At 71.1% G+C, this 55,818-nt stretch carries 55 protein-coding genes, 1 pseudogene and 1 riboswitch (2 of these 57 running past the window's edge); of the genes and pseudogenes, 15 read left to right on the forward strand and 41 right to left on the reverse strand.

Annotation, left to right across the window (positions count from 1 at the left end; genetic code table 11):
- Positions 1–1,529 carry the 5' portion of a PucR family transcriptional regulator gene (locus M8H82_RS16150; protein ID WP_250074497.1) on the reverse strand. It extends 157 nt beyond the left edge of the window, so 1,529 of the gene's 1,686 nt are visible here — the first part of the coding sequence; the start codon lies at positions 1,527–1,529; its stop codon lies off the left edge, out of view.
- A gap of 110 nt (positions 1,530–1,639) precedes the next feature.
- Complete coding sequence (locus M8H82_RS16155) at positions 1,640–3,754, reverse strand: ATP-binding protein (RefSeq protein ID WP_250074498.1); 2,115 nt, start codon at positions 3,752–3,754, stop codon at positions 1,640–1,642.
- A gap of 242 nt (positions 3,755–3,996) precedes the next feature.
- Between M8H82_RS16155 and gabT the strand changes: the two genes are divergently transcribed.
- The gene (gabT, locus tag M8H82_RS16160; RefSeq protein ID WP_250074500.1) at positions 3,997–5,331 is read left to right on the forward strand and encodes a 4-aminobutyrate--2-oxoglutarate transaminase; all 1,335 of its coding nucleotides are present in this window, start codon (positions 3,997–3,999) and stop codon (positions 5,329–5,331) included.
- A gap of 337 nt (positions 5,332–5,668) precedes the next feature.
- Positions 5,669–6,307, forward strand: a complete 639-nt coding sequence (locus M8H82_RS16165) for a phosphatase PAP2 family protein (protein WP_374211668.1) — start codon at positions 5,669–5,671, stop codon at positions 6,305–6,307.
- Here M8H82_RS16165 and M8H82_RS16170 read toward each other — a convergent pair.
- The 8 genes from M8H82_RS16170 to M8H82_RS16205 form a co-directional block, all read right to left on the reverse strand.
- Entirely contained in the window at positions 6,246–8,039 is a 1,794-nt protein-coding gene (locus tag M8H82_RS16170) for a glycoside hydrolase family 18 protein (protein ID WP_250074504.1), read from the reverse strand. The genes M8H82_RS16165 and M8H82_RS16170 overlap by 62 nt on opposite strands.
- Before the next feature lie 112 nt (positions 8,040–8,151).
- A complete protein-coding gene (locus tag M8H82_RS16175) occupies positions 8,152–8,598 on the reverse strand; it encodes a hypothetical protein (RefSeq protein ID WP_250074506.1) in 447 nt (148 codons plus the stop codon).
- Between the two features lie 114 nt (positions 8,599–8,712).
- Positions 8,713–10,131: an FAD-binding oxidoreductase gene (locus tag M8H82_RS16180; protein WP_250074508.1), complete on the reverse strand. Its 1,419-nt coding sequence runs from the start codon at positions 10,129–10,131 to the stop codon at positions 8,713–8,715.
- A gap of 24 nt (positions 10,132–10,155) precedes the next feature.
- Entirely contained in the window at positions 10,156–10,956 is an 801-nt protein-coding gene (locus M8H82_RS16185) for an ABC transporter permease (protein ID WP_250074511.1), read from the reverse strand.
- Entirely contained in the window at positions 10,957–11,886 is a 930-nt protein-coding gene (locus M8H82_RS16190) for an ABC transporter permease (protein WP_250074514.1), read from the reverse strand.
- Positions 11,886–13,043: an ABC transporter ATP-binding protein gene (locus M8H82_RS16195; RefSeq protein ID WP_250074516.1), complete on the reverse strand. Its 1,158-nt coding sequence runs from the start codon at positions 13,041–13,043 to the stop codon at positions 11,886–11,888. Before M8H82_RS16195 ends, M8H82_RS16190 begins: the two co-directional genes overlap by 1 nt.
- Positions 13,040–14,287, reverse strand: a complete 1,248-nt coding sequence (locus M8H82_RS16200) for a spermidine/putrescine ABC transporter substrate-binding protein (RefSeq protein ID WP_250074518.1) — start codon at positions 14,285–14,287, stop codon at positions 13,040–13,042. The genes M8H82_RS16195 and M8H82_RS16200 overlap by 4 nt, the downstream gene beginning before the upstream one ends.
- Positions 14,288–14,338: 51 nt before the next feature.
- The gene (locus M8H82_RS16205; RefSeq protein ID WP_250074520.1) at positions 14,339–15,874 is read right to left on the reverse strand and encodes a gamma-aminobutyraldehyde dehydrogenase; all 1,536 of its coding nucleotides are present in this window, start codon (positions 15,872–15,874) and stop codon (positions 14,339–14,341) included.
- A gap of 211 nt (positions 15,875–16,085) precedes the next feature.
- Here M8H82_RS16205 and M8H82_RS16210 point away from each other — a divergent pair, with 211 nt between their 5' ends.
- Positions 16,086–16,640: an NADAR family protein gene (locus tag M8H82_RS16210; protein WP_250074522.1), complete on the forward strand. Its 555-nt coding sequence runs from the start codon at positions 16,086–16,088 to the stop codon at positions 16,638–16,640.
- A 355-nt stretch (positions 16,641–16,995) separates the two neighbouring features.
- Here M8H82_RS16210 and M8H82_RS16215 read toward each other — a convergent pair whose 3' ends face one another.
- Positions 16,996–17,709: a DUF4190 domain-containing protein gene (locus M8H82_RS16215; protein ID WP_250074524.1), complete on the reverse strand. Its 714-nt coding sequence runs from the start codon at positions 17,707–17,709 to the stop codon at positions 16,996–16,998.
- Positions 17,710–17,770: 61 nt separating this feature from the next.
- Between M8H82_RS16215 and M8H82_RS16220 the strand changes: the two are divergent.
- Both M8H82_RS16220 and M8H82_RS16225 read left to right on the forward strand, forming a co-directional pair.
- Positions 17,771–18,927, forward strand: a pseudogene (locus M8H82_RS16220) (adenosine deaminase); the annotation flags it as partial.
- 8 nt (positions 18,928–18,935) lie between these two features.
- Positions 18,936–19,667, forward strand: coding sequence for a glycerophosphodiester phosphodiesterase (locus tag M8H82_RS16225; protein ID WP_250074528.1), 732 nt, complete (start codon positions 18,936–18,938; stop codon positions 19,665–19,667).
- Here M8H82_RS16225 and M8H82_RS16230 read toward each other — a convergent pair.
- Together M8H82_RS16230 and M8H82_RS16235 are read right to left on the reverse strand one after the other, a co-directional pair.
- Positions 19,657–20,205 carry a hypothetical protein gene (locus M8H82_RS16230; protein WP_250074530.1) on the reverse strand — a complete coding sequence of 183 codons (549 nt, stop codon included), beginning with the start codon at positions 20,203–20,205 and terminating at the stop codon, positions 19,657–19,659. The genes M8H82_RS16225 and M8H82_RS16230 overlap by 11 nt on opposite strands.
- Positions 20,206–20,325: 120 nt before the next feature.
- Entirely contained in the window at positions 20,326–21,765 is a 1,440-nt protein-coding gene (locus M8H82_RS16235; RefSeq protein WP_250074532.1) for a gamma-aminobutyraldehyde dehydrogenase, read from the reverse strand.
- 170 nt (positions 21,766–21,935) lie between these two features.
- Here M8H82_RS16235 and M8H82_RS16240 point away from each other — a divergent pair, with 170 nt between their 5' ends.
- The 7 genes from M8H82_RS16240 (at position 21,936) to M8H82_RS16270 (ending at position 28,686) form a co-directional block, all read left to right on the forward strand.
- A complete protein-coding gene (locus M8H82_RS16240) occupies positions 21,936–22,466 on the forward strand; it encodes an Lrp/AsnC family transcriptional regulator (protein ID WP_250074534.1) in 531 nt (176 codons plus the stop codon).
- A gap of 19 nt (positions 22,467–22,485) precedes the next feature.
- Entirely contained in the window at positions 22,486–23,850 is a 1,365-nt protein-coding gene (locus tag M8H82_RS16245) for an aspartate aminotransferase family protein (RefSeq protein WP_250074536.1), read from the forward strand.
- A 193-nt stretch (positions 23,851–24,043) separates the two neighbouring features.
- Positions 24,044–24,784 (forward strand): ABC transporter ATP-binding protein, encoded by a 741-nt coding sequence (locus M8H82_RS16250; RefSeq protein WP_250074538.1) that lies wholly within the window; start codon positions 24,044–24,046, stop codon positions 24,782–24,784.
- On the forward strand, positions 24,766–26,166 hold the full coding sequence (locus M8H82_RS16255) for a hypothetical protein (protein WP_250074540.1): 1,401 nt from the start codon (positions 24,766–24,768) through the stop codon (positions 26,164–26,166). The genes M8H82_RS16250 and M8H82_RS16255 overlap by 19 nt, the downstream gene beginning before the upstream one ends.
- A 118-nt stretch (positions 26,167–26,284) precedes the next feature.
- Positions 26,285–26,692 carry a VOC family protein gene (locus tag M8H82_RS16260; protein WP_250074541.1) on the forward strand — a complete coding sequence of 136 codons (408 nt, stop codon included), beginning with the start codon at positions 26,285–26,287 and terminating at the stop codon, positions 26,690–26,692.
- Positions 26,693–26,718: 26 nt separating this feature from the next.
- Positions 26,719–27,840, forward strand: coding sequence for a Rossmann fold nucleotide-binding protein (locus tag M8H82_RS16265; RefSeq protein WP_250074544.1), 1,122 nt, complete (start codon positions 26,719–26,721; stop codon positions 27,838–27,840).
- Between the two features lie 159 nt (positions 27,841–27,999).
- Positions 28,000–28,686 (forward strand): LAETG motif-containing sortase-dependent surface protein, encoded by a 687-nt coding sequence (locus tag M8H82_RS16270; RefSeq protein WP_250074823.1) that lies wholly within the window; start codon positions 28,000–28,002, stop codon positions 28,684–28,686.
- 95 nt (positions 28,687–28,781) lie between these two features.
- On the opposite strand, the gene M8H82_RS16275 is transcribed toward M8H82_RS16270, so the two are convergent.
- From M8H82_RS16275 to rlmN, 4 genes are all read right to left on the reverse strand, one after another.
- Entirely contained in the window at positions 28,782–29,801 is a 1,020-nt protein-coding gene (locus tag M8H82_RS16275; RefSeq protein WP_250074546.1) for an ABC transporter ATP-binding protein, read from the reverse strand.
- A complete protein-coding gene (locus M8H82_RS16280; protein WP_250074547.1) occupies positions 29,801–31,462 on the reverse strand; it encodes an iron ABC transporter permease in 1,662 nt (553 codons plus the stop codon). The genes M8H82_RS16275 and M8H82_RS16280 overlap by 1 nt, the downstream gene beginning before the upstream one ends.
- Complete coding sequence (locus M8H82_RS16285; protein WP_250074549.1) at positions 31,438–32,520, reverse strand: thiamine ABC transporter substrate-binding protein; 1,083 nt, start codon at positions 32,518–32,520, stop codon at positions 31,438–31,440. The genes M8H82_RS16280 and M8H82_RS16285 overlap by 25 nt, the downstream gene beginning before the upstream one ends.
- Before the next feature lie 77 nt (positions 32,521–32,597).
- Positions 32,598–32,703: riboswitch (TPP riboswitch) on the reverse strand.
- 38 nt (positions 32,704–32,741) lie between these two features.
- Positions 32,742–33,848 (reverse strand): 23S rRNA (adenine(2503)-C(2))-methyltransferase RlmN, encoded by a 1,107-nt coding sequence (rlmN, locus tag M8H82_RS16290; RefSeq protein ID WP_250074550.1) that lies wholly within the window; start codon positions 33,846–33,848, stop codon positions 32,742–32,744.
- A 92-nt stretch (positions 33,849–33,940) separates the two neighbouring features.
- Here rlmN and M8H82_RS16295 point away from each other — a divergent pair, with 92 nt between their 5' ends.
- The gene (locus M8H82_RS16295; RefSeq protein WP_250074552.1) at positions 33,941–34,081 is read left to right on the forward strand and encodes a hypothetical protein; all 141 of its coding nucleotides are present in this window, start codon (positions 33,941–33,943) and stop codon (positions 34,079–34,081) included.
- Between the two features lie 102 nt (positions 34,082–34,183).
- Here the strand turns inward: M8H82_RS16295 and M8H82_RS16300 are convergent, their stop codons facing one another.
- From M8H82_RS16300 to rpsB, 6 genes are all read right to left on the reverse strand, one after another.
- Positions 34,184–34,633 carry an SRPBCC family protein gene (locus M8H82_RS16300; RefSeq protein WP_250074554.1) on the reverse strand — a complete coding sequence of 150 codons (450 nt, stop codon included), beginning with the start codon at positions 34,631–34,633 and terminating at the stop codon, positions 34,184–34,186.
- Positions 34,634–34,739: 106 nt separating this feature from the next.
- Positions 34,740–35,873, reverse strand: coding sequence for a phosphatidate cytidylyltransferase (locus tag M8H82_RS16305; RefSeq protein WP_250074556.1), 1,134 nt, complete (start codon positions 35,871–35,873; stop codon positions 34,740–34,742).
- Entirely contained in the window at positions 35,873–36,430 is a 558-nt protein-coding gene (gene frr, locus M8H82_RS16310; RefSeq protein ID WP_250074558.1) for a ribosome recycling factor, read from the reverse strand. Before frr ends, M8H82_RS16305 begins: the two co-directional genes overlap by 1 nt.
- A 142-nt stretch (positions 36,431–36,572) precedes the next feature.
- On the reverse strand, positions 36,573–37,343 hold the full coding sequence (gene pyrH / locus M8H82_RS16315) for a UMP kinase (RefSeq protein WP_250074560.1): 771 nt from the start codon (positions 37,341–37,343) through the stop codon (positions 36,573–36,575).
- Positions 37,344–37,529: 186 nt separating this feature from the next.
- Positions 37,530–38,366 (reverse strand): translation elongation factor Ts, encoded by an 837-nt coding sequence (gene tsf, locus M8H82_RS16320; protein WP_250074562.1) that lies wholly within the window; start codon positions 38,364–38,366, stop codon positions 37,530–37,532.
- 159 nt (positions 38,367–38,525) lie between these two features.
- Positions 38,526–39,440: a 30S ribosomal protein S2 gene (rpsB, locus tag M8H82_RS16325; RefSeq protein ID WP_250074564.1), complete on the reverse strand. Its 915-nt coding sequence runs from the start codon at positions 39,438–39,440 to the stop codon at positions 38,526–38,528.
- A 273-nt stretch (positions 39,441–39,713) separates the two neighbouring features.
- On the opposite strand from rpsB, the gene M8H82_RS16330 reads away from it, so the two are divergent.
- Positions 39,714–40,262 (forward strand): M23 family metallopeptidase, encoded by a 549-nt coding sequence (locus M8H82_RS16330; protein WP_250074565.1) that lies wholly within the window; start codon positions 39,714–39,716, stop codon positions 40,260–40,262.
- Between the two features lie 215 nt (positions 40,263–40,477).
- Here the strand turns inward: M8H82_RS16330 and M8H82_RS16335 are convergent, their stop codons facing one another.
- The 18 genes from M8H82_RS16335 to proS all read right to left on the reverse strand — a co-directional run bounded on the left by M8H82_RS16335 (position 40,478) and on the right by proS (position 54,996).
- The gene (locus M8H82_RS16335) at positions 40,478–41,035 is read right to left on the reverse strand and encodes a TetR/AcrR family transcriptional regulator (RefSeq protein WP_250074825.1); all 558 of its coding nucleotides are present in this window, start codon (positions 41,033–41,035) and stop codon (positions 40,478–40,480) included.
- Between the two features lie 84 nt (positions 41,036–41,119).
- Positions 41,120–41,962 (reverse strand): RNA polymerase sigma factor WhiG, encoded by an 843-nt coding sequence (gene whiG / locus M8H82_RS16340; protein ID WP_250074567.1) that lies wholly within the window; start codon positions 41,960–41,962, stop codon positions 41,120–41,122.
- 282 nt (positions 41,963–42,244) lie between these two features.
- Positions 42,245–43,405 (reverse strand): DNA-processing protein DprA, encoded by a 1,161-nt coding sequence (gene dprA / locus M8H82_RS16345; RefSeq protein ID WP_250074569.1) that lies wholly within the window; start codon positions 43,403–43,405, stop codon positions 42,245–42,247.
- Complete coding sequence (locus M8H82_RS16350) at positions 43,402–45,027, reverse strand: YifB family Mg chelatase-like AAA ATPase (RefSeq protein ID WP_250074571.1); 1,626 nt, start codon at positions 45,025–45,027, stop codon at positions 43,402–43,404. The genes dprA and M8H82_RS16350 overlap by 4 nt, the downstream gene beginning before the upstream one ends.
- Positions 45,027–45,389: a YraN family protein gene (locus tag M8H82_RS16355; RefSeq protein WP_250074574.1), complete on the reverse strand. Its 363-nt coding sequence runs from the start codon at positions 45,387–45,389 to the stop codon at positions 45,027–45,029. The genes M8H82_RS16350 and M8H82_RS16355 overlap by 1 nt, the downstream gene beginning before the upstream one ends.
- Before the next feature lie 88 nt (positions 45,390–45,477).
- Entirely contained in the window at positions 45,478–45,786 is a 309-nt protein-coding gene (locus M8H82_RS16360; protein ID WP_003965949.1) for a DUF2469 domain-containing protein, read from the reverse strand.
- Positions 45,787–45,842: 56 nt separating this feature from the next.
- Positions 45,843–46,328: an NUDIX hydrolase gene (locus tag M8H82_RS16365; RefSeq protein WP_250074826.1), complete on the reverse strand. Its 486-nt coding sequence runs from the start codon at positions 46,326–46,328 to the stop codon at positions 45,843–45,845.
- 19 nt (positions 46,329–46,347) lie between these two features.
- A complete protein-coding gene (gene lepB, locus M8H82_RS16370; protein ID WP_250074576.1) occupies positions 46,348–47,115 on the reverse strand; it encodes a signal peptidase I in 768 nt (255 codons plus the stop codon).
- 51 nt (positions 47,116–47,166) lie between these two features.
- The gene (gene lepB / locus M8H82_RS16375) at positions 47,167–48,126 is read right to left on the reverse strand and encodes a signal peptidase I (RefSeq protein WP_250074578.1); all 960 of its coding nucleotides are present in this window, start codon (positions 48,124–48,126) and stop codon (positions 47,167–47,169) included.
- Positions 48,017–49,102, reverse strand: a complete 1,086-nt coding sequence (lepB, locus tag M8H82_RS16380; RefSeq protein WP_250074580.1) for a signal peptidase I — start codon at positions 49,100–49,102, stop codon at positions 48,017–48,019. Before lepB (M8H82_RS16380) ends, lepB (M8H82_RS16375) begins: the two co-directional genes overlap by 110 nt.
- Positions 49,095–49,790: a signal peptidase I gene (gene lepB / locus M8H82_RS16385; RefSeq protein WP_250074583.1), complete on the reverse strand. Its 696-nt coding sequence runs from the start codon at positions 49,788–49,790 to the stop codon at positions 49,095–49,097. Before lepB (M8H82_RS16385) ends, lepB (M8H82_RS16380) begins: the two co-directional genes overlap by 8 nt.
- A gap of 44 nt (positions 49,791–49,834) precedes the next feature.
- Positions 49,835–50,185 carry a 50S ribosomal protein L19 gene (gene rplS / locus M8H82_RS16390; RefSeq protein WP_030041016.1) on the reverse strand — a complete coding sequence of 117 codons (351 nt, stop codon included), beginning with the start codon at positions 50,183–50,185 and terminating at the stop codon, positions 49,835–49,837.
- A gap of 131 nt (positions 50,186–50,316) precedes the next feature.
- The gene (trmD, locus tag M8H82_RS16395) at positions 50,317–51,150 is read right to left on the reverse strand and encodes a tRNA (guanosine(37)-N1)-methyltransferase TrmD (protein WP_250074584.1); all 834 of its coding nucleotides are present in this window, start codon (positions 51,148–51,150) and stop codon (positions 50,317–50,319) included.
- A complete protein-coding gene (gene rimM / locus M8H82_RS16400; protein WP_250074586.1) occupies positions 51,150–51,692 on the reverse strand; it encodes a ribosome maturation factor RimM in 543 nt (180 codons plus the stop codon). Before rimM ends, trmD begins: the two co-directional genes overlap by 1 nt.
- 88 nt (positions 51,693–51,780) lie before the next feature.
- Positions 51,781–52,020 (reverse strand): RNA-binding protein, encoded by a 240-nt coding sequence (locus tag M8H82_RS16405; protein WP_003973401.1) that lies wholly within the window; start codon positions 52,018–52,020, stop codon positions 51,781–51,783.
- A gap of 2 nt (positions 52,021–52,022) precedes the next feature.
- Entirely contained in the window at positions 52,023–52,442 is a 420-nt protein-coding gene (rpsP, locus tag M8H82_RS16410) for a 30S ribosomal protein S16 (protein ID WP_250074588.1), read from the reverse strand.
- Positions 52,443–52,726: 284 nt separating this feature from the next.
- Positions 52,727–53,323, reverse strand: coding sequence for a hypothetical protein (locus tag M8H82_RS16415; RefSeq protein ID WP_186282930.1), 597 nt, complete (start codon positions 53,321–53,323; stop codon positions 52,727–52,729).
- Positions 53,324–53,583: 260 nt separating this feature from the next.
- Positions 53,584–54,996, reverse strand: coding sequence for a proline--tRNA ligase (gene proS / locus M8H82_RS16420; protein WP_250074591.1), 1,413 nt, complete (start codon positions 54,994–54,996; stop codon positions 53,584–53,586).
- A gap of 198 nt (positions 54,997–55,194) precedes the next feature.
- On the opposite strand from proS, the gene M8H82_RS16425 reads away from it, so the two are divergent.
- On the forward strand, positions 55,195–55,818 hold the 5' portion of the coding sequence (locus M8H82_RS16425; protein WP_250074593.1) for a class I SAM-dependent methyltransferase. 234 nt of this gene lie beyond the right edge of the window; only the first 624 of its 858 coding nucleotides appear in the window; it begins with the start codon at positions 55,195–55,197; the stop codon falls past the right edge of the window.

Raw genomic sequence — 55,818 nt, forward strand, 5'->3', positions numbered from 1 at the left:
TGCCGGGACAGCCAGGCCCGCAGGGAGGCGACCAGATCGCCGCGGCCGGTCGCGTCGTGCTCGCGCAGCGCCCTGAGCAGGCCGTCCGCGAAGGCCCGTACCGCGTCGTCGGCGAGCAGCGGCAGCACCGATCCCGCCGCCAGCTGCTCGTGCTCCACGCACACCCGCCCGCGCCGCCGGGCCACCGACAGCGCCTGCTCGGCCTGCTTGTAGGCGGCGGCCGCGGCGATCGGGCCGGCCGGCGCGGACAGCCCGACGACCAGCTCGTCCTCCTCACCGGCCGCCGTCTCCCGTACGGCGCTGCCCGCCCGCGCCGCCTCCAGCGCCGTCGCGTACTCCGCGCACGCGGCCACCGCGGCGCCGCCGTCCGCGGCCAGCACCACCAGCCGCTCCCCCTCCGGCACCACCAGCACCGACTCCCCGGCGCGCGCGGCGGCCGACTCGACGATCTCGGCGAGCGCGCCGAGCGGGTCGCCGCCGGTGCCGGAGGCGGCGGCGAGGGCGGCGGCCGAGGGCTTGGCGCCGGCCTGGACGCGCGGCGGGTTCTCCACGGCGGCCAGGGCGGCCGACGCCGAGCCCGACACCGCCACCGACTCCGCGACGATCATCCGGAAGGGCGCGTCCAGCAGCGCGCCGTACAGGTCCCCGGCGACCGCGCGGGCGTGGTCCGGCTCGCCCGCGAGCAGCATGCGCAGCACCGCGGTGCCGATCCGCTGCTCGGCGGCGTGCAGGGAGCGGGAGCGTTCCGTGGTCAGGGTGAGCAGGGCGATGGCCGAGTGGACGGCGTACCGCTCGGCGGTGCCGAGGGCCGCGGCGGTGCCGACCGCGAGCGCCGCGCGGGGCCTGCGGCCGGTGCCCAGGGAGTGCAGTTCGACCCGGTCCTCGTCCTCCGGGCCGGCGACGACCGAGGAGGCGGGCGCCGGCCGTTCCCGCAGGCGTTCCACGTCCGCGGTGATCCGCGCCGCCCGGCGGCCAGCCCACTCGGGGGCGGTGGCGACGACGGCGCCGGAGGCGTCGTAGAGCGCGGCCCAGCCGTCGACCTGCGAGGCGAGCGCGGTGAGCAGCCCCTCGGGTCCGTCGGTCAGCGCCTGCCTGGTCAGTTCGCGCTGGGCGGCGAACCCCGCCGTCACGGCCCGGTACTGGTCGGCCGCGATGGCCGCCGACACGGCCTTGCTGATGGCGAGGAACGGGGTGCGGCGCGGCACCTCCAGCAGCGGCAGCCCCTCCTGCCGGGCCGCCTCGACCAGGGCGGCCGGGATGTCCTCGTAGTTCACCCCGACGGCGAACCCGAGACCGACGACCCCGGCGCCCGCCAGCCGCTTCACATAGCGGCGCATCGCCTCGGGGTCCTCCGCGTCCAGCTTCAGGGCGGTGATCAGCAGCAGCTCCCCGCCCTCCATGTAGGGGACGGGGTCGGCGAGCTCGCTGACGTGGGCCCAGCGGACGGGCACGTCCAGGCGGTCCTCACCCGCACGCACGGTCAGCTTGAGCGCGGAGTGATGGACGAGCGAGGCGAGCGTGGGGGGCATGAGGCCTTCAGTTCGGTGACGTCCGTGTGATCGTCGTGATCACTTGGCCGCTGCGTATGAACGGCCTGTGCCGATTCTGCCTCACCGTACGGTCGCGGCGCCGCCCCGAATCAGCCCCGCAGATCCACCAGCAGCGGTGGCGCGTGCTCTCCCCGCACATCCGTCAGCGACAGCACCGCGTGTCCCGGCGGCACCGCGTGCGCCAGCTCGGAGGCCGACCACCGCTCCCGCTCGACCTGCCGCACGGTGACGGCCCGCGCGGTCGGCGCCTTGCCGGTGATCACCCGGCGCACCATGTGCACGGCCTTCCCGGCGGGCGTCTCCGCGATGATCTGCCGGTCGGTGACGTCCCGGGCCTCGGTCCACTCCTTGCCCCACACCTCGGCGAAGTCCTGCCCGTCCCACGGGGTGATCCCGGACAGCGCCATCCGGCACCCGGCGGCGCCGAGCAGCGGACCGCGCAGCGGCCGGGGCGCGTCGTCCAGGGAGCGCAGGGTCAGCACGGCGCCGGCGTTCCCGGACCGCAGCCGCTGGATGCCCCGGACGGCCTCGGGCGTCACCGCGCCCGTCGCGTCGTCGAGGATCAGACAGGCGAACAGCGACCGGTCCTCGCGCACCGCCACGCTCGCGGTGAACTGGGCGAGCACCAGCCGCGTCAGCATGCGCGAGGCGTCCGCGTGCCCGCGCGCGGGCAGGTCGATCCGGACCCGCACGGGGTGGTCGAGGGCCTTGAGGGAGAACGGCCGCGACTGCCCGGAGGTGTCGAAGAACCCGGCGAAGGCGGGCCGGTCCAGCAGGGCCACCCGGTCCGCGAGGACTCCCCCGACGTCGCCGGGCTGCGCCATCTGCCGCTCCCGGGCGTCCAGCTCCCGCAGCAGCGACTCCTGCCCCGAGCCCTCCAGCGCGGTGCGCAGCGCGGCGAGCGGTCCGGGCGCGCCGTCGAGCAGCTGGCGCAGCTCCGGAACGGACGGGAAGCGTCCGTGCACCGCCCGGAACGGGCCGAGCAACTGCGCCAGCACGGTCGTGGCGCGGCGGCCGTCGCTGCCGGGGTGCGGATCGGCGAGGTCCCCGGCCAGCGCCTCGGCCAGGACGGCCGCGGCCTCGTCGGGGTCGGTGGTCCCGCCGTACAGGTCGAGGTCGTACACGGACTCCGGGTTCCCGATGCGTACGACGACGTCGTAGGCGTCGGCCGGGCCGAGCCCGGTGCCCGCGGCGCCGACCACCACGACCGCGGCCCGGCCGGCGAGGGCGTGCAGGCACAGCGACTCGGCGAGCGGGCGGACGACGGTGCCGGTCTTGCCGGAGCCGGCCGGGCCGATGGCCAGCAGGGAGGTGCCGAGCAGTTCGGGGCCGAGGGCGAGGCCGGTGCCCCGGTAGGCGTAGGGGTTGCGGGGGTCGTCGGCGGTGGTGCCGAGCCGGACCTGGCCGGTGACCAGGTCGTGCGGGGCGAGCCGGGCGGGCAGGTCGCGGGCGCCGGAGGGGTGCGGGCAGGCGGCGGCGCCGTCCGTGAGCACCGCGCCGGTGAAGGTGGCGAGGCTGTGCCGCCCGCTGCGCACGCTCTGCCAGGCCCGGACGAGCCGAGCGTGATCCACGTCCCGCATCATCCCGGCCCTGGCCTCGGCGGCCAGCCGCTCGGCGGCATCCACGGCCCCCACGGCCCGAAGCTGCGGCCACTCGGCGGGGTCCTGCTCGGGGACGGGGGCCGCGGGGGCGGGCGGCCGGCGCCGGAAGCGGGGGGCGCCGAAGCGGTGCCAGACCTCGGACCAGCGACCGAGCCTGGCCACCCCGATCATGATGCCGATGGCGACGAGCACCTCGTAACCGCGGTACACGAGGGCGTTGCCGACGTCCCCGATGACACTGTCGTCGCCGCGCCAGGAGTCGGGGACGATCAGGTCGAACGGAATCCACCACCAGCTGCCGAGATAGCCGTTCTGCAGCAGGGACCAGATGAGCCAGCCGACGAGGAACGCGATCAGGGCCCCGCTCAGCAGTTGCCGCGTCGGAATCTCCTCGGGCTCCTCCACCGCCCTGGGGCTGTGCCCGAACCGCCACACCCCCGGCAGCGCCTCCGGCCGGGGCGTGCGCAGCCAGGTCAGAAAGGCGGAACTGTCCGGCGCTCGCGTCGGCCGGGGCGGGACCACCGGAGGGTCCGGAGGCGCCGCCGGACGCGGCACCGGAGTCGCATGCGTACCCCGCGCGTCCTGCGTCCCGTCGCTGTCCATCGCCCTTGCCCCCTGAGCAGCCATCCCGTATCACCGTCAGCGAGCCAATCTAACGCCCCGGCAAAGGGAGTTCACGGCTAGCCACCCCGGCGGGCCCGCGGAAAGCCGTACTCCCGCTATGTCCACCACGGACAACCCTCCCCCTCGACAACGCCCACATGGAGCATGCCCACCCCCCGTTCCCCGGCCTAGCCTGCGAGAAAAGAGAAGACAAGCTTCCGTAAAACCCCCAGGAGCCCCTCATGACCGACCTTCCGCAGGAGCGCCGCGTCGTCACCGCCATCCCCGGCCCGAAGTCGCAGGAGCTGCAGACCCGCCGCCTCGCCGCGGTGGCGCAGGGCGTGGGTTCCGTGCTGCCGGTGTTCACCGCGCGCGCGGGCGGCGGCATCATCGAGGACGTCGACGGCAACCGCCTGATCGACTTCGGCTCCGGCATCGCCGTGACGTCCGTCGGCGCCTCCGCCGAGGCCGTCGTACGGCGCGCGAGCGCCCAGCTCGCCGACTTCACCCACACCTGCTTCATGGTCACCCCCTACGAGGGTTACGTGGAGGTCGCCGAGGCCCTCGCCGAGCTCACCCCGGGTGACCACGCCAAGAAGTCGGCGCTGTTCAACTCGGGCGCCGAGGCCGTCGAGAACGCCGTCAAGATCGCCCGTGCCTACACCAAGCGCCAGGCCGTCGTCGTCTTCGACCACGGCTACCACGGCCGCACCAACCTCACGATGGCGCTGACGGCGAAGAACATGCCGTACAAGCACGGCTTCGGCCCGTTCGCGCCGGAGGTCTACCGCGTGCCGGTCGCCTACGGCTACCGCTGGCCGACCGGCCCGGAGAACGCCGGCCCCGAGGCCGCCGCGCAGGCCATCGACCAGATCACCAAGCAGGTCGGCGCCGAGAACGTCGCCGCGATCATCATCGAGCCGGTGCTCGGCGAGGGCGGCTTCATCGAGCCGGCCAAGGGCTTCCTGCCGGAGATCGTGAAGTTCGCCAACGACAACGGCATCGTCTTCGTCGCCGACGAGATCCAGTCCGGCTTCTGCCGTACCGGCCAGTGGTTCGCCTGCGAGGACGAGGGCATCGTCCCGGACCTGATCACCACCGCCAAGGGCATCGCGGGCGGTCTGCCGCTCGCCGCCGTCACCGGTCGCGCCGAGATCATGGACGCCGCGCACGCGGGCGGCCTGGGCGGCACCTACGGCGGCAACCCGGTGGCCTGCGCCGGCGCCCTCGGCTCGATCGAGACCATGAAGGAGCTCGACCTCAACGCCCGGGCGAAGAACATCGAGGCGGTCATGAAGGCCCGCCTCGGCGCCATGGCCGAGAAGTTCGAGATCATCGGCGACATCCGCGGCCGCGGCGCGATGATCGCCATCGAGCTGGTCAAGGACCGCACCACCAAGGAGCCGGACGCGGCGGCCACCGCCGCCCTCGCCAAGGCCTGCCACGCCGAGGGCCTGCTGGTCCTGACCTGTGGCACCTACGGCAACGTGCTGCGCTTCCTGCCGCCGCTGGTCATCGGCGAGGACCTGCTGAACGAGGGTCTCGACATCATCGAGCAGGCCTTCTCCCGCATCTGACGGGGACCAGGGGGTCGGAGGGTGTGAAGAAGGTGTGCGAGGTCTCTGTCAGGACGCGAAACCACCTGTCCTGGGCCCACCCCCTGTCGTAGGTTCTACCCAGATGAGAGATACACCCCGCCCACAGGGGACTGTGGGTGACATCAGGACGGGGCCTCCCCAGCTTCGCCCTGGTCGTGCCCTCGCGCACACATACGGGGCCTCAGGCCCCGGATCTCCTCACCGATCGGACAACCGCCCGCCCCAAACCCCCCGGGGCGCGCGGCCATCCGATCCGGTCGGCCGCGCCGGAACCACCCCCCCTGTTCCGGGGCGGCCGACCTCCCTCCTCTCCCTCCTGGGACTTCTCGGGCTTCCCGCCCTTCTCTTCGCGCTGATCACCTGGCAGGTCGTGGCCGACGGCCCGCTGGTGGACGTGGACGAGCGGCTCAGCACCGCTCTCGTCCACCCCGACCGCGCCGGTGAACTCCTCTCCGACCTGGGCAATGTCCAGATCGCGCTGCCCGTCCTGCTCCTCGGCGCGGGGTACGCGGCCTGGCGGTCCCGGCGCCACGGCACGGACCGCTGGTGGCTGCCGGCCGCAGGCGCCCTGCTGCTGATGGGCCTGGTCCCGGCCCTGGTCATCCCCCTCAAGGAGCTGACCGACCGCCCGGGCACCCCGGCCGTACCGCCGGCCACCGGCTACTTCCCGTCCGGCCACACCGCGACCGCCGTCATCGCCTACGGCGCCGCCACCCTGCTGCTCCTGCCCCTGCTGCGTTCCCCGGCCGCCCGCCGCGCCGTCGTCACCGGCTGCGCCGCCCTCGTGCTCGGCGTCTCCTACGGCCTGGTCCGGCGCGGCTTCCACTGGCCGCTGGACGTCGTGGCCAGCTGGTGCCTCGGTACGGTCCTGCTGACCGGTTACGTCCTGCTCGTCAGCCGAAGTATCCGTCGAACGTCCGCTGGAACTCCCAGTTCGCGTACCGGTCCCAGTTGATCGACCACGTCATCAGGCCCCGGAGCGCGGGCCAGGTGCCGTGGGTGGCGTACGAGCCGCAGCCGACCTTCTTCGTCAGGCAGTCCAGGGTCTTCACGACCTCGGCCGGCGGGACGTGGCCGTTGCCCGCGTTCGTGGAGGCCGGCATGCCGATCGCGATCTGGTCGGGGCGCAGCGGCGCGGACACGTTGCCGGCGTCTCCGGCGACGGGGAACCCGGTGAGCAGCATGTCGGTCATCGCGATGTGGAAGTCGGCGCCGCCCATCGAGTGGTACTGGTTGTCGAGGCCCATGATTGGGCCCGAGTTGTAGTCCTGGACGTGCAGCAGCGTCAGGTCGTCGCGCATGGCGTGGATGACCGGCAGGTACGCCCCGGCTCGCGGGTCCTGGCCGCCCCACTTGCCGGTGCCGTAGTACTGGTAGCCGAGCTGGACGAAGAAGGTCTCCGGGGCCATGGTCAGGACGAAGTCGTCGCCGTACCGGGCCTTCAGGGTCTTCAGGGCGGAGATCAGGTTGACGATCACCGGCGTCCGCGGGTTCCTGAAGTCGGTGTCGTCGGCGTCCAGCGACAGCGAGTGGCCCTCGAAGTCGATGTCCAGGCCGTCGAGACCGTACTCGTCGATGATCCGGGAGACCGAGCTGACGAAGGTGTCGCGCGCGGCGGTCGTGGTGAGCCGTACCTGCCCGTTCTGGCCGCCGATGGAGATCAGCACCTTCTTGCCGGCCGCCTGCTTGGCCCGGATCGCGGCCTTGAAGTCGGCGTCGCTCTCGACGTTCGGGCATTCGGTGGCCGGGCAGCGGTCGAAGCGGATGTCGCCGGAGGTGACCGAGGTCGGTTCGCCGAAGGCCAGGTCGATGACGTCCCAGCTGTCGGGGACGTCGGCGAGCCGGGTGTAGCCGGACCCGTTGGCGAAGCTCGCGTGGAGGTAGCCGACGAGGGCGTGCGGCGGCAGGCCGGGGGAGCCGCCGCCGCCCGCGGAGGTGGTCGCGGTGACCGGGGCGGACTTCGCGGACTCGCCGGCGTCGTTCACGGCGGCGACCTGGAAGGCGTACGCCGTCTGCGGTGCCAGTCCGGCCACCGTGGCCGAAGTTCCGTTCACGGTGCGGACCTTGGTCCCGTCGCGGTAGACGGCGTATCCGGTGGCACCCGTGACCGCGGTCCAGGACAGGTCGACGCTGGAGGAGGTGACCGTGCCGGTGCGCAGGCCGGTGGGCGGGGCGGGCGGCTGACCGGGGTCGACGGAGGGGCCGGCCAGGGAGATGTCGTCGGCGTGGTAGGCGCCGGTGCCGTACCAGCCGTGGGTGTAGATCGTGACCCTGGTGGTGGCCGGGCCGGTGCGGAAGGTGGTGGTGAGCTGCTGCCAGGCCGGGGCGGACTGGGTCCAGGCCGAGACGTCGGTGGTGCCGGTGCCGCTCGCGCCGAGGTACACGTAGGAGCCCCGGACGTGTCCGGTCAGCGTGTACTGGGCGTCCGGTCGTACGGTCACCGTCTGTGCGCACCGGGCGTTGTCGCTGCCGGCCGGGGTCGCCTGAAGCGCCGAACTGCCGCTGCGCACGGGTGAGGTGACGGTGGTGCCCGCCGTGCAGGTCCAGCCGTCGAGGCCGGACTCGAAGCCTCCGTTGCGGGCCAGGTCCGCGTCGGCCGCACGGGCGGCCGACGAGAGCGCGGTGATGCCGGTCGCGGCCAGCACAGTGGCCGTCAGGACGGCGAGGAAAGGTCTGGAGCGGTCCACGAGTGCCTCCGGGCATGGGGGATGTGGAGGGGTGGAACGCGCTCAACTTGGTCCAGACCAATCGGGTTGTCAAGACTTCTCACCGTGCCCGCGCATCCGTCACGGCACCGCTTCAGTCGTCCTCGGCCAGCCCGGCCGCCGCTTCGTGCATGGCGAGTTCGAGCAGCGCGGGATCGGTCAGCGTGCCGGAGCCGTCCGGCGGCACCAGCCAGCGGACGCCGCCCGTGGCACGTCCTGGGTACGGCACCACGATCCACGTGCCGGGGCCCGCCGTGCGGATGCCGGTGCCCAGCCAGCGGGCCGCGGTGCCCGGCGGTACGAAGAAGCCCATGCGCGCGTCGCCGAAGTCGACGAGCACCGGCCCGGGTCGGTCGAGGATGCGGGTGAGCACGTCGAGCGTCGGGTAGCCGAGTTCGGCCGGCAGGACGAGCACGTCCCAGGCCTTCCCGGCCGGCAGCAGCGCCACCCCGAGCGGGTTGCGCTCCCATTCCCAGCGGCAGGCCTCGGGATCCGGTGCCACGGACGCGAGCCATTCGACCGCCGTCTTCGCCCCTGTCATGACGGGGACCTCCCTTTTCCGTCGTGGACGCGTTCTGCGTCACGAGGGAGAGGGAGGTCCCCGGCCTGCCATTACGCGGGTTCTCCTCACCCGTACGGGTGAAATGAGTCACCGTCAGCTGTCGAAGCCCAGCCCCAGCCGGTCCATGGTCTTCAGCCACAGGTTGCGCCGCCCGTCGTGCGCGTCGGCCCGGGCCAGCGACCACTTGGTGAGCGCGATGCCGGTCCAGGCGAACGGCTCGGGCGGGAACGGCAGCGGCTTCCTGCGGACCATCTCCAGCTCGGTGCGCTCGGTGGACTCCCCCGCCAGCAGGTCCAGCATCACGTCCGCACCGAACCGGGTGGCGCCCACTCCGAGCCCGGTGAAGCCCGCCGCGTACGCCACCTTCCCCTGGTGGGCGGTGCCGAAGAACGCCGAGAACCGCGAGCAGGTGTCGATCGCGCCGCCCCAGGCGTGGGTGAAGCGGACGCCCTCCAACTGCGGGAAGCAGGTGAAGAAGTGCTCGGCGAGCTTGGCGTACGTCTCCGGCCGGTCGTCGTACTCGGCGCGCACCCGGCCGCCGTAGGGGTAGATGGCGTCGTAGCCGCCCCACAGGATCCGGTTGTCGGCGGAGAGCCGGAAGTAGTGGAACTGGTTGGCGCTGTCCCCGAGGCCCTGGCGGCCCTGCCAGCCGATCTCCTTGAGCTGGTCGTCGGTGAGCGGCTCGGTCATCAGGGCGTAGTCGTAGACCGGGACGGTGAAGGCGCGCACCCGCTTGACCAGGTTCGGGAAGATGTTGGTGCCGAGGGCGACCCGGCGGGCGCGGACGCTTCCGTACGGGGTGCGGACGACCATCCCGGCGCCGTACGGCTTCAGGTCCAGCGCGGGGGTGTGCTCGTAGACCCGCACCCCGAGCCGGACGCAGGCCGCCTTCAGGCCCCAGACCAGTTTGGCCGGGTTGAGGATGGCGACGCCCCGGCGGTCGTGGAGCCCGGCCTGGAAGGTCGGTGAGTCGACTTGTTGCCGTACGGCGTCGGCGTCCAGGAACTCGATGCCCTCGGCGAGGCCCCGGCGCTCGATCTCCTCGTACCACTCGCGCAGTTCCCGCGCCTGGTAGGGCTCGGTGGCGACGTCGATCTCGCCGGTGCGCTCGAAGTCGCAGTCGATGCCGTGCCGGGCGACCGCCGCCTCGATCTCGTCGAGGTTGCGGGCGCCCAGCTCCTCCAGCTGGTGGATCTCGTCCGGCCAGCGGGTGAGTCCGTTGGACAGCCCGTGGGTGAGGGAAGCGGCGCAGAAGCCGCCGTTGCGGCCCGAGGCGGCCCAGCCCGCCTCGCGGCCCTCCAGGAGCACCACATCCCGTCCGGGGTCGCGCTCCTTGGCCAGGAGCGCGGTCCACAGTCCGCTGTACCCGCCGCCGACGACCAGCAGATCGCAGGTCTCGGGGCCGGTCAGCGCGGGTTCGGGGTGGGGCCTGCCGGGGTCGTCCAGCCAGTACGCGACCGGCTGGGCATCGGAAAGTGACTTCGTCCAACGGCTCATGGCGCTTGGGGCCATGATTTCAACTCCCTACGACTGCGTTCATGCCTTGCGCTTGGTGCGGCGGTTGGTGACGACCATGGAGGTCAGGACGAGCAGTACGGCGATGATGAACATGGCGGTACCGATGACATTGATCTGAACGGGCGTTCCGCGCTGGGCCGAGCCCCAGACGAACATGGGGAAGGTGACGGTCGAGCCCGCGTTGAAATTGGTGATGATGAAATCGTCGAAGGAGAGCGCGAAGGCGAGCAGCGCGCCCGCGGCGATACCGGGTGCCGCGATCGGCAGGGTGACCCGGAGGAAGGTCTGCAGCGGGCCGGCGTAGAGGTCCTGCGCGGCCTGCTCGAGCCTCGGGTCCATCGACATCACGCGCGCCTTGACGGCCGTCACGACGAAGCTGAGGCAGAACATGATGTGGGCGATGAGAATCGTCCAGAAGCCCAGCTGGACGCCCATGTTGAGGAACAGGGTGAGCAGCGAGGCGGCCAGCACCACCTCGGGCATCGCCATCGGCATGAAGATCAGCGAGTTCACCGCGCCGCGCGCCCGGAACCGGTAGCGGACCAGGGCGAAGGCGATCATCGCGCCGAGGACCGTGGCGCCCAGCGTCGCCCAGAAGGCGATCTGGAGGCTCAGGGTGAGCGAGGAGCACAGCCCCGAGACCCCGCACGGGTCGGTCCAGGCGTCGGTGGAGAACTTCTGCCACTCGTAGTTGAAGCGGCCCTTCGGATCGTTGAAGGAGAACACCGTCACGACGACGTTGGGCAGCAGCAGATATCCGAGCGTGAAAAGGCCCGCCAGGACGACCAGATTGCGCTTGAACCAGTTGACGAAGGCCATTTAAACCAGATCCTCCGTGCCGGACTTGCGGATGTACAGCGACACCATCACGAGAATCGCGAACATCAGGATGAAGGAGAGCGCCGCCGCCGTCGGATAGTCGAGAATCCTGAGGAACTGCGACTGGATGACATTGCCGATCATGCGGGTGTCGGTGGAACCGAGCAGATCGGCGTTGACGTAGTCACCGGCGGCCGGGATGAACGTCAGCAGCGTGCCGGAGACGACACCCGGCATCGACAGCGGGAAGGTGACCTTCCGGAAGGTCGTGATCGGCCTGGCGTACAGATCGTTCGCCGCCTCGTGCAGCCTGCCGTCGATGCGCTCCAGCGAGGTGTAGAGCGGCAGGATCATGAACGGCAGGAAGTTGTACGTCAGACCGCATACCACCGCCAGCGGGGTGGCCAGCACCCGGTCCCCCGCCGTCATGCCGAGCCAGCTGGTGACGTCCAGGACGTGCAGCGAGTTGAGCGCGCCGACGACCGGGCCGCCGTCCGCGAGGATCGTCTTCCATGCCAGGGTGCGGATCAGGAAGCTGGTGAAGAACGGCGCGATCACCAGGATCATGATCAGGTTCCGCCAGCGGCCGGCCCGGAAGGCGATGAGGTACGCCAGCGGGTAGCCCAGCAGCAGGCACAGGACCGTCGCGGAACCGGCGTACAGCACCGACCGCAGGAACTGCGGGTAGTACTCGGTCAGCGCGTCCCAGTAGGTCGCGAAGTGCCAGGTGACCTCGTAGCCCTGCTCCAGCGAGCCGGTCTGCACGGAGGTGGACGCCTGGTAGACCATCGGCAGCGCGAAGAACACCAGCAGCCAGGCGAGTCCGGGCAGCAGCAGGAGGTACGGCGTCCAGCGGCCCCTCCTGCGCGGGGGCTTCTTCTTCGGGGCGGGGGGCGCCAGGGGCGGCGGCGCGTCGGTGAGGGTCGCCATCAGACCGCCTCTTCCTGGATGCCCGCGTCGATGTCCTGCGTGGCGTCCAGGCCGAAGGTGTGGGCGGGGCTCCAGTGCAGGACGACGTCGGCGCCGGGGACCAGACGGGCGTCGCGGTCGACGTTCTGGACGTAGACCGAGAGCTCGGCGCAGACCGGGCTGTCGATGACGTACTGGGTGGAGACGCCGATGAAGGACGCGTCGGCGATCGTGCCGGTGATGCGGTTGCGCCCGTCGGGGATCTCACCGGCGTCGTCGGCGTGCGTCAGGGAGATCTTCTCCGGGCGGATGCCGACCAGCACCCTGCCGCCGGTGGTGGTGGGGGCCGAGCAGCGCGCCTCGGGCAGGACGAGCTTGCCGCCGCCCGCCCGGAGGACGATGTCGTCGCCGCTCCTGGCGTCGACCTCGGCCTCGATGAGGTTGGAGGTGCCGAGGAAGTTGGCGACGAAGGTGGTTTTCGGGTTCTCGTACAGATCGGCGGGGGCGCCGAGCTGCTCGACGCGGCCGGCGTTCATCACGGCGACCCGGTCGGCCATGGTCATGGCCTCCTCCTGGTCGTGCGTGACATGCACGAAGGTGATGCCGACCTCGGTCTGGATGCGCTTGAGCTCCAGCTGCATCTGGCGGCGCAGCTTGAGGTCGAGGGCGCCGAGCGGCTCGTCGAGGAGGAGCACCTTGGGGTGGTTGATCAGCGCGCGGGCGACCGCGACGCGCTGCTGCTGGCCGCCGGAGAGCTGGTGCGGCTTCTTGCGCGCCTGCTCGCCGAGCTGGACCAGCTCCAGCATCTCCTCGACCTGCTTCTTCACGCTCTTGATGCCGCGCCGGCGCAGACCGAAGGCGACGTTCTCGAAGATGTCGAGGTGCGGGAAGAGGGCGTAGGACTGGAAGACGGTGTTCACCGGCCGCTTGTACGGCGGCAGCCGGGTCACGTCCTGGTCGCCGAGGAAGACGGTGCCGGAGGTCGGCTCCTCGAGTCCGGCGATCATCCGCAGGGTGGTGGTCTTGCCGCACCCGGAGGCGCCGAGCAGGGCGAAGAAGGAGCCCTGGGGCACGGTGAGGTCCAACGGGTGCACGGCGGTGAAGGAACCGTAGGTCTTGCTGATGCCGGTGAGGCGGACGTCCCCGGTGTGGTCGTTCTTCGTGGTCACGTCTGTCACGCCCCCGTCAGCTTCGCGAACTTCGTTTCGAACTCGGTCTCTTCCTTCGAGCTCAGCGAGCGGAAGGCGCGGGACTTCGCGGCCATGGCCTTGTCGGGGATGATCAGCGGGTTGTTCGCCGCGTCCTCGTCGATCTCGGCCAGTTCTTCCTTGACCCCGTCGACGGGGCAGACGTAGTTGATGTACGCGGCGAGTTCGGCCGCCGCCTTCGGCTCGTAGTAGTAGTCGATGAGCCGCTCGGCGTTCGTCTTGTGCCGGGCCTTGTTGGGGACCATGAGGTTGTCGGTCGAGGTCATGTAACCGCTGTCCGGGATGACGAAGTCGATGTCCGGGCTGTCCGCCTTGAGCTGGACGACGTCCCCGGCCCAGGCGATACAGGCGGCGAAGTCGCCGCTGGACAGGTCCGACGTGTAGTCGTTGCCGGTGAAGCGGCGGATCTGGCCCTTGTCGACGGCCTTCTGGATGCGGGCGATCGCCGCGTCGTAGTCGTCGGCGGTGAAGTCGCCCGGGTCCTTGCCCATGTCGAGCAGGGTCATGCCGATGCTGTCGCGCATCTCGGACAGGAAACCGACCCGGCCCTTGAGCTTGGGGTTGTCGAGCAGGTCGGAGACGGTCTTCACCTCGACGCCGTCCAGCGCCTTCTTGTTGTAGGCGATGACGGTCGAGATGCCCTGCCAGACGTACGAGTAGGAGCGGCCCGGGTCCCAGTCGGGGGAGCGGAACTGCGACGAGAGGTTGGCGTAGGCGTTCGGCAGGTTGGCCGGGTCCAGTTTCTGGACCCACCCGAGGCGGATCAGCCGGGCGGCGAGCCAGTCGGTGACGCAGATGAGGTCGCGCCCGGTGTCCTGGCCGGCCGCGAGCTGCGGCTTGATCTTGCCGAAGAACTCGACGTTGTCGTTGATGTCCTCGGTGTACTTGACCTTGATGCCGGTCCGCTCGGTGAACGCGTCGAGCGTGGGGTGGTGCTTCTCGCTCTCGTCGACGTCCATGTACTCGGTCCAGTTGGAGAAGCTGACTGTCTTCTCCTTGGCCGAGTGGTCGTCCGAGGACACTTCGCCCTCGGTCTTGCCCGCGGCCGGGATGCCGCAGGCGCTCAGCGTGCCCGCACCGCCGACCGCGAGCGCGCCGCCGGCGGAGGCGCGCAGCAGCGAACGGCGGCTGAGGGCGGCCCTGCCGTTGCGGAGGCTGCGCCGCATGGCGGCCACTTGGGCCGGTGACAGGCGGTCGGGCTCGTACTGCTCCATGCGCTTGGTGCCCTTTCGGAGGGGGCGGCCGCGGGTCGGGCGGCCTGGCTGCTATCGGTCCCCGAAGATCGTGCGGTGCCAGTCCTTCCGGGGCACCGCCGTGTTGTCGAACATGACGTGCTTGAGCTGCGTGTACTCCTCGAAGGAGTAGGCTGACATGTCCTTGCCGAAGCCGGACGCCTTGTAGCCGCCGTGGGGCATCTCGCTGATGATCGGGATGTGGTCGTTCACCCACACGCAGCCCGCCTTGATCTCCCGGGTGGCGCGGTTCGCCCGGTAGACGTCCCGGCTCCACGCGGAGGCGGCCAGGCCGTAGGGCGTGTCGTTGGCGAGCGCGAGCCCCTCGTCGTCGGTGTCGAAGGGCAGGACGACCAGGACGGGGCCGAAGATCTCGGACTGGACGATCTCGCTGTCCTGGGCGGCGTCCGCGACCAGCGTGGGCCGGTAGTAGGCGCCCTGTTTCAGGTCGCCCTGCGGGGCCTCGCCGCCGGTCACCACGCGCGCGTAGGCACGCGCCCGGTCCACGAACCCGGCGACCCGGTCGCGCTGGACGTGGGAGATGAGCGGGCCGAGGTCGGTGCCGTCGGCGAAGGGGTCGCCGAGCCGGACGCTCTCCATGAGGGCAGCGGTCCGCTCCACGAACGCCTCGTACAGCGGCCGCTGTACGTACGCGCGCGTGGCGGCCGTGCAGTCCTGGCCGGTGTTGATCAGCGAACCCGCGACGGCGCCGTTGGCGGCGGCCTCCAGGTCGGCGTCGTCGAAGACGACGAAGGGTGCCTTGCCGCCGAGCTCCAGGTGGATCCGCTTGACGGTGGCGGTGGCGATCTCGGCGACCCGCTTGCCGACGGCGGTGGACCCGGTGAAGGAGGTCATGGCCACGTGGGGGTGCCCGACGAGGTGCTCGCCCGCCTCCTTGCCCGCGCCGGTGACGATGTTGACGACACCGTCGGGGATGCCCGCCTCGGTGCAGGCCTCGGCGAAGAGCAGCGAGGTCAGCGGGGTGAGCTCGGCGGGCTTGAGCACGATGGTGTTGCCCGCGGCGATGGCCGGGAGCATCTTCCAGGCGGCCATCTGGAGCGGGTAGTTCCAGGGGGCGATCGAACCGACCACGCCGATGGGTTCCCGGCGGACGTAGGAGGTGTGGTCGCCGGAGTACTCACCGGCGGACTGCCCCTGGAGGTGCCGGGCGGCACCCGCGAAGAACGCGGTGTTGTCGATGGTGCCCGGCACGTCGAACTCACGGGTGAGCTTCAGCGGCTTGCCGCACTGGAGGGACTCGGCGCGGGCGAACTCCTCCGCCCGGTCGGCGAGCACGGCCGCCAGCTTGTGCAGCGCGTCGGAACGCTCGCCGGGGGTGGCCCCGGACCAGGCCGGGAAGGCGGCGCGGGCCGCGGCGACGGCGGCGTCCACGTCGGCCGGGCCGGCCAGCTCGTAGGTGAGCACCTCCTCGCCGGTGGCCGGGTCGACGACCGCGTGGGTGCGGCCGGAGGTGCCCTGGGTGAAGCGGCCCGCGATGTACTGCGCACCGGCCGCGAAGCGCTCGGCTGCGGGGAATCGTTCCGGGGTGGCGTTGCCCGGGTTGTGCATGTCGCTCTCCTCCGCCTTCGCCCCGCTGTCCACGGGGGCGGGTGGCGTAGCTCCAGCTCGATTTGAGTGCCGATCCTGACAGAGCCATAGCACTCCAACAAGGGATTCCGTTGTTGCCTTTTGGTTACGCGACGGAATCTGTCGACCAGGTGTCGAGTGAAGAAGAAAAACCCAGGACGGAGTGTCAGTGGTTCCTGCCAGACTCGCGTGCATGGTGAAGATCGATTCTCGGGACGCCCTGGTCAGGGAGGTCCGCGCAGGGGCGGATATCAAGTATCTGCACTTCTGGGGCCATCGGCCGAGACCTGACGGCCGGGTCGGCGCGAGCTGTCTGAGTCAGTGGTGGCCGTCTCCGTTCACCGTGGACGGCGTCCGGTACGCGACGGCCGAGCACTGGATGATGGCCGGCAAGGCCCGCCTGTTCGGCGACCCCGACGCCGAGCGCGCGATCCTGGCGGCCGGGCACCCCTCGGAGGCGAAGAACGCCGGGCGGCTGGTGCGCTGTTTCGACGAGGAGACCTGGGCGCGCGAGCGGTTCGGCATCGTGGTCGAGGGCAGCGTGCACAAGTTCGCCTCGGACGAGGCGCTGCGCGGCTTCCTGCTGGGCACGGGCAGACGTGTCCTGGTGGAGGCGAGCCCGGTGGACCGGGTCTGGGGCATCGGCCTGGCAGCGACCGACGACGCGGCGATGGATCCGGAACGGTGGCGGGGGCCGAACCTCCTGGGCTTCGCACTGATGGAGGCGCGGGAGCGGTTGCGGGGGTAGAGGGGACGGGGTGGGGGCGGATGGGCAGGGCTCGGGCAGTAGGGGGTTGGCTGGCCGAGGGCTCGGACAGTAGGGGGGCTGGCTGACCGGGTGGGAGCCGCCCGTCCCGCGCGTCAGAGCTCCGAGCGTCCACCGCCTCGCGTGACAGGCCTCTGTACGGCGCCCCGCGCAACACGCGCCTGAGCCTCACCGCCTACCGGAGTCAAGCCCCCGAGCCTTCACCGCCTACCGCAGGCAAGCCCCCGGGCCTTCAACACCTGTCGCAGACAAGCCCCCGAGCTGTCACCGCCCACCGCAGACAAGCCCCGGCCCACGTCACCCCCGCGGCACCGCCCCGGCGGCAGCCCCCGGCCCTCTACCGCGTAGCGATCACGAAGGCCAGCATCGCGAGGCCGAGGACGATCCCGGCTGTGCCGCAGATGAGCCCGGCCAGGGCCTGGCCGCCGTTGGTCGCTTCTCCTCGGCGGGTCTTGCCCCTGCCGATCAGGCCGAAGATCAGCGCCAGGATGCCGAGCAGGATGGCCACCGGCCACAGGCAGAACACCGCCGCCGAGATGATCCCGAGCACCAGCGCCGCCGTGCCCATGCCGTTGCTCGGCACCGGCATGGGCTGCATCCCGGCCCAGGCGTACTCCCCGCCCGGGTATCCGGGTCCGCCCGGATAGCCGTATCCGCTCGGGTAGCCGTGTCCCCCCGGGTAGCCGTAGGGAATCTGTCCAGGGCCGTCCGGGGCGATGGGCGGCGGCGGGACCGGCTCGCCCTGGCCGTAGGGGGCGCCCGGCGCCGCGAAGGGGTTCGCCGGGGCGGGCCACGGCTGCTGCGGGCCCGTCGCGTCGACGCCCGGCATCGAGGCCACCGTCTGCTGATCGTGCACGGAAGGGCCGGAGGGAGCCGACCAGGTGCCCGACGCCGAGGCCACCGTGTTACCGGGGCCGTCCACCGACGGCGGCGCCCACGGATTCGGCTCGGGCGCGGACGCGTCCGGTCCCTTGTCCAGCCGGACCTCGGGAGCGGGCCCGTGTCCTGACGGATGCGGCGGTTCGCGCCGCGGCGGCGTGTCCTCGGGCATGCGCGGGACCCCCTCTGTCTGCCTTCCGTCATGCTACGGCGCGGCCCCGGACCCCGGGGCTCCGGCCTACGATGATCCCGAGTCACCGATCAGCCGATCACCCGCGTCCCGCCGCAACCCGGCCGGGGACGCCGTTCCCGGGGAGGAACCTTGACCGACCGCACCGCCGCCGGCCTCGCGGGCGCCACGCGCGACCCGCACGCCTTCATCGCCGGACTGCCCAAGGCCGAGCTCCATGTGCACCACGTCGGCTCCGCCTCCCCGCGCATCGTCTCGGAACTGGCCGCCCGCCACCCCGACTCCAAGGTGCCCACCGACCCCGAGGCCCTGGTCGACTACTTCACCTTCACGGACTTCGCCCACTTCATCGAGGTGTACCTGTCCGTCGTCGACCTGATCCGCACCCCGGAGGACGTACGCCTGCTGACGTACGAGGTGGCCCGGGACCTGGCCCGGCAGCAGGTGCGCTACGCCGAGCTGACCATCACCCCCTTCTCCTCCGTCCGCCGCGGCATCGACGAGCGCGGCTTCATGGACGCGATCGAGGACGCCCGCAAGGCGGCGGAGGCCGAGTTCGGGACCGTACTGCGCTGGTGCTTCGACATTCCCGGCGAGGCGGGGCTCGAGTCCGCCGAGGAGACCGTGCGGCTCGCCACCGACGACCGGCTGCGCCCCGAGGGCCTGGTGTCGTTCGGGCTCGGCGGGCCCGAGATCGGCGTGCCCCGGCCGCAGTTCAAGCCGTACTTCGACCGGGCCATCGCCGCGGGCCTGCACTCCGTGCCGCACGCCGGTGAGACCACCGGCCCGGAGACGGTGTGGGACGCCCTGACGCACCTGGGCGCCGAGCGCATCGGGCACGGCACCAGTTCCGCGCGGGACCCGAAGCTGCTCACCCACCTCGCCGAGAACCGGATCCCGCTGGAGGTGTGTCCGACCTCCAACATCGCCACGCGCGCGGTCCGCACCCTCGACGAGCACCCGATCAAGGAGTTCGTCCGGGCAGGCGTTCTGGTCACCATCAACTCCGACGATCCGCCGATGTTCGGCACCGACCTCAACGCCGAGTACGCGGTGGCCGCCCGCCTGCTGAATCTCGACGAGCGCGGCCTGGCCGAGCTGGCGCACAACGCGGTCGAGGCGTCCTTCCTCGACGAGCCCGGCAAGGCCCGTATCAAGGCCGAGATCGACACGTACACCGCCGCCTGGCTCACCCCCTGACCGCCCCGATGGCCACCGAGCTGACCGCCGCGATGACCGAGGACGTGACCGCGGTCGCCCACCGGGGCGACCCCTATCTGTTCCGGGAGAACACGCTCGACTCCCTGCGTTCGGCGCTCCGCAGAGGCGCCGACGCGGTGGAGGTCGACGTACGGCTGACCCGCGACGGCACACCCGTCCTGCTGCACGACGAGTCGCTGAAGCGGCTGTGGGAGCTGGACCGCCCGCTGCGCTCCCTGTCGGCGGACGAACTGCTCGGGCACACGGGCGGCGGAGTGCCGACGCTGGCCGAGGCGCTGGACGCGACCGACGGCCACCGGGTGATGCTCGACCTGCCCGGCCGGCCGGATCTGCGCACGGCACGCCGGATCGTGGACGCCGTACGGGAGGCGGGCGCGTCGGACCGCGTGTACTACTGCGCCGGCGCCCCCGCCATGCTCGCGGTCCGCGCCGCCGACCCGGCCGCCGAGATCGCCCTGACCTGGACGACGCTGGCACCGCCGCGGCCCGCGCTGCTGGAGGCGGTACGGCCGCGCTGGCTCAACTACCGTTTCGGCCTGGTCGACCGCGCCCTCGCGGAACGCGTCCACCGGGGCGGGCACCTGCTGTCGGTCTGGACGCCGGACACCCGCCGTTCGATGCGCCGGCTGATCGCCCTGGGCGTCGACTCGATCACCACGAACCGCATCGACACCCTCCTGGCCGCCCGCAAGGGGCACGTCCCCACGGTCAACCGCTGACGCTGCCCCGCGCCGCGTTCAGACCGACGACGGCCGTCACGGGGGCGGTCAGCGCCTCCAGCTGCTTGATCTTCTGCCGCAGCACGTAGAGCGGCAGGACTCCGAACACCCCGAACGCCATGTCGATCACGCTCCACCAGAAGGGGATCCCGCGGATCGGTCCGCAGATCAGGGCGAGCGGGATGACGCCGGCGCAGGCGATCATCGCCCACTCGACGACCCAGATGTTGCGGACCGGATCGCGGTAGGGCCCGTAGAAGGCGACCGCGATGACGAGATGGGCGAAGGCCAGCCAGTCGGTGCCGTAGAGGAGGAAGGGGTAGTCGGCGTCGGCGGTGTCGAGGCCGCGGCGCACCCGCTCGATCCACTCCATGAGCCCGGGCAGGTGGTCCTGCACCGACAGCGACCTCAACAGGTCCTCGGTCCAGCGCAGTTCGTGCACCAGCGGGAAGGCTGTGACCCCGCTCAGCACCAGACACACCACGAAGAACACCAACCAGCCGCGGATGCCCCTCAACAGGGCGGCTCTGTCGCTCATGGCCGCAGCGTACGCCGAAGTTGAACATGTTCAAAAGCGGGGGGCGGGAAAACAGAACCGCGGGTGTCCGGCAGCACGTCGTCGACGTGGTGCCGGACACCCGCGGTCCGGGAACTGCCGTCAGCCGTCCAGCGACGTCATGACGTGCTTGATCCGCGTGTAGTCGTCGAAGCCGTACCCCGAGAGGTCCTTGCCGTAGCCGGACTTCTTGAAGCCGCCGTGCGGCATCTCCGCGACCAGCGGGATGTGCGTGTTGATCCAGACGCAGCCGAAGTCCAGCGACTTCGACATCCGCATCGCGCGCGCGTGGTCCTTGGTCCACACCGAGGAGGCGAGGGCGTAGTCCACGCCGTTCGCCCACTCGACGGCCTGCGCCTCGTCCGAGAAGGACTGGACGGTGATGACCGGCCCGAAGACCTCGTTCTGGATGATCTCGTCGTCCTGCCGGAGCCCGGAGACGACGGTCGCCGCGTAGAAGTAGCCCTTGTCGCCGACCCGCTGACCGCCGGCCTCGACCTTGGCGTGCGCGGGCAGCCGCTCGATGAAGCCGGAGACCTGCTTGAGCTGGTTGGGGTTGTTCAGCGGGCCGAAGAGCACGTCCTCGTCGTCCGGCTGGCCCGTCTTCGTCTCGGCGGCGGCCTTGGCGAGCGCGGCCACGAACTCGTCGTGGATGGACTCCTGGACGAGGACGCGGGTGGCGGCCGTGCAGTCCTGGCCGGCGTTGAAGAAGCCCGCGACGGAGATGTCCTCGACGGCCTTGGGGATGTCGGTGTCCTCGAAGACGACGACCGGCGCCTTGCCGCCCAGCTCCAGGTGGACCCGCTTGAGGTCCTTGGCCGCGGACTCGGCGACCGACATGCCGGCGCGGACCGAGCCGGTGATGGAGGCCATCGCCGGGGTCGGGTGCTCGACCATCAGGCGGCCGGTGTCCCGGTCGCCGGTGACGACGTTGAAGACGCCCTTGGGCAGGATCGAGCCGATGATGTCGGCGATCAGGACGGTCGAGGCCGGGGTGGTGTCCGACGGCTTCAGCACGACCGTGTTGCCCGCCGCGATGGCCGGGGCGAACTTCCACACGGCCATCATCATCGGGTAGTTCCACGGCGCGACCTGCGCGCAGACGCCGACCGGCTCACGGCGGACGATGGAGGTCATCCCCTCCATGTACTCACCGGCCGAGCGGCCCTCGAGCATGCGGGCCGCACCGGCGAAGAACCGGATCTGGTCCACCATCGGCGGGATCTCCTCGGACCGGGTCAGTCCGATCGGCTTGCCGGTGTTCTCCACCTCGGCCGCGATGAGCTCCTCGGCGCGCTCCTCGAACGCGTCCGCGATCTTCAGGAGGGCCTTCTGGCGCTCGGCGGGGGTGGTGTCGCGCCAGGCGGGGAAGGCGCGGGCGGCGGCCTCCATGGCGGCGTCGACGTCCGCCTGCCCGGACAGCGGCGCGGTCGCGTACGCCTCGCCCGTCGCGGGGTTGACCACCTCGGTGGTCCGTCCGTCGGCGGCGTCCCGGAACTCACCGTCGATGTAATTGCGCAGACGACGCAGCTCGGTGCTCACTGCCGGCCTCCTGTCAGGGGTTCTACTGTCCGATTGCTGAGACACCCACCCTAATCGGCAAGCCGACGTTTTCAACACCCCCGATCCCACTCGAACTGCGAAATCCGCAGGACTCACACACGTAAACAACGAATTTCATCGCCTCGCCCTTGCGAAACTGTCGAGACCTCGTGCACAGTGAGGTCGTGGCCAGTCGAAGCGCAGACCCCCGGGACTCTCGTGAGTCCCCCCGCGAATCCAGGAACGGCAGCTCGCCGCACCTGGACGCCGTCTCCCTCGCCATCATCGAACAGCTCCAGGAGGACGGCCGCCGGCCGTACGCCGCCATCGGCAAGGCCGTGGGCCTCTCCGAGGCGGCCGTGCGCCAGCGCGTCCAGAAGCTGCTCGACCAGGGCGTGATGCAGATCGTCGCCGTCACGGACCCGCTCACCGTGGGCTTCCGGCGCCAGGCGATGGTCGGCATCCATGTCGAGGGTGACGTGGAGTCCGTGGCCGACGCGCTCACCGCGATGCCCGAATGCGAGTACGTCGTGATGACAGCGGGCTCCTTCGACCTGATGGTGGAGATCGTCTGCGAGGACGACGACCACCTGCTGGAAGTCATCAACCGCCGTATCCGAGCCATCCCCGGAGTGCGCTCCACCGAGAGCTTCGTCTACTTGAAGCTCAAGAAGCAGACCTACATGTGGGGAACCCGATAGCCGTGAGGACCCGATAACCGTGAGCACCAAGGACCTCAGCCAGACCGCGTACGACCACTTGTGGATGCACTTCACCCGCATGTCCTCGTACGAGAACGCCCCCGTCCCCACCATCGTCCGGGGCGAGGGCACCTACATCTACGACGACAAGGGCAAGCGCTACCTCGACGGGCTCGCGGGCCTGTTCGTGGTCCAGGCAGGCCACGGCCGCCAGGAGCTGGCCGAGACCGCCATGAAGCAGGCGCAGGAGCTCGCCTTCTTCCCGGTCTGGTCCTACGCCCACCCCAAGGCCGTCGAGCTGGCCGAGCGCCTGGCGAACGAGGCCCCCGGCGACCTCAACAAGGTCTTCTTCACCACCGGTGGCGGCGAGGCGGTCGAGACCGCCTGGAAGCTCGCCAAGCAGTACTTCAAGCTGACCGGCAAGCCGACCAAGTACAAGGTCATCTCCCGCGCGGTCGCCTACCACGGCACCCCGCAGGGCGCCCTGTCCATCACCGGCCTGCCGGCGCTGAAGGCCCCCTTCGAGCCGCTGGTCCCGGGCGCGCACAAGGTGCCGAACACCAACATCTACCGCGCCCCGATCTACGGCGACGACCCGGAGGCCTTCGGCCGCTGGGCCGCCGACCAGATCGAGCAGCAGATCCTGTTCGAGGGTCCCGAGACGGTCGCCGCGGTGTTCCTGGAGCCCGTGCAGAACGCCGGTGGCTGCTTCCCGCCCCCGCCCGGCTACTTCCAGCGGGTGCGCGAGATCTGCGACCAGTACGACGTGCTGCTCGTCTCGGACGAGGTCATCTGCGCCTTCGGCCGGCTGGGCACGACCTTCGCCTGCGACAAGTTCGGCTACGTTCCGGACATGATCACCTGCGCCAAGGGCATGACCTCGGGCTACTCCCCGATCGGCGCCTGCATCATCTCCGACCGCCTGGCCGAGCCGTTCTACAAGGGCGACAACACCTTCCTGCACGGCTACACCTTCGGCGGCCACCCGGTCTCCGCGGCGGTCGGCGTCGCCAACCTCGACCTGTTCGAGCGCGAGGGCCTCAACCAGCACGTGCTCGACAACGAGGGCGCCTTCCGCGCCACGCTGGAGAAGCTGTACGACCTGCCGATCGTCGGCGACGTCCGCGGCAACGGCTTCTTCTACGGCATCGAGCTGGTCAAGGACAAGCACACCAAGGAGTCCTTCACCGACGAGGAAACCGAGCGCGTGCTCTACAACTTCCTCTCCAAGGCACTCTTCAACAACGGCCTGTACTGCCGTGCCGACGACCGCGGCGACCCGGTCATCCAGCTCTCCCCGCCGCTGATCTCCAACCAGGAGACGTTCGACGAGATCGAGCAGATCCTGCGCGCGACGCTGACGGAGGCGTGGACGAAGCTCTAGCCCTCGAAGGCCGAGCCGTCCGTCCGGCCCGGGGTGCACCCATCCGAGTGAGAAGGGTGCACCCCGGGCCGCGTGCTGTCCGGGCTCCTCCGCCGGGATCCTTAGCGTGCCTGGTAACCGATCGGCCCTGCTGTCGTTCCCCCGCACGGGGGACCACGGCAGGGAAAACGGATCAGAACGAGGTGTTACGCGCATGGAGGCCCCGCCCGACAACGATGTGCTCTGGGCCCGCGCCCTGCACTTCACCCACCCCGACGGCTCGCCCGCGCTCGGCGGTGTCTCGCTCGGTGTCCGGGAGGGCGAGATCCTCGCCGTCAGCGGGCCCCGCGGCAGCGGCAAGTCGACGCTCCTGCGCTGCCTCTCCGGCCAGACCCCGGCGCAGCGCGGCGAGATCTGGTTCAACAGCGTGCCGGTGCACACCATGGGCCCCGCCGACCGCGAACGGCTGCGCCGGGACCGCTTCGGCTGGATCGACCCCGAGCCGGTACTGGTCCCCGAGCTCAACGTCTGGGAGAACGCGGCCCTGCTGCTGATGCTGCGCGGCACCGGCCGCAGCCGCGCCAAGACGGCCGCGCTGGAATGGCTGGAGCGCCTCGACATCGGTGACCGGGCCCGCAAGCGCCCGCGGGAGCTGACCCAGGCGCAGCGCCAGCGCGTTTGCATCGCCCGCGCGCTGGCCCCGGGGCCCACGGTCCTCTTCGCGGACGAGCCGACGGCGCCGCTGCACCGCGCCGACCGCGCGCACGTCCTGCGGACGCTCACGACGGCGGCCCGCTCGCACGGCATCACGGTGGTCCTGGCGACCCACGACGCGGAGACCGCGGCCCTGGCCGACCGCACGGTGTCCCTGCTGGACGGGCGCCGCGTGAACACGGTGCACCTGCCCCCGATGGCCGAAGCGGAAGGCCGGGCCGCGTGCTCGCTCTCCGCCTGACCCGCCGCGCCCACCCCGCCGTACAACTGCGCCGCCTGCTGGTGGCGACGGCTTCGGCGGGCACGGGCTTCCTGCTCCTGTGCACCCTGGGCCACGCGATGACCCATCCCGGCTCCCCCGGTGCGTCCTTCCTCCGCCTGACCTGGTGCGCGGCGCCCCTGACCGCGACCGTCTACTTCGCGGTGGCGGTGGCCCGCACCGACCCGGGCACCCGCCCGCGCCCCGGCCTGTCGGCGATCGGTCTGGGGCCGGTCCGCCTGATGGCCGTCTCGGCGACGACCACCGCCCTGTCCACCCTGCTCGGCTCCATGCTCGCGCTGCTGTTCTTCCTCCACCTGCGCGGCGACCTGACGGGCATGCCGTTCGACGGCGCGGCGGCGGAGTTCCTGGCGGCGTCGCAGCCGCTGCCCCTTCCGGCAGCCCTGACCCTGCTGTGCCTGGTCCCGGCGGCAGCGTCCCTGGCGGTGGCGGTGACGCTCCGGCCGAGAGAGGCACGGTCCACCGCGGGAGAGGGACTGCGGCGCTTCGGCCGGTTCGGGTCCCAGGGCAGCTCGGCGGCCCGGGAGACGTTCGGCGCGTACGGACGGTTCGGCGCGCGGTTCCGCCAGGCCACCGGCGGCCGGGCGGCCGGGGCGGCTCCCGGCGCGCAGACCGGCGGCGCGGGCCCGCGCGGCGAGGCGCCCGGCAGCGGCGACCCGGGGCGGGCAGCCCCGCAGCCGCGGGCGGGCGAGGAGGCTCCGCCCGCCCGGGTCCCGGAGGCCCCGCAGGCCACCGCCACCCCCTCCGGCCTCCCCTGGGGCACGGCCATCCTCGCCGCGGGCCTGGCCGTGGAGGCGTACGCCAGTGCGGCCACCACGCACGCCACCAGGATGCCCTCCGGCCTTCCCACGGGTCCCGCCGCCGTCCTCGTCGGCTGGGCCCTGACCGCGGTCGGCCTCGCGCTGGCCGGCCCGGGACTCACCCACCTGTGCGGCCGGCTGCTGCAGTCGGTGCGCCCCGGCGCGCTGCGCCTCCTGGCCGGCCGGGTCCTCATGGAGGAGGCCACCAGGATCGGCCGCCCCCTCGGTGTGGTCTGCGCCGTCACCTCCGCCGCGTACGCCATGGCCGTCCTGCACGACCCCGCGGCGGACGGACGCACCCTGGGCCCGCTCACCACCCTCGGCGCGACCGTGGTCACCGGCTGCGCGGTGGCCACCCTCCTCACCGCCGCCATCGAGGCACGGCAGGCCCGCGCCGACACCACGGCCGCCCTGCTCCGCCTCGGCGCCCCGCCCACGGTGCTGCGCAGCGCCGCGGCCCTGCGCGCGGGCGCCCTCCTGGCCGTCTTCGGCCCGATCACCCTGATCGTCGCCGAACTCGCGGCGCTGCCGCTGGCCCGCTGAGCGGCCCCGGAGCCGGCACCAGAAATCCGTACGAAAAAAATCACCGGACCGCGATGAGTTCCGCCCGGCCCTCCGGTCTAATCCCACGTAACGACCGACATTGAGGGAGAGACTCCAGATGTACCAGCAGATGATCTTCGTGAACCTGCCCGTTGCCGACCTCGACGCCTCGAAGAAGTTCTTCACGGAGCTGGGCTACTCGATCAACGCCCAGTTCAGCGACGAGAACACGGCGAGTGTCGTGATCAGCGAGACCATCGTGGCGATGCTCCTCGCCAAGCCCTTCTACGCGACCTTCACCGACAAGGAGATCGCGGACGCCACGAAGACCAGCGAGGTGCTGATCTGTCTGAGCGCCGAGAGCCGCGAGAAGGTCGACGAGCTGGTGGAGAAGGCGGTCGCGGCCGGCGGCACCGCCTCCGCGAAGGTCCAGGACATGGGCTTCATGTACGGCCGCGGCTTCGACGACCTCGACGGCCACAGCTGGGAGGTCGTGTGGATGGACCCCGCCGCGGTCGAGGGCTGAACCACCACCGTGTCTAGCATGGGCGGGTGCAGACGATGCCCGCCCATGCGGCCCACCACGGCGACCGTGAGATCGAGACGCTCCAGGAGTTCGACGCCACCGTCTCGGCCCGCGGCACCCTCGCCGGATTCCGGATCCAGGCCGTCGATCTGACGGACCGCACCCGCGAGTTGCTCGCCACGGACACGGCGGGCGCCGTCTTCCTCGGCTGCGCGATGCGCGAGGAAGCGGCCGTGAAGATCCGCGCGGACGGCGCCTTGGTCTTCCCGCCGGTACCGGACCTCGCCTTCGACCCGTACCGGGGCCTGCTCTACTCCCCCGACGAACTGTTCACCGGGCTGGACCGGGGCTACGAACAGACCCCCGACGCCCTCGCCTACGCCTGGTTCCAGCGGACCAAGGCGGACGGCGACATCTTCGCCTCGATGCTCCGCGCGGTCCACGACGACGCCGTCTCCGACGCCCTCGACGAACTCCTGCGCGGTACCCGGGTCGTGGGGGTGATGGGCGGTCACGCGATGGCCCGCGGCACGGAGGCGTACGCCGGTGCGGCCCGTCTCGGCCGGGAGCTGACCCGCGAGGGCTTCGTGGTCGCCACCGGTGGCGGCCCGGGCGCGATGGAGGCGGCGAACCTCGGCGCGTATGCCGCACCCTACGGCGACACCATGCTCACCGAGGCGCTCCAACTCCTCGCCAAGGAACCGCGGTTCACCCCCTCGATCACCGCCTGGGCGGCCGCGGCCTTCGAGGTCCGCACCCGCTGGCCCAAGGGCGGCGGCTCCATCGGCATCCCCACCTGGTTCTACGGCCACGAGCCACCCAACGCCTTCGCCGCGCACATCGCCAAGTACTTCGCCAACGCCACCCGCGAGGACGGCCTGCTGGCTCGCTGCAACGCGGGCGTGGTCTTCCTGCCCGGCGCCGCCGGCACCGTGCAGGAGATCTTCGACAACACCACGCCGAACTACTACGAGTCGCGCGGCGAGCCCACCTCGATGGTGCTGGTCGACCGGGCGCACTGGACGGAGAAGCTGCCGGCCTGGCCGCTGCTGCGGTCGCTGGCGCGGGAGCGCTCGATGGAGTCCCGGATCGCGCTGGTCGACCGGATCGAGGAGGCTCCGCAGGCGTTGAAACGTCTCGGTGGTTAATGAGAGGGCAAAGCCAAGGTGCTTGTCCGGCATGTGCGTTGACACTTCTTACACAGCGCTTATAAACCTGTGAGCCTCCCGGGAGTGGAGAAGCGGGTGCGTCTCCGCTCCCTCAACCCCCCGCAATTGCACACCATGCGAAGGACCAACGTGGCAGTCCTGTCAGCTTTGCCCATATCCCGCCGTACCGTCGCGCGTTCCGCGCGCGTGCTCGGGATCGCCTCCGCCTCGGCCGCGCTCGTGCTCGGTCTCGGCGGCAACGCGATCGCGTGCGACATCAAGGATTTCTCCGCCGAAGCCAAGTGCGACGGCGACAACGGTGTCATCACCGTCACCGACGTGGACCCCGCCGGTGTCCAGGCCACCGTCAGCGTCTACTTGCAGAACAACGGCGCCGACCTGAAGAAGGTGGGCGAGCAGGTGGTCGAGGGCTCGCGCGAGGGCGTCACCATCACGTTCGCCGAGAACTGGAAGCCGAACGCCGAGTACCGCATCCACGTCAAGGCCGAGGGCTATGTCGACGAGGACATCAAGCCGAACCTGACGACCCCGGCCACGGCCTGCAAGAAGGAGGACGTCCCGGCGCCGGCTCCGTCGGACAGCGCGGCACCGACCCCGTCCGCCTCCGCCCCGGCGGCCGAGGAGACCCCGGCACCCGCGCCCTCCGAGGGCGACAGCACCGCCCCGGCGGACACCTCCAGCAACGTCCCGACCCCGGCCGGTGAGTCCAACCTCGCCGAGACCGGCGCCGACTCCAACACCGGCCTGATCGCGGGCATCGCGGTGGTGCTGGTGGCGATCGGCGGCGGCGCGGTCTTCCTGGGCATGCGCAGGCGCTCCCGCTGATCCCGGAGCGGGCCATCAGCCGGGCGGGCCTGCCCGGACGGTGGCCCGCTCCCCCACGATCCGGACGGTGGCCCGCTTTCCCGTACTCCGGACGGTCAGTCGAGCACCACGATGTCGGCCGCGTCGAACTCCACCCCGACCCGGTCCCCGACCTCCGGCGCCTCCCGCAGCGCACACGCCGCCTCCAGCCGGGGCGCGTCCTCGGGCTGCAGGTGTACGGCGACATGGGTGCCCTTGAAGGTGCGCGCGGCCACCGTGCAGCGCAGGCCCTGGTCGGCCGCGACCAGGCGGACCCCGGCGGGCCGGACGAGGAGCGTGCGGGTGCCCTCGGCGGTGTCGTCGGGCACCGGCAGCTTGCCCCAGGGGGTGTCGGCGGCCTGCCCGGAGACCGTGGCGGGGACCACGTTGTCGAAGCCGAGGAAACGGGCCACGAACGCGTCGACCGGCCGCTGCCACACCTCGAGCGGCGTACCGGACTGGGCGATCCGCCCGTCCCGCATCACCACCACCCGGTCGGCCAGCGCGAAGGCCTCCCCCTGGTCGTGCGTCACGGCCAGCACGGTCGTACCCAACTCACTGAACAGCTCCCGCAGTTCGACGACCAGCCGCTCCCGCAGCGAGCGGTCGAGCTGCCCGAGCGGCTCGTCGAGCATCAGCAGCCGGGGGCGGGGCGCCAGCGCCCGGGCCAGCGCCACCCGCTGCTGCTCCCCGCCGGACAGGGCGGCGAGGGCCCGCCCGGCGGCGCCCGGCAGCCCGACGAGGTCGAGCAACTCCCTTACCCGCTCGGCCTGCTGCCGCTTCGACGCCCCGTGCATCCGCAGCCCGAAGGCGACGTTCCCGCCCACGTCCCGCTGCGGGAAGAGCTGATGGTCCTGGAACATCAGCCCCACTCCCCGCCGGTGCGCGGGAACGCCGTGCTGGTCGCGCCCGTCGAGCGTCACCCGCCCCGCGTCCAGCGGCTGGAGTCCGGCGACCGCCCGCAGCAACGTCGACTTGCCGCTGCCGCTGGGCCCGAGGACGCAGACCACCTCGTGCTCGGCGACCGCCAGGTCCACGGCGTCCAGCACGGCCCGCCCGCCGAACCGCACGGTCGCGTTCTCCAGGCTCAGCAGCATCAGAACTCCCCCGTCCGATCGGTCCGCAGCCGCTCCAGCACCAGCAGCGCCACCGCGCACACCACCATCAGAATCGTCGAAAGGGCCATCGCCTGCCCGTAGTTGAGCTGCCCGGCGCGTCCGAGCAGCTTGGCCACCGCCACCGGCAGCGTCGGGTTGTCGGGCCGGGCGATGAACACGGTCGCCCCGAACTCCCCCAGCGACACCGCGAAGGCGAACCCGGCCGCGATCAGCAGCGCCCGCCGCACCATCGGCAGATCCACCTCCCGCCACACCCGCCACGGCGACGCCCCCAGCACGGCCGCCGCCTCCCGCAACCGGTGGTCGACGGCCCGCAGCACCGGCAGCATGGTCCGCACCACGAAGGGCACGCCGACCAGCGCCTGGGCGAGCGGCACCAGGATCCAGGTGGCCCGCAGATCCAGCGGCGGCTCGTCCAGGGCGATCAGGAACCCGAACCCGACGGTCACCGCGGAGACCCCGAGCGGCAGCATCAGCAGCGCGTCGAAGCCGCGGACGAACCGGCCCGCGTCCCGCCGGGTCAGCGCGGCGGCGGCGAGACCTCCGACCAGTACGGCGATGGCGGTGGCGACCACGGCGTAGGACAGTGAGTTGCCGATGGCCTCGATCGGCGGGACCAGGAAGACTCCGCCGTCGGCCGAGGTCAGCGCCCGGTAGTAGCCGAGCCCGGGGGCGTCCAGGGACCGCTGCACCAGCACGGCGAGCGGCAGCAGGATCAGTACCGCGATGGTGGCGAGAACTCCGGCCAGCAGCGCCCACTGCCCGGCTCCGCGCGGCCGGCGCGCGGTCCCCGAGGCGTCCACCAGGTGCAGGGCGGTCTCCCGGCGCCGTACGGTCCAGGCGTGCAGGGCGAGGATCGCGCCGACTGCCGCGAACTGGACGACGGTGAGGACCGCGGCCGTGGACAGGTCGAAGATCTCGGAGGTCTGGCGGTAGATCTCCACTTCGAGGGTGGAGAAGGTCGGGCCGCCGAGGATCTGCACCACTCCGAAGGAGGTGAAGGTGAACAGGAAGACCATCAGGGTGGCGGCGGCCACGGCCGGTCCGAGCGCCGGCAGCGTCACCGTCAGCCAGGCCCGTCGGCGGGACGCGCCGAGCATCCGCGCCGCCTCCTCCTGCCGCGGGTCCAGCTGCGCCCAGAGCCCGCCGACCGTGCGGACGACGACCGCGTAGTTGAAGAAGACGTGCGCCAGCAGGATCGCCCACACGGTCGTGTCCAGGCGCAGGCCCCACAGCTCGTCGAGGAGTCCGCCGCGTCCGACGAGCGCCAGGAAGGCCGTACCGACGACGACCGTCGGCAGCACGAACGGCACCGTCACCACGGCCCGCAGGATCTGCTTGCCGGGGAAGCGGAAGCGGGCGAAGACATAGGCGGCGGGCAGCGCCAGCAGCAGGGTCAGCGCGGTGGAGGCGAGCGCCTGCCAGGTGGTGAACCACAGGACGTGCCGGATGTCCGGCCGGCTGAGCACGTCCGCGATCCGGCCGAGCTGCCAGACCCCGTCGACGCGCAGGCCGCGCGCGACGATCGCGGCGACGGGGTAGGCGAAGAAGACGCCGAAGAACGCGACGGGCAGGGCCATCAGGCCCAGCCGCGCCGCGTGCCGTCGCCGGCCGGCTACTTCAGTACGAGCGAGGTCCACGACTTGACCCACTCGTCGCGGTGGTCGGCGATCTCGGCGGGGTCCATGGTCGCGGGGTCCTTGGCCGCGGGCCCGTGCTCGGTGAACTCCGCGGGCACGTCCGCCTCCTCGACCACGGGGTAGACGAACATGTTCAGCGGCATGTCCTCCTGGAACTTCTTGCTGATCAGGAAGTCGATCAGCGCCTTGCCGCCCTCGCTGTTCTTCGCGTTGGCGAGCAGGCCCGCGAACTCGACCTGCCGGAAGCAGGTGCCCTCGGCCACTCCGGTGGGCGCGGTGGCCGGCTTCGGGTCGCCGTAGATCACCTCGGCGGGCGGCGAGGAGGCGTACGACACGACCAGCGGCCGGTCGGCCTTGGCCGCCTTGCCGCCGGCGGAGCCGGAGAACTCCTCGTTGTAGGCCTGCTCCCAGCCGTCGACCACCTTGACGCCGTTGGCCTTGAGCTTCTTCCAGTACTCCGGCCAGCCGTCGTCGCCGTACCGCGCGGCGGTGCCGAGCAGGAAGCCGAGGCCGGGCGAGGAGGTGGAGGCGTTCTCGGTGACGAGGAGGTTCTTGTACGCGGGCTCGACCAGGTCGTCGAGGGTCGACGGCGGGGCCAGGTCGCGCTCCTCGAAGTACTTCTTGTCGTAGTTGACGCAGATGTCGCCGTAGTCGACCGGGGTGACCCGGTGCTCGTCCCGGTCGAGCTGGAACGTGGCGTCGATCTGGTCGAGGCCCTTCGCCTCGTACGGCTGGAAGAGCCCGTTGTCGAGCGCGCGGGACAGCAGGGTGTTGTCGACGCCGAAGAAGACGTCGCCCTGCGGGTTGTCCTTGGTCAGGATGGCCTTGTTGACGGCCTGCCCGGCGTCGCCGTCCTCCAGGACCTTGACCCGGTAGCCGGAGCTCTTCTCGAACTCCGCGAGGACGTCCTTGGACACGGCCCACGAGTTGTGGCTGACCAGGGTGACGGTCCTGGCGGAGCCGCCGGAGCCCTGGTCGTCGTCGGAGGACCCGCACGCCGAGAGCGTGACGAGGCCGAGTCCGACGGCCATGACGGTGGCCTTCTTGGTGATGCTCACTGAATTCCTCCTGGAGTGGACCAGGAAGAGACGCGGCCCCGCCCGGACCTCCCAAGAGTCCGGGCAGGGCGCAACAGCTCGAGTGACGACCGATCTCCCTACCCAGAATGACCTGGGCGAGGTTCAGAGGGTCTGCGGCCTGTCCCGCACTCTCAGCGCTGTGGCGCTCCCCTGTCGGAATATGAAGATGTCCGTACGACGATCAGACTACCGCCCGCACACTACCGCTCGGTGGCCGCGAGCTGACCACACGCCCCGTCGATCTCCTGACCACGGGTGTCCCGGACCGTCACCGGCACCCCGTGGGCGGCGATGGCCTCGACGAACGCCTTCTCGTCCTCGGGCCGGGAAGCGGTCCACTTCGAGCCCGGGGTCGGGTTCAGCGGGATCAGGTTCACGTGCACGGGCTTGCCCTTGAGCAGCCGCCCGAGCCGGTCGCCCCGCCAGGCCTGGTCGTTGATGTCCCGGATCAGCGCGTACTCGATGGACAGCCGGCGTCCGGACTTCGCGGAGTACGCGAAGCCCGCGTCCAGCACCTCGCGGACCTTCCAGCGGGTGTTCACCGGGACGAGGGTGTCGCGCAGCTCGTCGTCGGGGGCGTGCAGCGAGATCGCGAGCCGGCACTTGAAGCCCTCGTCGGAGAACCGGTGGATGGCCGGGACCAGACCGACGGTGGAGACGGTGATCCCACGCTGCGACAGCCCGAGCCCGTCCGGCTCGGGGTCGGTGAGCCGCCGGATGGAGCCCACGACCCGGTTGTAGTTGGCGAGCGGCTCGCCCATCCCCATGAAGACGATGTTGGACAGCCGGGCGGGCCCTCCGGGCACCTCCCCGTCCCGCAGCGCCCGCATCCCGTCGACGATCTGGTGCACGATCTCGGCGGTGGACAGATTCCGGTCCAGCCCGGCCTGCCCGGTCGCGCAGAACGGGCAGTTCATGCCACAGCCGGCCTGCGAGCTGATGCACATGGTGACCCGGTCCGGATACCGCATCAGCACGGACTCGACGAGCGTCCCGTCGAACAGCCGCCACAGCGTCTTGCGGGTGGTCCCCTGGTCGGTCGACAGATGCCGTACGACCGTCATGAGCTCGGGGAACAGCTCCTCGCGCAGCTTGCCGCGCGCCCCGGCCGGGATGTCGGTCCACTGCTCGGGGTCATGGGTGTACCGCGCGAAGTAGTGCTGCGAGAGCTGCTTGGCACGAAACGGCTTCTCCCCGATCGCCGCGACGGCGTCCTTCCGCTCGGCAGGCGAAAGATCGGCAAGGTGCCGCGGCGGCTTCTTGGCTCCGCGGGGGGCGACGAATGTGAGTTCTCCGGGCTTTGGCATAACCCTTCCAGTGTCGCAGATCAACTGCGGGGGCCCAGGCCGGTGGGCCTCCGACAGCCCAGGGACGGCCCAGGGCCCATGCCCTAGGGGGTGTGCTGATCTCTCCGGTCATCGTCAGCGGCGGGCAGCTCGGCAAGGACTCGTTCTTCCGTGCTGACCTGGCCACGCCAGACGCATGCCTCGACTCGTTGCTCGCCCATCTGGAGGGCAAGGGCCTGTCGCCGTTCACATGATCAGCATGTCCCGTGGGGTTGCTACGGCCCAGCACCACACAACAAGCCTCCTATCCACGCTGAACGCGCATGTAGGGCACCTGTGTGACCGCCGCCGCCCCCTCACGCACCGGCCCCCTCCAGCCGCTCCTTCAACAGCGCCTCGTCCCGCGGCAGCTCCTTGCGGACCTGGGGGCGGACGACGAGCGGCACCAGGACCTTGCCGAGGCCGTGTCCCTCGAAGTCGACCTCGATGGTCACGCGGCAGCGCCGGCCCTCGTCGAGCGGTTCGATCGACCCGTGGGTGCGGGGGCGCACCGGCCCTTCGATGCCGTGCAGGTCCCAGGTGCGCGGTGGGTCGAGGGCGTCGAACTCCACGGTCATCGGGACCTCACGGGTGCCGATGCGGCGGGTGACCCTGACCCGCGAGCCGGGGTGCACCGGCCCCAGCTCCAGCCGCTCCGCCTTGACGGCGCTCAGCTGCCATTCGGGCAGGTTGGAGGGGGTGGTGACGTACGCGAAGACTTCTTCGGGCGTGCAGTCGAGGTCGATGGATTCGCGGATGGCGGACATGGTGGGCCCCCTTCGCGGGCGTACCCCTCCAGCGTCCCACCGCAACGCCCGCGGGAACAGCGGAGCCCCCGCCGAGGCGGGGGCTCCACGGGGGTCCGTACGACGCTCAGCCGGACCCGACGAACAGCACGAGCAGCAGCCAGACCACGGGCGCCGTGGGCAGCAAGGAGTCCAGCCGGTCCATGATGCCGCCGTGCCCCGGCAGCAGCGTGCCCATGTCCTTGATGCCCAGGTCGCGCTTGATCATCGACTCGCCGAGGTCGCCCAGCGTGGCGCTCGCCGCGACCGCGAGACCGAGCAGGAGGCCCTGCCACCAGGCACCGTCGTCGATCAGGAACTGCATGCACAGCGCACCCGCCACCATGGCGAAGGACACCGCCCCGAGCAGCCCCTCGCGGGTCTTGCCGGGACTGATGCGCGGAGCGAGCTTGTGCTTGCCGAAGCGCCAGCCGACGGCGTACGCCCCGGTGTCGCTGACCACGGTCAGCAGCAGGAACGTCAGCACCCGGGCCGGGCCGTCGTCGGCGGTGAGCATCATCGCGACGAAGGTGGCCAGGAACGGGACGTAGAACGCGGCGAAGACGCCCGCCGTGACGTCCTTGAGGTAGCCCTCGGGCGGTTCCGTCATCCGCCAGACCAGGACGGCCAGCGCGGTCAGCGCCATCGCCACCCAGGCGCCCTCGGCACCGCGGACGTACCCGGCGACGACCATAGCCGCACCGCCGACCGCCAGCGGGACGAGCGGCGCCTTGATGCCCTTGCGCTCCTCCAGCCGCTTGGTCAGCTCCCACAGACCCACGACGACGGCGACGGCGACGACCCCGACGAACGCGGCCTTGTACACGAACAGCGAGGCGACGATCACCGCGCCGAGCCCGATGCCGACCCCTATCGCCGCACCCAGATCGCGCCCGGCGCTCTTCTTCTGCGGTCGGGGCGCCGGCTGCGGGGCGTCGTGCATGGGCTCCGGATTCTGCGGCGCGTTGCCGTGGGGCTGCGCCCGCGGCGTCTCGTCGCGGAACAAGGGGCCGCTCAGCCGAGCGGCCCCCCGATCGTCATCCTGGTCATCGCCGTATCCGGGTACAGCGGGTCCGTCGGGCACGATGGGCATGGGGCGAGTCTGCTGCGCCTCAGGCGCATCGTACGTGGGACCCGCCGGGGCAGCCCCCTGGACAGGCCCCTGGTCGGACGGCCCCCAGTACCCGGCTTGTGGCGGCGCTCCCCAGGAAGAGTCGTTCATCAGACCTCGAGCAGCTCAGCTTCCTTGTGCTTCAGGAGCTCGTCCACCTGGGCGACGTACTTGTGGGTGGTGTCGTCGAGCTCCTTCTCCGCACGGCGGCCCTCGTCCTCACCGACGTCGCCGTCCTTGACGAGCTTGTCGATGGCGTCCTTGGCCTTGCGGCGCACCGAGCGGATGGAGACCTTGCTGTCCTCGGCCTTGCTCCGGGCGACCTTGATGTAGTCGCGGCGGCGCTCCTCGGTGAGCTCGGGGAACACCACACGGATGATGTTGCCGTCGTTGCTCGGGTTGACGCCCAGGTCGGAGTCGCGGATCGCCTGCTCGATGTTGCGCAGGGCGCTCTTGTCGAACGGGGTCACGACCGCCATGCGCGGCTCCGGCACGGAGAACGAAGCCAGCTGGTTGATCGGCGTCGGCGCGCCGTAGTAGTCGGCCACGATCTTGTTGAACATCGCCGGGTGCGCACGGCCGGTGCGGATCGCGGCGAAGTCCTCCTTGGCGACCACGACGGCCTTCTCCATCTTCTCCTCGGCCTCGAGGAGGGTCTCTTCGATCACCACTTGCTCCTGCGTGTCTTGAGTAGGCCCGGCTGCGGATCCTTGCGGGGGCGGCGGCCGGCTGCGTCGCGTCTTCTTCCTGCACGGTTCCCGACCGGCAGGACATTGTCCATCCCCCGGTCAGGGTCCGTGGGTGTTGCCGTCAGTCCCGGTTGTCCTGGTCACTGTCCTGGTCACCCACAAGCGTGCCGATCTTCTCACCCTTGACGGCGCGGGCGATATTGCCCTCCGCCAGAAGCTCGAACACCAGGATCGGAAGCTTGTTGTCGCGGCAGAGCGTGACGGCGGTGGCGTCGGCGACCTTGAGGTCCCGGGTGATGACCTCGCCGTAGCCGAGGGAGTCGAACTTGACCGCGTCCGGGTTGGTCTTCGGGTCGGAGTCGTAGACCCCGTCCACGCCGTTCTTGCCCATCAGCAGCGCCTCGGCGTCGATCTCCAGGGCGCGCTGGGCGGCGGTCGTGTCGGTGGAGAAGTACGGCATGCCCATACCGGCGCCGAAGATGACCACGCGGCCCTTCTCCAGGTGGCGCACGGCGCGCAGCGGGATGTACGGCTCGGCGACCTGGCCCATGGTGATGGCGGTCTGGACCCGGCTGTCGATGCCCTCCTTCTCCAGGAAGTCCTGGAGGGCGAGGCAGTTCATCACGGTGCCGAGCATGCCCATGTAGTCGGAGCGGGCGCGGTCCATGCCGCGCTGCTGCAGTTCGGCGCCGCGGAAGAAGTTGCCGCCGCCGATGACGACCGCGATCTCGGCGCCGTCGCGCACGACGGCCGCGATCTCGCGGGCGATCTTGTGCACCACGTTCGGGTCCACGCCGAGGCCCCCACCGCCGGAGAAGGCCTCTCCGGACAGCTTCAGCAGATACCGGCCGCGTACTTTGCCGTCGTCGCTCTTCTGGGCCTTGGTGGTCATCGGACTCTCACTTCTTTCCACGGGTCGCACATACGAAGAAGGCCACTGCCGGTGGGGATGGGTTCGTATCCCATACGCGGCAATGGCCTCCTCGTCAGATCTGCTGTCGTCCGCCACCGAGGTGACGGCGTACGCGGACGACTGCTGTCGACCCTATCGGGGTCGAGCGTCGATCGCGGTACGGACTCAGATGCCGACCTTGATGCGCGTGAAGCGCTTCAGGGTGACACCGGCCTCGTCCAGAACCTTCTGGACGGACTTCTTGTTGTCGAGCGCGTACGGCTGGCCGAGCAGCGTGGCGTCCTTGAAGAAGCCGTTGAGGCGACCCTCGACGATCTTCGGCAGGGCGGCCTCGGGCTTGCCCTCGGCGCGGGTGGTCTCCTCGGCGACGCGGCGCTCGGACTCGACGACGTCGGCCGGCACGTCCTCCTTGGAGAGGTACTTCGGCGCGAAGGCGGCGATGTGCTGGGCGACACCCTTGGCCAGCTCGGCGTCGGCCTTGTCCAGCTCGACCAGGACACCGATCTGCGGCGGCAGGTCGGGCATGGTGCGGTGCATGTAGGCGTAGACGAAACCGTCGGCGAACTGCGCGAAGCGGTCGAGGACGATCTTCTCGCCGAGGTTGGCGTTGGCCTCGTCCACGAAGGCCTGGACGGTCTTCCCGGCCTCGATCTCGGAGGCGAGCAGGGCCTCGAGGTCCGCCGGGGAGGTGGCGGCCACGTGCTGCGCGATCTGGTTGGCGACGGCCTGGAACTTCTCGCCCTTGGCGACGAAGTCCGTCTCGCACTTCAGCTCGACCAGGACACCGGAGGTGTTGTCGTCGGCGATGAGGGACACCACGGCGCCGTTCTCGGCGGAGCGGCCCTCGCGCTTGGCGACGCCCTTCTGGCCCTTGATACGGAGCGCCTCGACGGCCTTGTCGACGTTGCCCTCGGCCTCGTCCAGCGCCTTCTTGCAGTCCATCATGCCGGCGCCCGTGAGCTCACGGAGCTTCTTGACGTCGGCGGCGGTGTAGTTCGCCATGAGTCTCGAAATCTTTCTCGAAGTCTGGAAGGTCGAAGATCTGCGGGGGTCCGCGCTCCACATGTAGCCGCGGACCGACGACCCACCGCTGACCTACGGGTGAACGGCGGGGGCGGAACCGATGTCACCGCCCCCGCCGTCACCTCTGACGCTGACGGGTCAGGCCTGCTCGGCCTCGGCGGCCGGGGCGTCGGCAGCGGCCTCGACCGGAGCCTCGGCGGCAGCGTCGGCCGGAGCCTCGGCGGCGTCGGCCGGAGCCTCGGCCGGGGCCTCGGCGGCGGCCGGAGCCTCCTCAGGCTTCTTCTCGCCCTCGAGCAGGTCGCGCTCCCACTCGGCGAGCGGCTCGCCGGCGGCCTTCTCGCCCTTGCCCTCCGTCGCCACGCCGGAACGGGCGATGAGGCCCTCGGCGACGGCGTCGGCGATCACACGGGTGAGCAGGGTGACGGAGCGGATCGCGTCGTCGTTGCCCGGGATCTTGTAGTCGACCTCGTCGGGGTCGCAGTTGGTGTCGAGGATGGCGACGACCGGGATGTTGAGCTTCCGGGCCTCACCGACCGCGATGTGCTCCTTCTTGGTGTCCACGATCCAGACGGCGCTGGGAACCTTGGACATCTCGCGGATACCACCGAGGGTCTTCTCCAGCTTGGCCTTCTCACGCGAGAGGACCAGGAGCTCCTTCTTGGTCAGACCCGAAGCAGCGACGTCCTCGAAGTCGATCTGCTCGAGCTCCTTGAGGCGCTGCAGACGCTTGTAGACGGTGGAGAAGTTGGTGAGCATGCCGCCCAGCCAGCGCTGGTTGACGTAGGGCATGCCGACGCGGGTGGCCTGCTCGGCGATGGCCTCCTGCGCCTGCTTCTTCGTGCCGACGAACATGACCGTGCCGCCGTGGGCGACGGTCTCCTTGACGAACTCGTAGGCGCGGTCGATGTACGACAGCGACTGGAGCAGGTCGATGATGTAGATGCCGTTGCGCTCGGTGAAGATGAAGCGCTTCATCTTCGGGTTCCAGCGACGGGTCTGGTGACCGAAGTGGACGCCGCTTTCCAGCAGCTCCCGCATCGTGACGACGGCCATGGCCGTATCTCCTTGAATTTCTCGGTTGTGCCGCGGGGGCCGGACGGCTCCCGCGCCTGACGCCCACATGCGCCGTGCCACGAAGGACCGAGGAGCGCTGACACAGGTCGTTGAGTCGACCCGATGTCGGGGCGTGCGAAGTCGACCCGGTGACCCGGATCGCCAGAAGAAGTGTACGGGACCGGGAAGGCACCGGGTGACGCCACTGTCCACAAGCGCGGGGCGGTCCACAGATCCCTCCATGATCGACGGGCCTGGCGAGAGCCTGTGGGCATGCGAGCGAAACGATGGGCGAGTACGGCGGTCCTGGCGCTGACGGTCCTGACGCTGCCCGGCGCGGCACCAGGGGCACCCCTGTCCCCCGCGGCCGCGGGCACCCCGGCTCCGGCGGCGGCCCGGAGCTGGCCGGTGCCCCGTCCCACAGTGCTGCGCGGCTGGGAACCGCCCCCGGCCCCTTACGCCCGCGGCCACCGCGGGGTGGACCTGGCGGCTCCCTCCGGTACCCCCGTACGGGCGGTGGCCCCGGGCCGGGTGAGCTTCGCGGGCCGGGTGGCGGGCCGCGGGGTGCTCTCGATCGAACTGAAGAACACGGGCGCCCCGCCCCTGCGCACGACGTACGAGCCGATCACCCCGGGGGTGAAGAAGGGAGCGGAGGTGACGGCGGGCCAGGTGGTGGGGACGGTGACGGGCCCCACGCCCCACTGCCCGAGGGCCTGCCTCCACTGGGGCCTGCGCAGGGGCGACACCTACCTGAACCCGCTCGGTCTCCTGAACAGGGCCCCGTCGAGACTGCTACCGGTCCTGGACGTGCCCCTGCCCTGAACCGTGCGGCCCGCAACCCGTACAGCCGCCGCCCGTTCCATAGCCAAGGGGGGCCTCAACCCGCACCGCGACGGTCGTGGACGCACTGGATACGACCCCGGGCCCCGCACCACCGCTGCCCTGGACACAGCCAACGCAGGCCTCAACCGGCACACAGCCACCGCGGGTCCAACCCCCGCACCACCACTACCCGGGCCCACAAAGAAACGCCGACCTCAGCCCCGCACCCCGCGCAACGCCATCGACACCGCCGCCTCCGTGATCGTCGCCGGCTCCTCCGCCGCCCCCAGCTCGATCCGCCGCACGGCCGAGTCCACCACGCCCTGCAGCAGCATCGCCGCGAGCCGGGGCTCCGCGTGCCCCATGTCCCGCAGCGCCTCGACGATCATCGCGACCAGGCTGCCGTGCGCGGCCCGGATCTTCTCCCGGGCCCCGGCGTCCAGCTCGCTCGCGGAGATGGCGACCACGGCCCGGTGCCGCCGGTCGCCCACCAGGGCCAGCTGCGCCCGCACATACGCCTCGACCTTGCCCTCGGCCGACGCCGCCCCGTCCATCGCCGCGGCGACCTCCGCCGCCCACACGGGGAAATCGACCTCGCACAGCTCCTCGACCACGGCGGCCCGTGACCGGAAGTACTCGTACACGGACGACCGCGCAAGCCCCGTCCGCTCGGCGAGGGCCGGGAACGTCAGCGCGTCCGTCCCGCCCTCGGACAGCAGGGAACGAGCCGCGTCCAGCAGGGCGGCTCGCTGCATCGACCGGTGCTCGGCCACGGAGGCCGCTCGAATCCTTGGCACGTCAACCACTGTACGGACGCGCCGCCGACGACGGGAGTGACTCCCGGCCCCCGCACCCGCTCAGCGTCCAAAACTCGCCAGCTTCGCCCGCAACTGGAGCACGGACTTGGTGTGGATCTGGCTCACCCGGCTCTCGGTCACCCCCAGCACGTTCCCGATCTCGGCGAGCGTGAGCCCTTCGTAGTAGTAGAGCGTCACGACGGTCTTCTCCCGCTCGGGCAGGGTGTTGATCGCCCGCGCCAGGAAGCGCCGCAGTTCCCGGTCCTCGGCCACCTCCACGGGGTTGTCCGCGGCGGTGTCCTCCAGCGTGTCCATGACGCTGAGCCCGTCCCCGCTCTCGCCCCCCACGTGCAGCAGCTCCTCCAGTGCCACCACGTTGGCCAGCGACAACTGACTGAACACGGCATGGAGTTCGTCGACGGCGATGCCCATCTCGGCGGCCACCTCCCCCTCCGACGGCGTGCGCCGAAGCCGCGCCTCCAGGGTCGTGTAGGCCCGCTCCACGTTCCGCGCCTTCTGCCGGACCGACCGCGGGATCCAGTCGAGCGCCCGCAGCTCGTCGATCATCGCGCCCCGGATCCGGGTGATCGCGTACGTCTCGAACTTGATCTCCCGGTCGATGTCGAACTTCTCGATCGCGTCGATCAGCCCGAACACCCCGGAGGACACGAAATCGGCCTGCTCCACATTGGGCGGCAGCCCGACGCTCACCCGTCCCGCCACGTACTTCACGAGCGGCGAGTAGTGCAGGATCAGCTGCTCGCGCAGCCGCTCGTCCCCCGTCGCCTTGTACGACCGCCACAGCTCGTCGAGCGTCGAGGGAGCGGGGGGCCGCACGCTGCCACCGTCACGGGCGGCTGGGGGGATCGCCGCCCGGTCGGACCCGGAGGTGTGCTGGGGCATTCGTCGCCTTGTGCCGTTCTGCCGTGAAGTGCGGGTGCCTGGGTGAGGTGTCGGTCTGGTACGGGTCTGGTGCTGTGCTGCCGGTCTGCACCGGAATCCACGTGAGCGTAGCGTGACTGGAGAGTCGCAGTGTGCGAAGGCCAGGGCTCGGGGAGTGCGCAGATACGTTCCGCTGGGCGTCCCCCCGGGGCATGGCGGTTGCTCTGCGTGATCGGCCGCGCGCATCAACTCCGGGAATTCCCAAGGGCGTCGCGGTTCCCCCGGACGGCCGAACACGCTCGGTCAACCCCGACTGTGATCTTGGCGGAGCGAGATCATCGACTGGCGTGTCAACTTCCAGCCGTCGCCGTGTCGTTCGACGTAACCAAGTGCTCGTAGTTCGTACAGCCGGGCGATGGCGTCGTCGTCCGTGGTCCCCGCCCCGCGGGCGATCTCGTCCGGCGGGGCCGGGCGGCTCCCGGGCAGCGCGCTCAGCACCCGGCGGGCGCCCGGGGCCAGCAGGTCCCGCGGCAGCACGGGCCCGCGCCGGTCGGGAGCGAGTTCGCCCATGTCCCCGACGAGCTCGACGACTTCCGCGGCGTCGGTGACGAGGACGGCGTCTCCCCGCAGCAGTTCGTGCACCCCGGCGGAGAGCCCGCTGGTCGCCGGCCCCGGTACCCCTATCGTGTGGCGCCCCAGCCGCTGCGCCGCCCGTGCGGTGGCCAGCGACCCGCTCCGGTGCGCGGCCTCGACCACGACGGTGCCCCTGGTGAGCGCGGCGATCACCCGGTTCCGCACGATGAACCTGCTGGGCGTCGGATGGTCCCCGGGCGGCAACTCCCCGATCACGAGCCCCTGTTCCGCGATCCTGGTGATCAACTGTGTGTGCCCCCGCGGATAGGGCCGGTCCACCCCGCAGGCGAGCACGGCCACGGTGGCCCCGCCGGCGGCGAGGGCCCCCCGGTGGGCGGCGCCGTCGATGCCGTAGGCCCCGCCGGAGACCACCACCCACCCCCGCTCGGCGAGCCCGCCACCGAGGACGGCCGCCATGTGGGAGCCGTACTCGGTACAGGCCCGCGCCCCGACCAAGGCGACGGACCGCAGCGCCCATATCCGCAGATCGGCCACGCCCCGCACCCACAGGCCCACCGGCCGCGCGTCCCCGAGATCGTCGAGCTGTCCCGGCCACTCGGCGCTCCCCGGGCGCACGAACCGGACCCCCTCGTCCCGGGCCGCAGCGAGGTCCCGCGCGGGGTCGGCCCGCTCGGCCCGCGCCAGCAGCCCGGCCCAGCGCCGTTCGCTCACGCCGTCGGGCCTGGCCCCCTTCACTCGCAGCCGCCGCGCGATCTCCCGGCTGCCCAGTTCCCGCAACCAGCGCCCCGCGGTCTCGTCGCCCGGTTCGAGGACCCGGGCGAGGAACACCCGGTCGTGGAGCTCCTCGTCCGGATCAGCGGCGCGGCTCACGTCAACGCCCCGATGGCCATCGGCACCCCACGGGGGACCCCGGTACGCAGTTGCAGCGCCAGGGCGACGTCCGTCCCGTCGGGCCGGTCGTGGCCGACGAGGTCGGCGACGGTCCAGGCGACCCGGAGGACCCGGTCGAGGCCGCGGGCGGTCAGTACGCCCCGCTCCAGGCTGCGCTCGGCCTCGTCCATCGCGCCGGACGCGGCGTACCAGCGGCTGCGCAGCTCCCGGCCCGGCACCTCGCTGTTCGTCCGCCAGGGCGTACCGGCCAGCCGGGCCGCCGCCCGGTCCCTGGCCTGCTGGACCCGGGCCGCCACCGCCGCCGTGGACTCACCCCGGGCACCGCGCTCGGTCAGCTCCGCGCGGGTGACCCGGTCCACCTCGACCCGCAGGTCCACCCGGTCGAGCAGGGGCCCGGAGAGCCGGGCCTGGTAGCGGCGGACGACAGCGGGCGGGCACTCGCAGAAGTCGTCGTTCTGGGAGAACCGGCCGCAGGGGCAGGGGTTGGCCGCGAGCACCATCAGGAACTTCGCCGGGAACCGGACGACGCCCGCGCTGCGCGCGATCACGACGTGCCCGGCCTCCAGGGGCTGGCGCAGGGCATCGAGCGCCTGGCTGCTGAACTCGGGTGTCTCGTCCAGGAACAGGACGCCCCGATGGGACAGCGACACCGCACCCGGCCGGGCGATGCCGGGACCGCCGCCGACCAGGGCCTGCATCGTCGCGGAGTGGTGCGGGGCGCAGTAGGGCGGGACGTCGATCAGGGGCTTGCCCGCGGGCAGCAGTCCCGCCACCGAGTGCACCGCCGTGACCTCCAGCGACTCCTGCCTGGCCAGCCGGGGCAGGATCGCGGGCAGCCGCTCGGCGAGCATGGTCTTGCCGGCCCCGGGCGGCCCCTCCAGGAACAGATGGTGTCCGCCGGCCGCGGCGACCTCCACGGCCGTACGGGCCGAGAGCTGGCCCACGACGTCGGCCAGGTCATGGCCGCTGTCCTGCTGGGCCGCTCCGGCGCTGTGCATGCCGGTGGCCGCGCCCGTGCCGGGCACCCGCAGTCCGGCGAGCAGCGGATCGGGGCGGCCGGGTTCGTGCGGTTCCTCCTCGGGCACGGGCTCGTCGGCCAGGACGGCGATCAGCTGGCGCAGGCTGCGCACCCCCAGCACGGAGACCCCGGGCACCAGGGAGGCCTCGGCGGCGGCGCTCTCCGGTACGACCACCTGTTCGTACCCGGCGTGGGCGGCGGCCAGCACCGCGGGCAGAATGCCGCGGACGGGCCGCACCCGGCCGTCCAGGCCCAGCTCCCCGATCATCACGATGTCGGCGAGGACCCGCGGATCGATCCGTTCCGCCGCGCCCAGGACCGCGCTGGCGACGGCCAGGTCGAAGCCGCTGCCGGCCTTGGGGACCGACGCCGGGCTGAGCCCCACCGTCAGCTTCTTCTGCGGCCAGGGCGTGCCCGAGTTGACCACCGCCGCCCGGACCCGGTCCCGGCTCTCGGTCAGGCTCTTGTCGGGCAGGCCGACCAGGGTGAAGGCCGCCACGCCCGGTTCGAGGTCGGCCTGGACCTCCACCACCACGCCCTCGACTCCGACCAGCGCCACCGAGCAGGTGCGGGCGAACGCCATCACGCCACCCCCCGCACGTGGTCGACCACGGGGGCGCCCCGCTGGGGGAGGAGGACGCCGACGACGTCGATGCGGACGCCGCCGGGTGGCGCCCCTCCATGGGACTGGATCCAGCGTTCGGCCAGGTTCCGCAGGCGTTCCGCCTTCTCGGGCGTCACCGCGGCCATCGGGTGTTCGAAGCAGTCGCCCCTGCGGGTCTTGACCTCGCAGACGACCAGCGCGTCCCCGTCCCGCGCCACGATGTCGATCTCACCAGTGCGGCCGCAGCGCCAGTTGCGCTCCAGGACCGTCATCCCGGCCTCGGCCAGCCTCCGGGCGGCCAGCCCTTCTCCGTACCTGCCGAGTGCACTGCGTGCGTTCATGTCGGCACCACCTCCGGCACCGACGATCACGCATCCGCCCCCAAGAAAAGGATCTTGGTGGACAAGTCACTCCCTGTGGATAACTCCGTCACCCGCCCGGGAGTTCGAGGTCGCTCTTGTTCAGCTCCTCAATGTTCACGTCCTTGAACGTGAGCACACGCACCTGCTTCACGAACCGGGCCGGCCGGTACATGTCCCAGACCCAGGCGTCCGCCATGGACACCTCGAAGAACACCTCTCCCTGGACCGAGTGCACCTGCATCTCGTAGTCGTTGGTCAGATAGAAGCGCCGCTCGGTCTCGATCACGTATTTGAACAGACCGACGACATCGCGGTACTCCCGGTAGAGCTTGAGCTCCATCTCGGTCTCGTACTTCTCGAGGTCCTCGGCGCTCATGGCATGTTCCCCTTCAGCCGTGCGATCCACCCATTGTGCGCCAGCCCCGCGAGCCCCTAGACGATTTCGGTGTCCAGGGTCACGGGCCCGGCCGGGGGACCTTCGTCGAGCAGCCTGCGCAGCAGCTCGGCGAGTCTGGTCGGATACACCGTCTCATGTGCCTGGCTCAGTTCCTGACACGTCCACCAGCGCGCTCCGGCGACACTGCGCCGCTCCAGCTCGGTGAGGCCCCCGGCCCCGGGCACCACGTCCCGCGCCTCCGCCGTACGGGCCAGGTAGTACCACTCGTCCTGGTCCCAGCGGCGGCCGGCGAAGGGGAACGAGCACGTCCGCCGCCAGAGCACCGGGCCCAGCTCGACCTCGGTGATGCCGGTCTCCTCGGCGAGTTCCCGCAGCGCGGCCTGTGCCCGGGTCTCGTCGCCCTCGACGCCCCCGCCGGGCGTGAACCACCAGTCGTCGCTCACATCGTCCGGCTCGTGCCCGTGCAGCAGCAGGATCCGGTCCTCGGGATCCAGCAGAACGACCCGGGCGACCTTGCGCATCCCGCCCGTGTACGTGTCCTCAGCGGGCACCCGCGGACCCCGTCCCGGTACGGGAGCGGCCCAGCCACTTCGCCACCGGCCCGTAGGCCGCACCGCCGAGCACCAGCAGGGCGCCCACCACGATCAGGACGCCCATGGTGCGCAGCGGTCCGGGCGAGGAGATCGCGCCCAGTTCCTCGAAGCCGGAGGGGCGCTCCAGCATGCCGTCCATCGGCCAGACGACGGCGTCGACCCGGGCGGTCACCGCACCGGTCGCCACCGTGCCGCTCGCGGCGTCGGTCAGATGGGCGGTGGAGTCCAGCGAGCCGTGCCGCTCGTCACCGAGCAGGAACAGCCGTCCCTTGGGGACGGTCACAGTCGGGAAGTCGGTGGTCGCGGTCAGGCTGCCGTCGGGCAGATACGGTTCGTCGATCTTCTTGCCGTCGACGGTCAGCCGGCCGTCCGTGCAGCAGGCGACGGTGTCGCCGCCGACGGCCACCACCCGCTTGAGCACCGGCGCGTTCGCCCAGGCCGCGTCCTTGAAGACGACGACGTCCCCGCGACGTATCTCGTCCCCGTCGACCCGCTCGGCCAGCACCCGGGCACCGGCGTCGATGGTGGGCGCCATGGACGTGGTGGGCACGGTGTACGGCCGGTAGACCACCGCCGCCCAGGCGAAGCCGCCCAGGAACAGCACCAGGCCCAGCGCGACCGCGAGGCCGGACAGCCGCTGTCCGGTCCTGCTGCCCGCCGGGCCTCTGCCTCCGCCGCTCGGCGGGGCCGTACGCGTCGTGCTCTCGCCACCCATGGGTCCGCACCCTACCCGGGGGTACACCCCGGGGTCAGCCCATGGTCTGGATCACTCGGAGCCCTTGCGGGCCCACTTGCGGCGCCACAGAACGAGCGGCACGGCACCGACGAGGGCGAGTCCCGAGGGGGCGACGGCCGCCGTGTGCGCGCTGAGGTTCTGGTCGAAGGTGTCCGGAACCGGCAGGGTGTCCCAGCGGTTGACCGGCCAGGCCACCACGACGGCACGCCCGACGACCTTGTCGACCGGCACCATGCCCTTGTTGGCGTCCGCCTGGTTGTAGCGCGAGTCCCGGGAGTTCTGCCGGTGGTCGCCCATGACCCACAGGTAGCCCTCGGGGACCTTCACCTTGAACTGGCCGCCGTCGGAGTCGTTGGTGCACGGGGTGTCGCCGGGGTAGATGAACGACGACTCGTTCAGCGCCTTGCCGTTGATCTTCAGCGGGCCGGTGCCCTTGCACTCGACGGTGTCACCGCCGACGCCGACGACCCGCTTGATCAGGTCCTTCTCCTCGGCGGACGGCATCAGGCCGATCCAGCTGAGGAAGGTCTGCAGGACGTTCGGGTCGGGCGTGGGCTCGCCGGCCAGCCAGTTGTCGGGGTCGTGGAAGACGACGACCTCGCCGCGCTCGGGCTCCGATCCGAACCAGGGGGTGAGCTTGTCGACCAGCACCCGGTCGCCCTGCTGGAGGGTGTTCTGCATCGAGTCGGACGGGATGGAGAAGGCCTGCACCAGGAACGTCTTGATCAGCAGCGCCAGCACCAGCGCGATACCGATCAGGATGGGCAGCTCCTTCCAGAAGGAGCGTGCCTTGTTCGCCTTGGGGGCGGAGTCGCCCGGCCCCTGGCCGTCCGTGCGGGCCTGCTCGCCGACCGCCGTGTCCTCGTCGGCCCGGCCGGAGTCACGTCCGGAGGTCACGGCGCCGTCCGCGCCCGGGCCGGTCGCCTCCGCGGGGCGTCCGCGGTCCTCGCCGTCGTGCCCGGACCGTGCGCCTACCGCCACATCCCCCACGCCAACTCCTTACTCTGTGCCACTGCCTGCCCCGAAGGCGGTGCAGGCCCACCACTCCCATAACGAGCGGGAGTTCCGCAGGGCTCGGGAGTCGCATCGGTTCGTTCGGATCGTCGAAGGCAACCCTATGCGACAGCTGGGGAGCCGCGGTCGATCCGGTGGCCGAGTCGGAGACGGACGCGTACGTTTTCGGTTCGTCCAGGGTGCCCCAGTGACCGAAGGGCCAGGCGATGACCACGGCGCGGCCGACCACCTCGTCCTCGGAGACCGTGCCGCCGTTCTGGTCCTGGTGGGAGCGGGAGTCGGCGGAGTCGGCGCGGTGGTCGCCCATCACCCACAGCCGCCCCGGCGGGACGGTGATGTCGAACTCGGTCAGGGACGGGACGTTCCCGGGAAAGAGGTAGTCCTCCTCCAGCGGGACGCCGTTGACGGTGACCCGCCCTTGCGCGTCGCAGCACGTGACCCGGTCCCCGCCGACGCCGACGACCCGCTTGATCAGGTCCTTCTCGTTGTCGGACGGCAGCAGGCCGATGAAGGTGAGCCCTTCCTTGACCTGCTTGACGACGACGGGGTCCTCCTTCTTTGCGGTGGGCTGCTCGTCCTGGAGCCAGCCGCCGGGGTCCTTGAAGACGACGACGTCCCCGCGCTGCGGCTTGGAGCCGAACCACGGGGTGAGCTTGTCGACCAGGACCCGGTCGCCGATCTGGATCGTCTGCTCCATCGACCCGGAGGGGATCACGAAGGCCTGGACGAGGAACGTCTTCAGGACCAGCGCGATGAGCACCGCGACCCCGATGAGGAGCGGTATCTCCTTGATCGCGCTGCGCCGGCGCCGCCGCTTGACCTTGCGCTGCAGCTTGCGCCGCTCCGCGCGGGTCCGGCCGTCGCCGGAGGCGGAGGCCCGCCGGGAGCCGGTGGGCAGGAGGTCTTCGGCGGCGCTGCTGGGTGCCCCGCGCGGCTTGCCGCGGTTACCCATGGCCACCGGCCGGGCCGGGCACGCGCGCGTAGGCGTCGGGGCGCTCCAGGCGGGTCCAGTGGGCGGTGGGCCAGACGATCCAGTCGGCGCGGCCGATCACGTCCTCGACGGGGATCATGCCGCCACCCGGGGAGCCCAGGTGGTCGCGGGAGTCGCTGGAGGCGCTGCGGTGGTCGCCGAGGACGAAGAGGCTGCCCGCGGGCACGACGACGTCGAAGGACACGCCGGACGGGCCGTCCCCGGGGTACAGGAAGGCCGACTCGTCGACCGACCGGCCGTTCACCTGGATCCTCCCCTCCTTGTCGCAGCAGACCACCCGGTCCTCACCCACTCCGACCACGCGCTTGATGTAGTCCGCGTCCCCGAAGTACCCGGTTCCGTCGAAGACCACGACATCGCCACGCTGCGGCTGGGCACCGAAACGGTACGCCAACTTATTTACGACAACGCGGTCCCCGATCCTCAATCCGCGCTCCATCGATCCGCTGGGGATCTGGAAGGGCTGGAGCACGAACGTGCTGAGCAGCAGCAGGAAGACCAGGCAGACCAGCAGGGTCAGGGTGACCCGTCCGCCGGGCAGCCACTGGGAGATCCGCGACACCAACGCAAAACGCGACCGGCCCTCCGTGCCGCGCGGTGCGGGTGCGGAGGAGCGGTCGCGCTCCGTCGGCTGTGCTTCGGTGTCCATCGGGGCCAGATGCTATCCGGCCCCGCTGTGACGTCCTAAAGCGCTCAGTTGTCGCGCTTCTCCTTGATCTTCGCGGCCTTGCCGCGCAGCTCACGGAGGTAGTACAGCTTGGCACGGCGCACGTCACCACGGGTGACGAGCTCGATCTTCTCCACGATCGGGGTGTGCACCGGGAAGGTGCGCTCGACGCCGACGGAGAAGGAGACCTTGCGGACCGTGAAGGTCTCGCGGACACCGGCGCCCTGGCGGCGGATGACTACGCCCTTGAACTGCTGCACACGGGAGCGGTTGCCCTCGATGACGCGGACGTGGACGTTGACGGTGTCACCCGGGCGGAAGGCCGGGACGTCGCTGCGCAGCGACGCGGAGTCGACGGAGTCGAGCAGGTGAGACATGTCGTCTGCTTTCTTCACCCATGCCACAGGTCATAGGCGGGAGTAGTTTCCAGGAGGATGCTGTTCGCGTCGGGGCGGGCGTCGTGTCCCCCTGCGGCAGGGGCGCACGCCGGACGGCGCACAACAGCTGCCTATTCTTCCACGGCCTCGGGCCTGCGCCAAAATCGGCCGTGCTGCTCGCCCTCGGGATCCGGGGCCCAGCCCAGGATGGAGAGCATTTCGCGGTCCTTCTTGTCGAAGGCCTTGGGGTCGCAGCGCTCGATCAGGTCGGGCCGGTGGGCGGTCGTACGCTTCAGTGCCTCGTCGCGCCGCCAGCGGGCGATCTTTCCGTGGTGCCCGCTGAGCAGCACGTCCGGGATGCCTCGGCCGCGCCACTCGGGCGGCTTGGTGTAGACGGGCCCCTCCAGCAGGCTCGCCATGGCGCCGGGCGCGAAGGAGTCGTCGCGGTGGGACTCGGCGTTGCCGAGGACACCGGGCAGCAGCCGGGCCACGGCCTCCGTCATCACCAGGACGGCCGCCTCGCCGCCGGCCAGGACGTAGTCGCCGATGGACACCTCGTGGACCGGCATCCGGGTCGCGTACTCGTCGATGACCCGGCGGTCGATGCCCTCGTACCGGGCCGGGGTGAAGATCAGCCACGGGCGCATGGAGAGCTCCACCGCGAGTTCCTGCGTGAAGGGGCGCCCGCTCGGCGTGGGGACGATCAGCGTGGGTGCGTACGAGCCGGTCTCGTAGCCGTCCGCGAGGACGGAGTCCAGCGCGTCGCCCCAGGGGTCGGTCTTCATGACCATGCCGGGGCCGCCGCCATAGGGCGTGTCGTCGACCGTGTTGTGCCGGTCGTAGGTCCAGCCGCGCAGGTCGTGCACCTGGACGTTCAGCTGTCCACGCGCGCGTGCCTTGCCGACCAGGGAGACGTTCAGGGGCTCCAGGTACTCGGGGAAGATCGTGACGACGTCGAGGCGCATCAGGACTCGTCCCGCGAGGAGGCGATCTCCGCCTGGTCGTCGATCAGGCCGGGCGGCGGGTCGATGACCGCCTTCTGCTCGGCGAGGTCGATCTCGGTGACGATCTCCTGCACGAACGGGATCATCACCTCGCTGCCGTCGGGGCGCTCGACGATGAACAGGTCCTGCGAGGGCAGATGCGAGATCTCGGTGATCCGGCCGACCTCCTCGCCGTCCTTGGTGACCACGTCCAGGTCCATCAGCTGGTGGTCGTAGTACTCGTCCTCCTCCTCGGGCAGTTCGTCGGGGTCGACGTCCGCGATGAGGAGGATGTTGCGCAGGGCCTCGGCACCGGTGCGGTCGCGCACGCCCTCGAAGCGCAGGAGCAGCCGACCGCTGTGCACCCGGCCGGTCTCGATGGTGAGCGGGCCCGCGGATGCGGGATCGGTGGCCAGGACGGCCCCGGGGGCGAGCCGGAGTTCCGGCTCGTCGGTACGTACCTCGACGGTGACCTCGCCCTTGATGCCGTGGGCGCGGCCGATCCGGGCGACTACGAGCTGCACTTTTCGAAGATCTCCTGTCGTACGTACGACTGCGGGCCGGGGACGGCCCAGTGGCCCTCCCCGGCCCGAGCCGGTGCTGCGTTCGGCGTCAGCGGACGTGGTCCACGTCGACGAGGTCGACACGGACACCACGGCCGCCGATGGCGCCCACGACGGTGCGCAGAGCGCGTGCGGTGCGGCCGTTGCGGCCGATCACCTTGCCGAGGTCGTCCGGGTGGACCCGGACCTCGAGCACGCGTCCGCGGCGCAGGTTGCGGGATGCGACCTGCACATCGTCAGGGTTGTCGACGATGCCCTTCACGAGGTGCTCGAGAGCCTCCTCGAGCATGCTCAGGCCTCGGTCGACTCGGACTCAGCCGCAGCCTCGTCCTTCTTGTCGGCCTTCTTCTTCTGGGTGATGGCCTCACCCTTGCCCTCGTCGTCGCCGCCCAGGGCCTCGAACGAGGGGCGCGCGGCCTTCTCGGCCGGCTGGAGCAGCGGCGCCGGGGCGGGCTCGCCCTTGAACTTCTGCCAGTCGCCGGTCTTCTTGAGGATGGCGAGGACGGGCTCGGTCGGCTGGGCGCCGACGGAGAGCCAGTACGCGACACGCTCGGCGTCGACCTCGATGCGCGACGGGTTCTGCACCGGGTGGTACAGGCCGATCTCCTCGATCGCACGACCGTCACGACGGGTGCGGGAGTCGGCGACGACGATGCGGTAGTGAGGCGAACGGATCTTGCCCAGACGCTTCAGCTTGATCTTGACTGCCACGGGAGTGGGTTCTCCTGGATTTGACGTGGTTGGGCACGGCGAGACGGCCGCGTGGGGTTGCGGTACCCGAGTGCCCGATGGACGCGTCAGCCGGAGGCGAGAGGGTTCCTGTGCGGCTGTCGAGTACAGCTAGCCATTGTGCCACACCCGGCGGCCCGCTTCGGACCGAGGGCCTGGGCGGCGGGCATGGCTGAGGCGCACCCGGCGCGGAGGTGAGGAACGTCGGGTGCGCAGTCGGCGTCGCCGACCGCACCGGCAGCCACGAGATGCCGGTACTGGTCGGATTACGCCGCGCCCACGACCTCGGGAATCCGGAACGGCTTCCCGCAGCCGCCGCAGACGATCGGGGCCTGGGCCAGCACCGAGGGGACGACGCGGACATTGCGGCCGCAGTCGCAGACCGCCTTGACGCGGACCCCGCCCCCGGACGAGCCGTGCCGGGCCGCCGGACCCCGGAAGGACCGGGCCGTGTCCGCCGACGTGGCCGCCGTGTGCGCCTTCAGGGCGCGCTGGAGGCGCTCGATCGTCGGACGGTAGCGTCGCTTGGCCTCCGGATTGAGGGTGACCAGCGAGAAGCCGCTGCTGGGGTGGGGTTCGTCGGGGTGGTCCAGGCCCAGCTCCTCGGCGATGGCCAGGAATCTGCGGTTGTGGTAGCGGCCCGCCCGGGAGGTGTCGCGGACTCCTCGGGCGGCGGCGATGCCGTGCACCGCCTCATGAAGCAGCCGCTCGAAGGAGAGCTCGTGTCCGCACGCGGACGACGACTCTCCGATCAGGGACTCTGGCGCGGCGAGATCCGGCAGTTCGGGGTGGTGCCGCTGAATGTCGGCCCACGCCTGCGCCAGTTCCGCGGCGAGAACAGGTGGTGTCTGTGTCGTGCTCACGTAATGACAACGAGCCGGGGTGCCCCGGTGTTCCGATTCCGGGCCATCCCAAATAATTTGCACGTACCCGTCAGTTGCCGCTGATGCGTCCTGACGAGGGCGGGTGCGCTGATCTGCGGAGAAGCCTCGCAGCTCACCACAAGGTGGTGCGTAGGCTGACGTACGCCCCGGCGCGTACGCCGTCTCCGCACGGTGGGGTGGCAGTGTCGGGCGGCGGCGCAAGAGGCCTTTCGGTCGCTCTCGCGCCTTTCCGCCTCGTCTCAGTAAGCGCGCGCGACGATCGCGACGTTACCCGGCGCGTCCTCGTCCTCCGGCACCGACCCGTCCTCGGCGACCAGACAGCGTACGGTCACCGAGTGCTCGGCCAGCGCGGCCTCGCCCGCCGCGCCCAGCGCGGCCCACGGGATGCGCGCCCAGCCGGTGGCGGCGGCCTCGACGGCCTCCTCGATCGTCGACACCTCACTCGTGCGGGACTCGCGGCGCTCTCGGGACTGCGTGAGCAGCAGCGCCTGGTCGTCCTCCAGCATCCCGGGCAGCAGCTCCACCAGGGATTCGAGGGCCACCGCCTCCTTGCCGCCGGGAATCCGGCGAGCCACCATCGCGGTGCCGCTCTCCAGGTCGCGCGGCCCGATCTCGATCCGCACCGGCACGCCCTTGAGCTCCCAGTCGACCGCGCGCCGCCCAAAGGGGGTGTCCGTACGGTCGTCGACCCGCACCCGGATGCCGGCCGCCTTCAGCCGGTCGCCGAGCTCGCGGACCTTGGCCAGAACCGCCTCGTCGCCCTTGATCGCGAGGACGACGACCTGGATCTGCGCCAGCCGCGGCGGCACGCGCAGGCCGTTGTCGTCCCCGTGCGCCATCACCAGGGCGCCGATCATGCGGGTCGTCGAACCCCAGGAGGTCTGCCAGACGAGTTCCTGCGTGCCGTCCTTCGACAGGTAGCGCGTGTTGAAGGCCCTGGCGAAGTTCTGGCCCAGTTCATGGCTGGTGGCCATCTGGAGCGCCTTGCCGTCGCCCATCATGCCTTCGAGGGTGAGGGTGTTGAGCGCCCCGGCGAACCGCTCCTTGACGGTCTTGCGGCCGGGTACGACGTCCATGGCGAGGAGGTTCACCATGAAGTCCTCGTAGACCTGACGGTGGATGTGCGCGGCGAAGTCGCGGGCGTCCTCGTACGTGGCGTGCGCGGTGTGGCCCTCCTGCCAGAGGAACTCCGTCGTGCGCAGGAACAGCCGGGGCCTGAGTTCCCAACGCACCACGTTGGCCCACTGGTTGATCAGCAGCGGCAGGTCGCGGTAGCTCTGCACCCACTTGGCGAAGTAGTCGTTGACGATCATCTCGGAGGTGGGCCGGACGACCGCCGGCTCCTCCAGCTCCTTGCCGCCGCCGTGCGTGACCACCGCCAGCTCGGGCGCGAAGCCCTCGACGTGGTCGGCCTCCCTGGCGAAGTACGACTGCGGGATGAGCAGCGGGAAGTACGCGTTCTGGGTGCCCGTCTCCTTGATGCGGGCGTCCATCTCCGCCTGCATCCGCTCCCACAGTCCGTACCCGTACGGTCGGATCACCATCGTGCCGCGCACCGGCCCATTGTCGGCCAGCTCGGCCTTGGCGATCAGATCCTGGTACCAGCGCGGGAAGTCGTCCGCCCGCGGTGTGAGAACGGGTGCCTTTGCCATGGCGCGATGGTACGGGCCCACGTTGCCGGAATGTGAATTCTCGCCACAGGCACGTGCCGGTCCCAAGCCGGGCCCGACGACCCCTGGACTCCGGGTCGAGCGCGGAGTTTCCTGGCATACGGGGGAAGAGCGAACGCACGGCACGGGGGACACGGAAACGGGCACAGCGGCAACTCTCTGCGGATTGGGGCGCTTTCGATGACACCTACGCTCGTGCGGCAACACCTGTCTCACCCGGGATCCAAGACCCGTGTGGACCTGTGGGCACGCGCGCGTGACTGGTCGGAGATCCAGGAGCGGATGCTGGTACCGCTCTACGAGGCCGTCTACGAGCGGCTCGAAGTGGGCCCCGGCACACGGATGTTGGGCCTCGGCTGCGGTTCCGGGCTCGCCCTGCTGATGGCGTCCTCCCGGGGGGCCGCGATCGCCGGTGTCGAGTCCGCCTCCCCCGAACGGCTCGCCCTCGCCAAGCAGCGGCTGGCGGCGGGGCCGGGGGGCGCACGCGCGCGTGCCGACACCCGGCTCACCGACGGCTCACCCCGGGACGCGGCCGGGCCAGGGGCGCCCGCGTACAGCCTGGTGACGGCGTTCGAGCCCATCGGGTGTCTCGCGGGCGACTCGGAGGGCCTCGGCGACCTGCTGCGAGGGGCGAGGCCGCTCGCCGAGCAGGGGGCGGCCGTGGTGCTGGCCGGCTGGGGTCCGCCGGAGCGCTGCGCCACGTCGTCCGTGCTGCGCGTGGCCACCAAGCTGGCAGATCCGCTGCGCAGAGCGGGCAGTTGGCGCCCCGCTCTGCGGGACGACCTGGAGGAGGTCGCGCACCGG

It is taken from the genome of Streptomyces sp. YS415 (assembly GCF_023544665.1).
Taxonomy (GTDB): Bacteria; Actinomycetota; Actinomycetes; order Streptomycetales; family Streptomycetaceae; genus Streptomyces.

What these genes read in the sequence shown, in the direction of transcription:
- rpsB (WP_250074564.1), bottom strand. Translation starts at nt 39,440, where the DNA reads ATGGCCGTCGTCACGATGCGGGAGCTGCTGGAAAGCGGCGTCCACTTC.
- M8H82_RS16230 (WP_250074530.1), bottom strand. Translation starts at nt 20,205, where the DNA reads ATGAGCGACAGAGCCGCCCTGTTGAGGGGCATCCGCGGCTGGTTGGTG.
- M8H82_RS16155 (WP_250074498.1), bottom strand. Translation starts at nt 3,754, where the DNA reads ATGGACAGCGACGGGACGCAGGACGCGCGGGGTACGCATGCGACTCCG.
- lepB (WP_250074576.1), bottom strand. Translation starts at nt 47,115, where the DNA reads ATGGGTGGCGAGAGCACGACGCGTACGGCCCCGCCGAGCGGCGGAGGC.
- M8H82_RS16350 (WP_250074571.1), bottom strand. Translation starts at nt 45,027, where the DNA reads ATGGCGTTCGCCCGCACCTGCTCGGTGGCGCTGGTCGGAGTCGAGGGC.
- M8H82_RS16180 (WP_250074508.1), bottom strand. Translation starts at nt 10,131, where the DNA reads ATGGCCCCAAGCGCCATGAGCCGTTGGACGAAGTCACTTTCCGATGCC.
- M8H82_RS16260 (WP_250074541.1), top strand. Translation starts at nt 26,285, where the DNA reads ATGTACCAGCAGATGATCTTCGTGAACCTGCCCGTTGCCGACCTCGAC.
- whiG (WP_250074567.1), bottom strand. Translation starts at nt 41,962, where the DNA reads ATGCCCCAGCACACCTCCGGGTCCGACCGGGCGGCGATCCCCCCAGCC.
- M8H82_RS16365 (WP_250074826.1), bottom strand. Translation starts at nt 46,328, where the DNA reads ATGCGCAAGGTCGCCCGGGTCGTTCTGCTGGATCCCGAGGACCGGATC.
- M8H82_RS16330 (WP_250074565.1), top strand. Translation starts at nt 39,714, where the DNA reads ATGCGAGCGAAACGATGGGCGAGTACGGCGGTCCTGGCGCTGACGGTC.
- tsf (WP_250074562.1), bottom strand. Translation starts at nt 38,366, where the DNA reads ATGGCGAACTACACCGCCGCCGACGTCAAGAAGCTCCGTGAGCTCACG.
- M8H82_RS16300 (WP_250074554.1), bottom strand. Translation starts at nt 34,633, where the DNA reads ATGTCCGCCATCCGCGAATCCATCGACCTCGACTGCACGCCCGAAGAA.
- M8H82_RS16205 (WP_250074520.1), bottom strand. Translation starts at nt 15,874, where the DNA reads ATGCACAACCCGGGCAACGCCACCCCGGAACGATTCCCCGCAGCCGAG.
- gabT (WP_250074500.1), top strand. Translation starts at nt 3,997, where the DNA reads ATGACCGACCTTCCGCAGGAGCGCCGCGTCGTCACCGCCATCCCCGGC.
- pyrH (WP_250074560.1), bottom strand. Translation starts at nt 37,343, where the DNA reads ATGACCACCAAGGCCCAGAAGAGCGACGACGGCAAAGTACGCGGCCGG.
- lepB (WP_250074580.1), bottom strand. Translation starts at nt 49,102, where the DNA reads ATGGGTAACCGCGGCAAGCCGCGCGGGGCACCCAGCAGCGCCGCCGAA.
- M8H82_RS16355 (WP_250074574.1), bottom strand. Translation starts at nt 45,389, where the DNA reads ATGAACGCACGCAGTGCACTCGGCAGGTACGGAGAAGGGCTGGCCGCC.
- M8H82_RS16200 (WP_250074518.1), bottom strand. Translation starts at nt 14,287, where the DNA reads ATGGAGCAGTACGAGCCCGACCGCCTGTCACCGGCCCAAGTGGCCGCC.
- M8H82_RS16215 (WP_250074524.1), bottom strand. Translation starts at nt 17,709, where the DNA reads ATGCCCGAGGACACGCCGCCGCGGCGCGAACCGCCGCATCCGTCAGGA.
- rlmN (WP_250074550.1), bottom strand. Translation starts at nt 33,848, where the DNA reads ATGCCAAAGCCCGGAGAACTCACATTCGTCGCCCCCCGCGGAGCCAAG.
- lepB (WP_250074583.1), bottom strand. Translation starts at nt 49,790, where the DNA reads ATGGACACCGAAGCACAGCCGACGGAGCGCGACCGCTCCTCCGCACCC.
- M8H82_RS16405 (WP_003973401.1), bottom strand. Translation starts at nt 52,020, where the DNA reads ATGCTCGAGGAGGCTCTCGAGCACCTCGTGAAGGGCATCGTCGACAAC.
- trmD (WP_250074584.1), bottom strand. Translation starts at nt 51,150, where the DNA reads ATGCGCCTCGACGTCGTCACGATCTTCCCCGAGTACCTGGAGCCCCTG.
- M8H82_RS16360 (WP_003965949.1), bottom strand. Translation starts at nt 45,786, where the DNA reads ATGAGCGCCGAGGACCTCGAGAAGTACGAGACCGAGATGGAGCTCAAG.
- M8H82_RS16225 (WP_250074528.1), top strand. Translation starts at nt 18,936, where the DNA reads ATGGCCACCGAGCTGACCGCCGCGATGACCGAGGACGTGACCGCGGTC.
- M8H82_RS16175 (WP_250074506.1), bottom strand. Translation starts at nt 8,598, where the DNA reads ATGACAGGGGCGAAGACGGCGGTCGAATGGCTCGCGTCCGTGGCACCG.
- M8H82_RS16185 (WP_250074511.1), bottom strand. Translation starts at nt 10,956, where the DNA reads ATGGCCTTCGTCAACTGGTTCAAGCGCAATCTGGTCGTCCTGGCGGGC.
- proS (WP_250074591.1), bottom strand. Translation starts at nt 54,996, where the DNA reads ATGGCAAAGGCACCCGTTCTCACACCGCGGGCGGACGACTTCCCGCGC.
- M8H82_RS16190 (WP_250074514.1), bottom strand. Translation starts at nt 11,886, where the DNA reads ATGGCGACCCTCACCGACGCGCCGCCGCCCCTGGCGCCCCCCGCCCCG.
- M8H82_RS16210 (WP_250074522.1), top strand. Translation starts at nt 16,086, where the DNA reads ATGGTGAAGATCGATTCTCGGGACGCCCTGGTCAGGGAGGTCCGCGCA.
- M8H82_RS16250 (WP_250074538.1), top strand. Translation starts at nt 24,044, where the DNA reads ATGGAGGCCCCGCCCGACAACGATGTGCTCTGGGCCCGCGCCCTGCAC.
- M8H82_RS16275 (WP_250074546.1), bottom strand. Translation starts at nt 29,801, where the DNA reads ATGCTGCTGAGCCTGGAGAACGCGACCGTGCGGTTCGGCGGGCGGGCC.
- M8H82_RS16305 (WP_250074556.1), bottom strand. Translation starts at nt 35,873, where the DNA reads ATGAACGACTCTTCCTGGGGAGCGCCGCCACAAGCCGGGTACTGGGGG.
- rplS (WP_030041016.1), bottom strand. Translation starts at nt 50,185, where the DNA reads ATGTCTCACCTGCTCGACTCCGTCGACTCCGCGTCGCTGCGCAGCGAC.